Source organism: Aeribacillus sp. FSL K6-1121 (assembly GCF_038003725.1).
Lineage (GTDB): Bacteria > Bacillota > Bacilli > Bacillales > Aeribacillaceae > Aeribacillus > Aeribacillus composti.
This window is the reverse complement of record NZ_JBBOPS010000001.1, coordinates 3,834,385-3,892,055: the sequence shown is the minus strand read 5'-3', so window position 1 is coordinate 3,892,055 and position 57,671 is coordinate 3,834,385. Positions and strand designations below refer to the sequence as shown.

The 57,671-nt window shown below is 38.4% G+C and carries 50 protein-coding genes, 6 pseudogenes and 1 riboswitch (1 of these 57 running past the window's edge); of the genes and pseudogenes, 16 read left to right on the top strand and 40 right to left on the bottom strand.

The annotated features are described in order from the left end of the window. The first annotated feature begins 329 nt into the window (after positions 1-329). The 4 genes from NSQ61_RS18885 to NSQ61_RS18870 all read left to right on the top strand — a co-directional run bounded on the left by NSQ61_RS18885 (position 330) and on the right by NSQ61_RS18870 (position 5,635). Complete coding sequence (locus NSQ61_RS18885) at positions 330-1,946, top strand: alpha-glucoside-specific PTS transporter subunit IIBC (RefSeq protein WP_340807902.1); 1,617 nt, start codon at positions 330-332, stop codon at positions 1,944-1,946. A 188-nt stretch (positions 1,947-2,134) separates the two neighbouring features. Then, a complete protein-coding gene (locus NSQ61_RS18880) occupies positions 2,135-3,493 on the top strand; it encodes a 6-phospho-alpha-glucosidase (RefSeq protein ID WP_340807900.1) in 1,359 nt (452 codons plus the stop codon). 307 nt (positions 3,494-3,800) lie between these two features. Further along, positions 3,801-4,592: a MurR/RpiR family transcriptional regulator gene (locus tag NSQ61_RS18875; protein WP_340807897.1), complete on the top strand. Its 792-nt coding sequence runs from the start codon at positions 3,801-3,803 to the stop codon at positions 4,590-4,592. A gap of 542 nt (positions 4,593-5,134) precedes the next feature. After that, a complete protein-coding gene (locus NSQ61_RS18870; RefSeq protein ID WP_066250760.1) occupies positions 5,135-5,635 on the top strand; it encodes a PTS sugar transporter subunit IIA in 501 nt (166 codons plus the stop codon). 742 nt (positions 5,636-6,377) lie between these two features. Here the strand turns inward: NSQ61_RS18870 and NSQ61_RS18865 are convergent. From NSQ61_RS18865 to NSQ61_RS18775, 19 genes and pseudogenes are all read right to left on the bottom strand, one after another. Then, positions 6,378-6,617, bottom strand: coding sequence for a hypothetical protein (locus tag NSQ61_RS18865; protein WP_130157206.1), 240 nt, complete (start codon positions 6,615-6,617; stop codon positions 6,378-6,380). A gap of 56 nt (positions 6,618-6,673) precedes the next feature. Then, on the bottom strand, positions 6,674-6,994 hold the full coding sequence (locus NSQ61_RS18860; RefSeq protein ID WP_340807895.1) for a hypothetical protein: 321 nt from the start codon (positions 6,992-6,994) through the stop codon (positions 6,674-6,676). After that, positions 6,966-7,724, bottom strand: a complete 759-nt coding sequence (locus tag NSQ61_RS18855; protein ID WP_340807892.1) for a hypothetical protein — start codon at positions 7,722-7,724, stop codon at positions 6,966-6,968. Before NSQ61_RS18855 ends, NSQ61_RS18860 begins: the two co-directional genes overlap by 29 nt. A 54-nt stretch (positions 7,725-7,778) precedes the next feature. Then, positions 7,779-8,183 (bottom strand): hypothetical protein, encoded by a 405-nt coding sequence (locus NSQ61_RS18850; RefSeq protein WP_340807891.1) that lies wholly within the window; start codon positions 8,181-8,183, stop codon positions 7,779-7,781. Between the two features lie 17 nt (positions 8,184-8,200). Continuing rightward, positions 8,201-9,295, bottom strand: coding sequence for a hypothetical protein (locus tag NSQ61_RS18845; RefSeq protein ID WP_340807889.1), 1,095 nt, complete (start codon positions 9,293-9,295; stop codon positions 8,201-8,203). 38 nt (positions 9,296-9,333) lie between these two features. Then, positions 9,334-10,101 carry a hypothetical protein gene (locus NSQ61_RS18840; RefSeq protein ID WP_340807886.1) on the bottom strand — a complete coding sequence of 256 codons (768 nt, stop codon included), beginning with the start codon at positions 10,099-10,101 and terminating at the stop codon, positions 9,334-9,336. Positions 10,102-10,105: 4 nt separating this feature from the next. Beyond that, entirely contained in the window at positions 10,106-10,435 is a 330-nt protein-coding gene (locus NSQ61_RS18835; protein WP_066249523.1) for a hypothetical protein, read from the bottom strand. Beyond that, on the bottom strand, positions 10,428-11,132 hold the full coding sequence (locus tag NSQ61_RS18830) for a DUF5081 family protein (protein ID WP_066249519.1): 705 nt from the start codon (positions 11,130-11,132) through the stop codon (positions 10,428-10,430). The genes NSQ61_RS18835 and NSQ61_RS18830 overlap by 8 nt, the downstream gene beginning before the upstream one ends. Next, entirely contained in the window at positions 11,129-11,428 is a 300-nt protein-coding gene (locus NSQ61_RS18825; protein WP_066249517.1) for a WXG100 family type VII secretion target, read from the bottom strand. The genes NSQ61_RS18830 and NSQ61_RS18825 overlap by 4 nt, the downstream gene beginning before the upstream one ends. After that, the gene (locus tag NSQ61_RS18820; RefSeq protein WP_066249513.1) at positions 11,415-11,807 is read right to left on the bottom strand and encodes a hypothetical protein; all 393 of its coding nucleotides are present in this window, start codon (positions 11,805-11,807) and stop codon (positions 11,415-11,417) included. Before NSQ61_RS18820 ends, NSQ61_RS18825 begins: the two co-directional genes overlap by 14 nt. Next, positions 11,800-16,335, bottom strand: a complete 4,536-nt coding sequence (gene essC, locus NSQ61_RS18815; protein ID WP_340807882.1) for a type VII secretion protein EssC — start codon at positions 16,333-16,335, stop codon at positions 11,800-11,802. The genes NSQ61_RS18820 and essC overlap by 8 nt, the downstream gene beginning before the upstream one ends. A 160-nt stretch (positions 16,336-16,495) precedes the next feature. Beyond that, positions 16,496-17,818: a type VII secretion protein EssB gene (gene essB, locus NSQ61_RS18810; RefSeq protein ID WP_340807880.1), complete on the bottom strand. Its 1,323-nt coding sequence runs from the start codon at positions 17,816-17,818 to the stop codon at positions 16,496-16,498. Positions 17,819-17,875: 57 nt separating this feature from the next. After that, positions 17,876-18,127: an EsaB/YukD family protein gene (locus NSQ61_RS18805; RefSeq protein WP_066249503.1), complete on the bottom strand. Its 252-nt coding sequence runs from the start codon at positions 18,125-18,127 to the stop codon at positions 17,876-17,878. Between the two features lie 14 nt (positions 18,128-18,141). Continuing rightward, positions 18,142-18,654, bottom strand: a complete 513-nt coding sequence (gene essA, locus NSQ61_RS18800) for a type VII secretion protein EssA (RefSeq protein WP_339197413.1) — start codon at positions 18,652-18,654, stop codon at positions 18,142-18,144. Further along, positions 18,632-21,889, bottom strand: a complete 3,258-nt coding sequence (gene esaA / locus NSQ61_RS18795) for a type VII secretion protein EsaA (protein ID WP_340807878.1) — start codon at positions 21,887-21,889, stop codon at positions 18,632-18,634. Before esaA ends, essA begins: the two co-directional genes overlap by 23 nt. Positions 21,890-22,130: 241 nt before the next feature. Further along, positions 22,131-22,427 carry a WXG100 family type VII secretion target gene (locus tag NSQ61_RS18790; protein ID WP_066249497.1) on the bottom strand — a complete coding sequence of 99 codons (297 nt, stop codon included), beginning with the start codon at positions 22,425-22,427 and terminating at the stop codon, positions 22,131-22,133. Positions 22,428-23,061: 634 nt separating this feature from the next. Then, positions 23,062-25,329, bottom strand: coding sequence for an NEAT domain-containing protein (locus NSQ61_RS18785; RefSeq protein WP_340807877.1), 2,268 nt, complete (start codon positions 25,327-25,329; stop codon positions 23,062-23,064). An 82-nt stretch (positions 25,330-25,411) separates the two neighbouring features. Beyond that, the gene (locus tag NSQ61_RS18780) at positions 25,412-25,813 is read right to left on the bottom strand and encodes a hypothetical protein (RefSeq protein ID WP_066247764.1); all 402 of its coding nucleotides are present in this window, start codon (positions 25,811-25,813) and stop codon (positions 25,412-25,414) included. Between the two features lie 345 nt (positions 25,814-26,158). Continuing rightward, a pseudogene (locus NSQ61_RS18775) lies at positions 26,159-26,395 on the bottom strand (IS3 family transposase); the annotation flags it as partial. Between the two features lie 113 nt (positions 26,396-26,508). Here NSQ61_RS18775 and NSQ61_RS18770 point away from each other — a divergent pair. From NSQ61_RS18770 to NSQ61_RS18760, 3 genes are all read left to right on the top strand, one after another. After that, on the top strand, positions 26,509-26,802 hold the full coding sequence (locus NSQ61_RS18770) for a S8 family serine peptidase (protein ID WP_144598496.1): 294 nt from the start codon (positions 26,509-26,511) through the stop codon (positions 26,800-26,802). A 1-nt stretch (position 26,803) separates the two neighbouring features. Then, on the top strand, positions 26,804-27,721 hold the full coding sequence (locus NSQ61_RS18765; RefSeq protein WP_094244484.1) for an SAR2788 family putative toxin: 918 nt from the start codon (positions 26,804-26,806) through the stop codon (positions 27,719-27,721). A 327-nt stretch (positions 27,722-28,048) separates the two neighbouring features. Beyond that, positions 28,049-28,525: a hypothetical protein gene (locus NSQ61_RS18760; protein ID WP_066247761.1), complete on the top strand. Its 477-nt coding sequence runs from the start codon at positions 28,049-28,051 to the stop codon at positions 28,523-28,525. 245 nt (positions 28,526-28,770) lie between these two features. Here NSQ61_RS18760 and NSQ61_RS18755 read toward each other — a convergent pair whose 3' ends face one another. After that, the gene (locus NSQ61_RS18755; RefSeq protein ID WP_144596560.1) at positions 28,771-29,880 is read right to left on the bottom strand and encodes an IS4 family transposase; all 1,110 of its coding nucleotides are present in this window, start codon (positions 29,878-29,880) and stop codon (positions 28,771-28,773) included. A 203-nt stretch (positions 29,881-30,083) separates the two neighbouring features. Between NSQ61_RS18755 and NSQ61_RS18750 the strand changes: the two are divergent. Then, a pseudogene (locus tag NSQ61_RS18750) lies at positions 30,084-30,429 on the top strand (transposase); the annotation flags it as partial. 234 nt (positions 30,430-30,663) lie between these two features. Here the strand turns inward: NSQ61_RS18750 and NSQ61_RS18745 are convergent. From NSQ61_RS18745 to NSQ61_RS18720, 6 genes are all read right to left on the bottom strand, one after another. Further along, positions 30,664-31,248, bottom strand: a complete 585-nt coding sequence (locus NSQ61_RS18745) for a zinc ribbon domain-containing protein (RefSeq protein ID WP_277874814.1) — start codon at positions 31,246-31,248, stop codon at positions 30,664-30,666. A 239-nt stretch (positions 31,249-31,487) separates the two neighbouring features. After that, positions 31,488-32,882, bottom strand: a complete 1,395-nt coding sequence (rlmD, locus tag NSQ61_RS18740; protein ID WP_094244480.1) for a 23S rRNA (uracil(1939)-C(5))-methyltransferase RlmD — start codon at positions 32,880-32,882, stop codon at positions 31,488-31,490. After that, entirely contained in the window at positions 32,879-33,769 is an 891-nt protein-coding gene (locus tag NSQ61_RS18735; RefSeq protein WP_340807876.1) for a DNA-3-methyladenine glycosylase family protein, read from the bottom strand. Before NSQ61_RS18735 ends, rlmD begins: the two co-directional genes overlap by 4 nt. Positions 33,770-33,828: 59 nt before the next feature. After that, the gene (gene pdaA, locus NSQ61_RS18730) at positions 33,829-34,626 is read right to left on the bottom strand and encodes a delta-lactam-biosynthetic de-N-acetylase (RefSeq protein ID WP_340807875.1); all 798 of its coding nucleotides are present in this window, start codon (positions 34,624-34,626) and stop codon (positions 33,829-33,831) included. Between the two features lie 123 nt (positions 34,627-34,749). Then, a complete protein-coding gene (locus NSQ61_RS18725; protein WP_311066501.1) occupies positions 34,750-36,294 on the bottom strand; it encodes a fumarate hydratase in 1,545 nt (514 codons plus the stop codon). Positions 36,295-36,440: 146 nt separating this feature from the next. Then, positions 36,441-37,604 (bottom strand): pyridoxal phosphate-dependent aminotransferase, encoded by a 1,164-nt coding sequence (locus NSQ61_RS18720; protein ID WP_340807874.1) that lies wholly within the window; start codon positions 37,602-37,604, stop codon positions 36,441-36,443. A gap of 87 nt (positions 37,605-37,691) precedes the next feature. Here NSQ61_RS18720 and NSQ61_RS18715 point away from each other — a divergent pair, with 87 nt between their 5' ends. Next, positions 37,692-38,474, top strand: a complete 783-nt coding sequence (locus NSQ61_RS18715) for a carbon-nitrogen family hydrolase (RefSeq protein WP_339212079.1) — start codon at positions 37,692-37,694, stop codon at positions 38,472-38,474. 66 nt (positions 38,475-38,540) lie between these two features. On the opposite strand, the gene mtnA is transcribed toward NSQ61_RS18715, so the two are convergent. The 6 genes from mtnA to NSQ61_RS18685 all read right to left on the bottom strand — a co-directional run bounded on the left by mtnA (position 38,541) and on the right by NSQ61_RS18685 (position 44,617). Continuing rightward, a complete protein-coding gene (gene mtnA / locus NSQ61_RS18710; RefSeq protein ID WP_339212081.1) occupies positions 38,541-39,602 on the bottom strand; it encodes an S-methyl-5-thioribose-1-phosphate isomerase in 1,062 nt (353 codons plus the stop codon). Next, positions 39,562-40,839: an S-methyl-5-thioribose kinase gene (gene mtnK / locus NSQ61_RS18705; RefSeq protein WP_327873274.1), complete on the bottom strand. Its 1,278-nt coding sequence runs from the start codon at positions 40,837-40,839 to the stop codon at positions 39,562-39,564. Before mtnK ends, mtnA begins: the two co-directional genes overlap by 41 nt. A gap of 671 nt (positions 40,840-41,510) precedes the next feature. Continuing rightward, a complete protein-coding gene (locus NSQ61_RS18700; protein WP_340807873.1) occupies positions 41,511-42,041 on the bottom strand; it encodes a 1,2-dihydroxy-3-keto-5-methylthiopentene dioxygenase in 531 nt (176 codons plus the stop codon). A 22-nt stretch (positions 42,042-42,063) separates the two neighbouring features. Then, positions 42,064-42,711 carry a methylthioribulose 1-phosphate dehydratase gene (locus NSQ61_RS18695; RefSeq protein WP_063386760.1) on the bottom strand — a complete coding sequence of 216 codons (648 nt, stop codon included), beginning with the start codon at positions 42,709-42,711 and terminating at the stop codon, positions 42,064-42,066. Continuing rightward, on the bottom strand, positions 42,708-43,397 hold the full coding sequence (locus NSQ61_RS18690) for a 2-hydroxy-3-keto-5-methylthiopentenyl-1-phosphate phosphatase (protein ID WP_375338762.1): 690 nt from the start codon (positions 43,395-43,397) through the stop codon (positions 42,708-42,710). The genes NSQ61_RS18695 and NSQ61_RS18690 overlap by 4 nt, the downstream gene beginning before the upstream one ends. After that, the gene (locus NSQ61_RS18685) at positions 43,394-44,617 is read right to left on the bottom strand and encodes a 2,3-diketo-5-methylthiopentyl-1-phosphate enolase (protein WP_311066507.1); all 1,224 of its coding nucleotides are present in this window, start codon (positions 44,615-44,617) and stop codon (positions 43,394-43,396) included. Before NSQ61_RS18685 ends, NSQ61_RS18690 begins: the two co-directional genes overlap by 4 nt. A gap of 78 nt (positions 44,618-44,695) precedes the next feature. Beyond that, positions 44,696-44,801, bottom strand: a riboswitch (SAM riboswitch). A 364-nt stretch (positions 44,802-45,165) separates the two neighbouring features. On the opposite strand from NSQ61_RS18685, the gene NSQ61_RS18680 reads away from it, so the two are divergent. Both NSQ61_RS18680 and NSQ61_RS18675 read left to right on the top strand, forming a co-directional pair. Further along, positions 45,166-45,375 carry a hypothetical protein gene (locus NSQ61_RS18680; RefSeq protein WP_339212085.1) on the top strand — a complete coding sequence of 70 codons (210 nt, stop codon included), beginning with the start codon at positions 45,166-45,168 and terminating at the stop codon, positions 45,373-45,375. Between the two features lie 77 nt (positions 45,376-45,452). After that, entirely contained in the window at positions 45,453-45,755 is a 303-nt protein-coding gene (locus NSQ61_RS18675; protein WP_339212086.1) for a hypothetical protein, read from the top strand. Positions 45,756-46,077: 322 nt separating this feature from the next. On the opposite strand, the pseudogene NSQ61_RS18670 reads toward NSQ61_RS18675, so the two are convergent. The 5 genes and pseudogenes from NSQ61_RS18670 to NSQ61_RS18650 form a co-directional block, all read right to left on the bottom strand. After that, a pseudogene (locus tag NSQ61_RS18670) lies at positions 46,078-46,311 on the bottom strand (integrase core domain-containing protein); the annotation flags it as partial. A gap of 213 nt (positions 46,312-46,524) precedes the next feature. Then, a pseudogene (locus NSQ61_RS18665) lies at positions 46,525-47,679 on the bottom strand (IS3 family transposase); the annotation flags it as partial. 65 nt (positions 47,680-47,744) lie between these two features. Continuing rightward, the gene (locus NSQ61_RS18660) at positions 47,745-48,167 is read right to left on the bottom strand and encodes a DUF4304 domain-containing protein (RefSeq protein ID WP_340807872.1); all 423 of its coding nucleotides are present in this window, start codon (positions 48,165-48,167) and stop codon (positions 47,745-47,747) included. Positions 48,168-48,820: 653 nt separating this feature from the next. After that, the gene (locus NSQ61_RS18655) at positions 48,821-49,060 is read right to left on the bottom strand and encodes a hypothetical protein (RefSeq protein WP_340807870.1); all 240 of its coding nucleotides are present in this window, start codon (positions 49,058-49,060) and stop codon (positions 48,821-48,823) included. Next, positions 49,035-49,742, bottom strand: a pseudogene (locus NSQ61_RS18650) (UPF0236 family transposase-like protein). Before NSQ61_RS18650 ends, NSQ61_RS18655 begins: the two are co-directional and overlap by 26 nt. Before the next feature lie 812 nt (positions 49,743-50,554). Here NSQ61_RS18650 and yfkAB point away from each other — a divergent pair. Next, positions 50,555-51,676 carry a radical SAM/CxCxxxxC motif protein YfkAB gene (yfkAB, locus tag NSQ61_RS18645; RefSeq protein WP_311067369.1) on the top strand — a complete coding sequence of 374 codons (1,122 nt, stop codon included), beginning with the start codon at positions 50,555-50,557 and terminating at the stop codon, positions 51,674-51,676. 58 nt (positions 51,677-51,734) lie between these two features. Here yfkAB and NSQ61_RS18640 read toward each other — a convergent pair whose 3' ends face one another. Together NSQ61_RS18640 and cax are read right to left on the bottom strand one after the other, a co-directional pair. Beyond that, the gene (locus NSQ61_RS18640; RefSeq protein WP_311066511.1) at positions 51,735-52,517 is read right to left on the bottom strand and encodes a YfkD famly protein; all 783 of its coding nucleotides are present in this window, start codon (positions 52,515-52,517) and stop codon (positions 51,735-51,737) included. Positions 52,518-52,592: 75 nt separating this feature from the next. Next, positions 52,593-53,648, bottom strand: coding sequence for a calcium/proton exchanger (gene cax, locus NSQ61_RS18635; protein WP_130156871.1), 1,056 nt, complete (start codon positions 53,646-53,648; stop codon positions 52,593-52,595). A gap of 397 nt (positions 53,649-54,045) precedes the next feature. Between cax and NSQ61_RS18630 the strand changes: the two genes are divergently transcribed. After that, entirely contained in the window at positions 54,046-54,174 is a 129-nt protein-coding gene (locus NSQ61_RS18630) for a hypothetical protein (protein WP_311066512.1), read from the top strand. A 399-nt stretch (positions 54,175-54,573) separates the two neighbouring features. Beyond that, entirely contained in the window at positions 54,574-55,011 is a 438-nt protein-coding gene (locus tag NSQ61_RS18625) for a hypothetical protein (protein WP_340807867.1), read from the top strand. 302 nt (positions 55,012-55,313) lie between these two features. Here the strand turns inward: NSQ61_RS18625 and NSQ61_RS18620 are convergent. Then, positions 55,314-56,658, bottom strand: a pseudogene (locus tag NSQ61_RS18620) (IS4 family transposase). Between the two features lie 321 nt (positions 56,659-56,979). Between NSQ61_RS18620 and NSQ61_RS18615 the strand changes: the two are divergent. Both NSQ61_RS18615 and NSQ61_RS18610 read left to right on the top strand, forming a co-directional pair. Beyond that, positions 56,980-57,552 carry a TetR/AcrR family transcriptional regulator gene (locus tag NSQ61_RS18615; RefSeq protein WP_066247743.1) on the top strand — a complete coding sequence of 191 codons (573 nt, stop codon included), beginning with the start codon at positions 56,980-56,982 and terminating at the stop codon, positions 57,550-57,552. A 77-nt stretch (positions 57,553-57,629) separates the two neighbouring features. Continuing rightward, positions 57,630-57,671 carry the beginning of a YhgE/Pip domain-containing protein gene (locus NSQ61_RS18610; protein ID WP_340807864.1) on the top strand. It continues 2,334 nt past the right edge of the window, so 42 of the gene's 2,376 nt are visible here — the first part of the coding sequence; the start codon lies at positions 57,630-57,632; the stop codon falls past the right edge of the window.

The following is a 57,671-nucleotide window of genomic DNA, read 5'->3' as shown; positions in this document are numbered from 1 at the left end:
CCTACTCGATGTTTAGGGAAGCTAAAGCTACATAGTGAATAACCGTGAGAAAGAAATTTTATATGTTTTTCCAGTTTGAAAAGTTCGTGAAATTTTTCAAACTGTGGGAAAATGTTCAAATGGAAAGGATAAGTCCCGACATCTTGCCAAGTTATTGTTAAAAATTAGATTTTAATATAACTTAATTGTAAGCGCTGACAATTTATAGTTGCAACTATAAGCACCTTGACATTTTTGCTATGGCAATCATCTTTTGCATGAAATAACAGATCCCACAAATTACTTCTTAAGTATTGTTATTTAATTGCTAGAAAAGGAGTGGATCAAGGATGATGCAAAAATTCCAACGGTTCGGTGGGGCGATGTTTGTGCCAGTATTATTATTCCCATTTGCGGGGATACTTGTAGGTCTCACAATTTTATTTAAAAACGGGGATATTATGGGTTCTTTGGCTGATCCAGATGGAGCATGGTATAAATTCTGGACGGTAATAGAGGAAGGTGGATGGACAGTATTTAATCAAATCCCGTTGCTTTTTGTTGCCGGCATCCCTATTGGGTTAGCGAAAAAAGCACACGCGAGAGCTGTTTTAGCAGCACTCGTAACCTATTTAACTTTCAATTATTTTGTAAACGCTATTTTAACGATTTGGGGGGAAAATTTTGGTGTCGATTTTAGCGAAGAAGTTGGAGGAGTGAGCGGGTTAACGGAAATTGCCGGTATTAAAACTTTAGATACAAATATTATCGGTGCGATTGTTATTTCTTCCATTGTTGTTTTAATCCACAATCATTATTTTGACAAAAAACTACCAGATTTCCTAGGTATCTTCCAAGGAACATCCTTTGTTGTCATTGTTTGTTTTTTTGCTATATTGCCTCTTGCCTTGCTTACCTCGTGGGGATGGCCGATAATTCAGAACGGAATTGCTTCTTTACAAGGGTTTTTGGCTTCCTCTGATGTATTAGGGGTTTGGTTGTATACATTCCTTGAAAGAATCTTAATTCCAACGGGGCTGCACCATTTTATATACGGTCCTTTTATCTACGGCCCGGCAGTTGTTGATGGCGGAATTGCAAAATATTGGATGGAGCATTTATCAGAATATGCAACAAGTGCTCATTCATTAAAAGAAATGTTCCCGGAAGGCGGTTTTGCTTTGCATGGTATGTCCAAAATTTTTGGAATCCCTGGCATTGCATTAGCGATATACGTAACAGCAAAACCTGAGAAAAAGAAAATCGTATCAGGTATGTTGATTGCAGCAACTTTAACATCTGTTGTAGCTGGGATCACAGAACCGATAGAGTTCACATTTTTATTTGTTGCTCCTCTTCTATTTGCTGTACATGCATTTTTAGCAGCTTCTATGGCTGCGGTGATGTATGCGTTTGGTGCAGTTGGTAATATGGGTGGTGGATTGCTAGAAATTGCCAGCTCCAACTGGATTCCGTTATTCAAATACCATACTTCCACTTATATCACTCAGTGGATAATTGGATTGGCATTTACGGTTATCTATTTTTTCACGTTTCGTTATTTAATTGTAAAGCTAAATGTAGCTACCCCAGGTCGTGAAGCAGATGACCAAAAAGAAGTAAAACTGTATACAAAAGCAGACTACAAAGCTAAAAAGCAAGCAGAAAATAAAAATAGTGCAAATAAAGAAAATGCTTATTTTGTTCAAGCTAGTGAATTTTTAGAAGCTCTAGGCGGATCTTCTAATATTGCCGATGTAACAAACTGTGCTACAAGACTCCGCGTAACAGTAGTAGATGAATCAAAAATAGCACCTGATAGCCGATTTAGATCAGCTGGAGCCCACGGAATTGTTAAGAATGGGAAAGCAATTCAAGTGATAGTCGGTTTATCGGTTCCACAAGTAAGGGAACAATTTGAGAATTTATTGAGTGATTCTAGCAAAAAACAATATAAAGAAAACTGAAAGGCTTCACATTTACTTGCAAATTCTAAAATGTTGTTTATTTGACAAGCGGGAAAATTCCCTTCTTGTGGGAAATAGAACTGAACTTGAGATAGCGACCAGAATGGTTAAGGAATATTGTTTTCATACAAATGAATTGTTATAACTTGGATGAAAGAGGATATTGCATTAAAGGAGGAAACCTAAAAATGAAAAAATTCTCGGTATTAATTGCAGGCGGGGGAAGTACTTTTACTCCAGGGATTGTTTTGATGTTATTAGATCATTTAAATAAGTTTCCAATTCGGAAATTAAAACTTTATGATAATGATGAGGAACGTCAAGCAACAATTGCAGGGGCTTGCGAAATAATTCTCAAAGAAAGAGCTCCGGAAATAGAATTTTTGGCAACAACAAATCCTGAAGAAGCCTTTACAGATGTTGATTTTGTCATGGCGCATATTCGTGTAGGAAAATATGCAATGCGTGAATTAGATGAAAAAATACCTTTGAAACATGGTGTAGTTGGTCAAGAAACATGCGGGCCAGGCGGAATTGCATATGGAATGCGTTCTATTGGAGGAGTATTAGAATTAATTGATTATATGGAAAAATACTCTCCAGATGCATGGATGTTAAACTATTCCAATCCAGCAGCTATTGTTGCTGAAGCTACCCGTCGTTTGCGGCCAAATTCCAAAATATTAAACATTTGCGACATGCCTATTGGAATTGAAATGCGCATGGCACAAATTTTAGGTTTAAATGATCGTAAAGAAATGAATGTCCGTTATTTTGGATTAAACCATTTTGGCTGGTGGACAGAAATCCGTGATAAAGATGGAAATGATTTAATGCCAAAACTAAAAGAACATGTAGCTAAGCATGGATATAATGTACCAAATAGCGCAGATAACCAGCATGTAGATCAAAGTTGGAATGAAACATTCTTAAAGGCGCGTGATGTATATGCATTAGATCCAAATACATTGCCGAATACGTATTTGCAATACTACTTCTTCCCAGATTATGTTGTGGAGCATTCTAATCCTGAATATACAAGAGCCAATGAGGTAATGGAAGGCCGTGAAAAATTTGTTTTCGGCGAATGTAGAAAAATAATTGAAAATCAATCGACAGAAGGCAGTAAACTTCATATAGATGAACATGCAGCATATATTGTAGATTTAGCACGTGCCATTGCATATAACACTCATGAAAGAATGTTATTAATTGTCGAAAATAAAGGATCAATTATTAATTTTGATCCAACTGCAATGGTGGAAATTCCTTGTATTGTTGGAAGTAATGGTCCAGAGCCATTATCGATAGGAGAAATTCCACAATTCCAAAAAGGATTAATGGAACAACAAGTATCAGTTGAAAAATTGGTTGTTGAGGCGTGGGTTACCCGTTCTTACCAAAAATTATGGCAAGCAATAACATTATCCAAAACAGTACCAAGTGCAAAAGTTGCTAAAGAAATATTGGATGATTTAATTGAAGCAAATAAAGATTTCTGGCCTGAACTTCATAAAGATGATGTGGTAGTGAGCGAATCTTTTTAAGATGATCGATTTTATCAAATAAAAAGTACAAAAGGGTAACAATCTTTTGTACTTTTTTGTTTCACTCCTCCTTCTGTTAATGAAAAATTATTTTTTGCCAAGCAGCAGACTTACACCTTTTTTTCCTTTAAACTAAGTATTGTAGTGTTCTGGCATTACATTTGGCTGCTTCCGAAGGAATGTAAAGGATAATAATCCAGTACAGTTCCATATAGTTCTGCCAGCGAATTTATTCGCAGTTAACGGCACGGCCATTTGGAGATGACAAGAGCAAACATAAATTATTTATTGAAGGAGGGGATATGGCTTGAGATTAGAAGAACTTATTAATAAACATTATAAAAAATTAAATGAGACAGATTTACACATCTTAAAGTACATTATGAATAATAAAAATACTTGTTATTCGTTAGGGATTAATAATCTAGCTGAAAAATGCAATGTTTCCCGCTCTTCAATATTGCGGTTGGCACAGAAATTGGAATTTAGTGGATATAGTGAATTCCGAGTGTTCTTAAAATGGCAAGGTCGAGAGGATCCGGTAGAAGAAAAAAGCGGTGTAGAAATTTTGCAGGAAGATCTTCATGAAACAATCAAATATATTCAAACCAAAGATTTTTCGGATGTTTGTGAATTGATATATAATGCCAATCAAGTATTTGTTTTTGGGACGGGCACTGCACAATTACATTGTGCATTAGAGTTGCAAAGAATGTTTCTGCCGCTTCAAAAGTATTTGAATGTTATCCACTCCCAATTGGAGTTTGAAATAATTGTAAAGGATTTGCAGAAAAACGATGTTGTGATCATTTTTTCTTTATCAGGGGATACACCAACAATTTTTCCTGCAGTGCAAAATTTAGTTGCCAAAGGAATTCCTTTTATCTCTATAACAAATTTAGTAAATAATCGTTTGGCTAGAATGACTCCGTATAATTTATATGCCAGAAGTTCAAATCTCGCAAGCCATAACGGAACAAAATTGAAAACATTTGCCCCTTTTTTTATTATTGGAGAAGCTATTTTTAGCCATTATGTTGACTACCTGAAAGAGAAAAAAGAAACGATTGACAGGGCGGGAAAAGATGAAGACGCATAATACAACGTGCCAACAAAAACATTCGAATGATTCCCCTTCCATATTACAAAGTTTGCGCATTTTTAAAATATCGGTCATCTTTTTTATACGTCCCATTTCTCTTTCTTAGTTATTTATATATAATGTCACTGCAGGCAAACCAACCTTTTTTTGCTCAAGTAAAAGAGGATCCTTTCATTAAAATTTGTTTGTGTTTGCCATGTTAAATCTTTTTTTGGTGTATTGACAAGAATGGTGTTGTCAAATTTATAAAACGAAAAATTTATTAAACAGATCCAGTTAGAAATAGGAAGGTTGGCGATTTCATTATTGCTGGTTGAAATATATTTGGCAGTATGTTGCTTCTTTTAGCTTTTAGCAAATACCGGAAAGCACATAAAGAATTAATAAAAAATAGTACGTTGAACCGGAAGGAAAAAGGAGCAAATTTAAGATTTGTCGGAAGTACCATTATTGTTGGATTGCTGTCTGTTCTTTGTCTTGTCTTTATTATTAAAATACAATTTTCATAAAATTATTATAGATAGAAAGAAGGAATTAGTATGTTAAAAAAAATATTTGCGAAAAATCCCAAAACTATTATAGAAGAAATTTTTTCACCTATGTATGGCGAAGTAATTTCATTATCAGAAGTACCGGATCCCGTGTTTGCCCAAAAGATGATGGGGGATGGGATAGCGGTTATTCCTAAAGACGGAAAGGTGGTGTCCCCTGTAAAAGGACAAATTATTCAAGTATTTCCTACTAAGCACGCAATAGGTATTCGAACAAAACATGGGTTAGAAGTATTAATTCACGTTGGACTAGATACGGTTGAATTAAATGGTGAAGGTTATGAAGTAACTGTGAGTGAAGGGCAAAAAGTAAAAATTGGAGATCCCATAATGAATGTTGATATAGAATTTATTGAAAAAAATAATAAAGAAATCGTAACGCCAATTATTATTACAAATAGCGCTGAAAAGACTGAGAAAATAGTTGTGCGGGAAGCTGGTGAAATACAAAGGGGAGAGTATATATTGAAATGCTATGTTGTAAATTAGGGCAATTTCATTCTAACATCCGAAATACCGCGAAAAATTTTGCGAATCCCCTAGATGATGCACATTCTTACCAAGCATTTGTGCATTTTCCAAATATATTTCTGTAAAATGATGCAAGGTATTTTCTGCAAGAAGAAAATTCAGAGTGTTGCAGTATATCTTTATCAAAATTTTGTATAAATATACATATATGTGATCTATCCATCAAGGGCTTGACATGGATCCTCTGTAGCCATGATTCTTTAGCCAAACGCCAGCTTCAACAGTTTTGGCAAAACCAAAAAAGGTTATCATGGCTCCTCCTCCATGTAAAGCTCCTTTGCATATCACTGCATAAGGATTTTGCAATTCTCTGCACTTTTATTTTCAAAAAACAAACCTATTGTAATTAAGTTTATTATAATCTCCCTGTTCTCCGTGTCTAATTTTTAGACTAACATCAATTTTATGTTTCTATTACTTAAATACCTTATTGTTCTTAGCTAATCTTAAAATAACAGCTTTTCTGTTCTAAGCCTTTTTATAAAGTTATCAAGGGCATCACTTTCATTACTTCCGAACCTGTTACAATATTGGATCTTTATTATCATGGATAACATAAAAAGGATTCAAAAGCCCCTCTTCTCTGAACCATTTATTACGGTCAAATTTAATTTCCATTAACTATTAATTTTATTTCATCGACATGGAATAGCTTAGAAGCTTTGGATAAGTAGTGCGGTCAAATTAAAATGTTTATTTTCTATCTACCTATTTTTCCCATCGTTATCATATATAAAAATTTGAAAATTTGATTCTCATTTCCCCTCTCGATAATTGAAAAATTTTGTCTTTCATCCACATTATATAAGATCCAATTATCACCTTCAAAGTAGCAACCTGTTGAAAATGGTACATTGGTTTTTCTACCAATAACAATATTCAATTCTTCCAAATCTATGCCTAACTCTTTTATTTTATTTTCATATTCAGTTCGTGTCATTTTTTACCAACCTCCTTTATTTTGTAATATACCGATATCCTCTAAAGCTTTCACATTTATTGGAGTGTTAATTTTGTTTCGCACCACCCGTAGTTATTTTCCCATGGAGCTGCTTCCCCCATAACACCATATATTGAGTCTATTTCTTTTTCTTTACACAAAGCTACCAATTCAGGATTTGATTGAAAAGCTTTATATTGAGAATACCAATTGGCAATAACATTTTCAGTAATATGAGGATTATTTGTTCCAATCTTTATATTTAAATTATCAATAATAGAATTGATTTTGTTAACAGAATATTCTGGATGGTCAATACTAAAATTTTTAATAGCATCTATTGCATCTTTATAGTACGTAATAGGTGTTCCTCGCATACTCATTTTCAATATAACAAATAGAACGTTCACTTTGTGTACTATGATAACCATTTTCTACCACACCTAAATTGTTGCCAAAAGGACTTCCAATTCTATCTAATTCACTTGGAATTAATATTTCTCCAGTTTCTTTATTAAATACACCAATTGCAGTATCTTTATTCAAACCTGGAAAACTTGGCCAGTCAATATCTGGCCATTCTCTCCAATTAGAATAATCAGCATTTTTTATCACTCTAACATCATTTAAAACATTAAAATTTATTTTTTGTTCCGGTGTTAACTTATTAAAGTTAGCTTTCATAATTTCAATCTTTTCAGCATTAGATAACGTTTCATCACACCAAACATTATCTCTGAGATATTTATTGAAATTATTTTGTGCCTTTTTCCCTATACCTTCAAATGATTCACAAACATATTTTTCTAATTTAGGATCTATAGTACTTTCGCCTGTTCCCGTATCCTTAATGTTATATTCGAAGCCATCGTTGTTAACTTTATTCCCCCCAACATTCACCCCATCGACCTTGCTCAAGTATGCCCGGATTTTATTCTCCACCGCATGCGTATTTTCCGCCGGAACCTTAACATCCCCAACCCCTTCCATGGCGAATCCCATTTGCCGGTCAGGGATCGCATTTTTCAGATTTGTTATGGCGTTGTCTACGAATCGGCCGACTTGCAACGCACCGTTTGCTGCGCCGATTTTCAAATGCTGCGGCACTTCTAATTCATTAGCCTCCTACTCGATGTTTAGTAAATTCCCACCTTGTGAAAATCAGAGTATGACTGATTTCTTATGTGTTATAGTTTTAACTCTACTTTTTGGCACCCAATCCATAAATGTATCTCGATCTTTTCTGTCTAGATCTAACTCAACTCCTATTGTAACATCAGATGTAGCAACAAGATATTCATTAACATTTTCATTTAATATTTGCACCTCTAGTCCATCAATCACTCCAATAAGTTCTATTTCATAAATATCTTCTATCTCATTCTGTTCAACTTCATTAATATACACTCTAGGGAGATTACTAATGTCATAATTATCTGGATATTTTTTTTCTTTAAACCCCTTATCTAAATCTGTTGCATTATAGCTAATTAACCTAACTTTATTCTCTATTAATCTAGCCTTATAGTCCTCACCTTTATATTTGGCATATAATCCTTTTTTCAAAATAATCCCTCCAGTAATTATTTTATCGGAACAAATCTACCAACGTCTTCGTCATATATAGCGCGTAAAAATTCTTCTCCATTGATTACTTCATACAATTCAGCCCCATCTTTTGGAGCAAAGTAACCTTTAAATTTCCATTCAGGAACTATTTCTCCGTTTCTTGAAGCTGTAAATCCATTCTGTGTACATGGTGGTTCGTCGAAGACTGTACCTCCCATTCTTTTTCCATAAGGAATTTCAATACTCCCTATGTGTTCAGTCTTAAATAAGATTTTTCCATAGGAATTTCTGTTTTCTGGAAAAGGTCGTACTACCCTATCATCATTAACATAACTATAATCTAGTCTTAAGGACTCGACAACATGTGCGTAATCTTTTATATGACTTACATCTTCTGCTTTTGCAAAATAACCACCAATTTCTTTATATTCTCCATTGAGGTATTTTTCGATATCACTAGCTGGAAACGTTTTTTGTAAAAGAGTATCTTGATTAACTTTCGGCACAGAATCCCTAATATTCTTCATAAATATTAATTCTTTCTCATCCATCTCATATATTGGTTTTACTTTCATTTTATTAAACTGTTCAATTGTTATATTAAATTTTTTTAGTTGTTTAATTATTTGCTTTGCAAATCCATTACTACAACTTAAAATAACTCTGTTATTAACATCAATACCAGCATTTACATTATCCCAAAATTGTTGATATCTTTTTGCATCTTCTTCATTCATTAATTTTGCAAAAGAATCCGGAATGTTTACCTTGTCTTCCTCTTCGCCCGGCAGCCCCATCTTCCGGTCCGATATGATGTCGCGCTCATTTTTCACGGCATTTTCTTCTGCCCTGCTTGCTTTTACGGCACTGTCGTCCGCACGGTTCTTAAGCCGAGCCGTGATTTCCTTCGCCCATGCTTTCGCATTTCGAATGCGGGCAACGATGTCTTTTTCAGCATGGACAACTATGTCGCAGGCACGTAGTGATTTTTGCTGGAAGCCCATTTTTAACCCCGTTAATAATTGAAGATCACTTGCTTCTCTTAGAGGTGAAAAGCGGGCGGCGCTGCTGAATCTAGAAAGCGCGCTAACGCCAGGGACGATATCCAATGGAGCGAGGACACCACGGAATACTCTTTCGCCTGTTTCTAGTTCCTCCCTGAAATCCAGTCTTTTCCGGAAACGGCCGAGCTTAATTCCAGTGTACCATAGGCCATGCCCAATGCCATCCCTGCTGGCGGACAAATAAATGAGACGCCGACAATCACGACGAGCGCCGCTATTTGCCCCCAGAATTCTTTGTTCATTTGCCCGTCTTTGATCGATTCATACTGAAAAGCCCGGGAATTCAAAGCTGCCTGTATATATTCCTGTTCCGAAAAATCTTGCTGGGGATTCAGTTCTTTCCATGAGGCGTATTCCCGTTCCATCAGCCTGGCATAGTAGTTGCTGCCGCTGAACAGATCTTCCAGTCCGACCTCGGCTTTTGGCACTTCGATCGTCTCTTGTGTGCCATAAGTTCCTGGAACGACGATTATTTCTTTAACACCGATGCGGTTTTTCGTCTTGATCTCTGATATCGATAAGTTGCGCATCGCTTCGACAAAAGCATCGATATCTTGATAAAACGGCTCATCGATCGTACGGTCGACAATATCTCCGACACGGCCGCTAAAGCGGTGCAGGACGAGATAATCTTCATATAATTGTTGATATTGGCTTTTGCGGTCCGTGTGGGTGAAAGAGATGACACCGTCGCTATCATATTTGGCGATGTCTGATTGGGCGTCTTCCAAAAGATCACTGATATCTTTTAAGTTGTCGATCATGCCTTTTCCCCATGCACCGAGGCCGATCAGATCGCCAATGCCTTTCTTGGTCCTTTCCCATTCGGAAGGTATATATTTGACATCCATCCGATTATACCTCCAATTTTGCTATAATCTGTTCCGCAATTTGTTGGTCCACTTCCATCATGGTTAATAAAATGTCCATTACTAACGTTGCTGCACGACTGTAATGATCGTACAAATCCATGATCTTTTCATTCGCTTCATCGTATACAGCCATCGCTTTCATCGCTTTGCCCGCCGTATAGTAATCAAGGCTGCTTAGTTTTTTTATATTGGGAATTGCCGTTTCCTCTAATTCCGAAAGAATTCTGTTCAAATAATTAAAAACAGTCGTGATTTCATCCGGATTGACATCAATGGTGCCGGATCCTCCTCCGCCCATATTCGCGTTAGCCATGCGCTTTTGCCTCCTTATAAGGAAATTCCAATTCGTCAAAGAGCAGTTTCAGAAACCAATATTGGCTTGCATGGTAGTATTTCTTTTGTGGGATATCCACCATAATCAGATTTTGATCTTTCGTAAAAATCATCCACTGCTGATAGAATTTCGGATTGTCAGGCTCCATCGGCCGTTCAGTCATATGAAAGAATTCAAGATTCATAAACATTTTTTCCGGTTCAAAACTTTCTACTTCTCGCCTTTCTTCATGGGTTAGTTCACGCTTTAAAAAAGTTTTTTCAAGCGGCGCCGGTTCTCTTGACATTAACGGAAACTGTTCGCTTAGCAATTTGAGAACAAAAGCTTTGGCCATGATCCTTAATTGGTATAAGTTATTTTCTAGTTCCACCAAAACGATCAGCTTGTCATTTGTTTTCTCGAAGAAAGCAAACATTAAATTATTAATTCGCACATATTTTTCACTTTGAGCATAATGTTCCAGTGCTTGAATGACCAAGGCCCCCGCCTCTGTGATTTTGCCGGCAGAATCTAATATTTGTTTTTCTTTTAAGCGTTCGTGAGCTTCTTTAAAAACTTCTTCTCCCTTTAATTGGTAAATTTGTTTATCCGGGAGGCCGAATATCGTATTGCATCCAAAAGCCGCAGCCAACAAATATAATTCCGGTACGTTAAAAGCATCGCGAGCAACGTTCATAAGTTTCTCACTTCTTTAACTGATGGATCGTTCAAAAAGTCATGGAAATAACTTTCCAAATTATTCAGGGCTTTTGTCTGTTTCGCTGCAGCCTTTTCCATCTCTTGATGATATTTGTGTATAATCTCGAGATAGGTAAGAAATGCGTCTCGTGATTTTCCACTCCACCCCGCCGAGTGAATATAGGAAATTAATTGGCTGCATGTGTTCTTCGTGTTTCTAATCGACTCTTCAAGCGCTTTTGCCGTTTCTTTCGCTTCATTTACTTTGGCACCGTTGATTTTAACGCTTCCCATATAACCGCTCCATCCTTTCTTTCCGTTCTCTTTCCTCTCTTTCCGCTCTCTCCCTCGCTTCTTTAATGGCTAAGTTTTTATAGTAAATGTATCTTTCGTATGCCTTATTTTTGGCGGACACAAGAGAGCTTCTTTTCTGCTTTTCCAGTTGGAAATATTTATTCAGCTTCTGATTGAGTTCTTGCCGCTTAGGTTCAAAGTCGTTTGATGGAATGTCTGAGCTGGATAAATGAGCTGCTGTTCCTACATAGCTTTCGTAGATTCCTTCTGCTTCCGAAACATTTTGATCATAATCCGAAAGTGCATCATGAAGTTTTTCGTAAAGCTTATGGTAATCATCTCTTTTTTTCTCCGTCGCCGTTTTGAACCAATCAAACATGTTCGCTCACTTCCTCCTTTGTACGATATGGCGCGGCGATTTTAATTTTTACCGCTTTTCCATATCGGATATAATAAGCTTCGTAAGGCGGCAGGTTCTTTTCCTTATACGGCCGATTCATCACTTCCAAAATATTTTGGTCGGCAACCCTGCCAATCAACACACCCGTTTTTTGTTTTTTGATCATAGTGGAAATGTCATCATACATTCTTTCAATTCTTCCCGGGATTCCGCCAATAATGAAATAGATTCCAAGCCTTGCTCCCGTTTCCATCAGCTTTGCAAGCGTTGACTGCGACAGCGCCGACATCGTTTCAACGACAAAGGAGGCATCGGTGATTAAAACAACGAGCGGACGGATTTGGTTCTTAAAATCGCGTATGGTCGCTCGCCCGTTTGTTTCCAACTGGATTTGGCGAAATGCGTCTTCCCTTGCCTCGTATAGTTCTTGAATTTTGGCTACAAACAAATCCATCGAAGCTCCATTATCCGCATACAAATTGACATGGTTTTGATACAATTGGAATGCTGCTGCAGCATTATCCAACAAACCGACATCAATATGCTCATTAAGCGAAATGCTGGATAGAAGAGTTAAATACGTTTGTTCCACTGCATCAGCCATTTCTCCTAAAATTAATGTATTTTGGTCTTCAACAACCTGTAGTGCTACAGGCTCTACTTCTTCAAAATCCACCGCAAATGGAATGCCTCCTGACGCCAACATATCTTTTGCCTTCGGATGTTTAATGAATACAGAAAATTCAACCACTTCTGGAACCATTGGAATTGGAGCCGGCGTTTTGCCTTTCCACGCTTCACGCATACCTTTGCTCTCCGTTTGGATTCCCTCAATGATTTGCAGCGTATCTTCGCCTTTTACAGGCAAAGCTGTTTGAAAAGCAGTTGGCTGATCCAATTTGATTAGGCCGCGGCCTGGTATTTCCTCAATCGATAAATCCGTTCTCCCTACAATATTGCGAACTTCTGTAGCATCTATCATAAACAAGGCAATCTGATGTTTAATATTGGCGAGGAGAGGCGCTCTTAACGCGCTTTGCCTTCCTGCGCTGATGGCAAGATGTATACCGACGCTGACGCCTTCCCTTGCAACTTGCGCGACCATATTCTCAAAATCATCCTTATAAGAAGAGTCTAAAACGGAATCATACGTATCGATTATGAGTAGAATCGCCGGAACGTTTTCGCCGATTGCCTTTTCGTACATGCGAATGTTGGCAACTCCGTATTTACTTAATTTCTGCTTGCGCTCCTTCATCTCATTTCGTAAGCGGCGAATAAGCTTAGCCATTTTCACTTCGTCATCTGCCATAATGGTGTCGGCGACATGGGGCAAATCTTTCAATGGCAACAAACCGTTAGTTCCTAAATCGATTAAATACATATGAACTCTTTCGGGGTTATACTGTCTGGCAATATCCACTGCCAAAGTCTGCAAAAAGGTTGATTTCCCATAGCCTGGGCTGGAATAAACAGCTAAATGTCCATCCTTCTCCAAATTCAAGGTTAATGGCTTTTGCTCTTGCATTTCCGGCAAATCTAAAAAGCCGATGGTCGCTTCAAGCCCTTGCTTCTCTTGATACCAAGCTTCTGTATATTCTACTTGATGCAGCTCCGTTAAATAGATCTTCTCTTCTAACGGCGGCAGCCACGGTCTTGGCAATTCTTCCACACCGATTTTTTCAGCGTAGGCGTTGATCCAGTCGACGACAGCTTCGAGTTCAGTCGGGACTTTTACTATTTCTTTGCGGTTGGAAAGGCCGCTTAAATCCTGAGAAATCGGCTCATATTGGCCAAGCTCGTTTATCGCGTAAATCGTCGTGTCCAAAAGGTCTTGGTCCTCCTGATCCGGAACATAATTTGCGCCGCTCCATGCGCTTTGAAATAGTTCGTAAATTTCATTGTTGCCGACTTGCAGGTAGGCGCGTCCCGGCAAGGTGATTTCAGCGGCGTCCGGTGTTTTTAAAATTTCCATCGAGTCGCTTGTGTTTTGGACTTTGAGTGCCAGTTTAAATTTCGAGTTGGACCAAATTTGATCGTCGACAACCCCGCTCGGTTTTTGCGTTGCCAATATCAGATGGATGCCGAGCGAACGACCGATGCGGGCGGTCGAGACAAGTTCTTTCATGAAATCCGGCTGCTCCGCTTTCAGTTCGGCAAATTCGTCTGAGATCAGGAATAAATGCGGCATCGGCTCTTTCGCTTCGCCCGTTTTATATAACTTCTGGTATTGGTTGATATGGTTGACGTTATGCTCTCCAAACAAGCGCTGGCGCTTCTTTAGTTCGGCTTTGATCGAGGCAAGCGCGCGCATCGACTGGACACCGTCAAGGTTTGTGATGGTGCCGAGCAGGTGCGGCAGCTTCCGGAACAGATTCGCCATCCCGCCGCCTTTATAGTCGATCAGCAAAAATGCAACTTCATGCGGATGGAAATTAACGGCAAGCGAGAGAATATAAGATTGAATGATTTCAGATTTCCCCGAACCCGTCGTCCCGGCGATCAGCCCGTGCGGTCCGTGCGCTTTTTCATGGAGGTTCAACTGGACAATATCCTCTTTTCCCCGCAGTCCGATCGGTACTGCCAGGCTTTTATATGCTTCGTTTCGTGCCCAGCGTTCTTCAATCCCGAGCTCCTCAACCTTTTCCACGCCGTACATTTCAAGGAAAGTCACGCTTTCCGGAATGGAATTTTTCAAGTTTTGCAGGTGGTTTAAAGGAGCCAAAGCACGGGAAATGTCTTCTTTGTTAAAACCGTCCGGGAAGTGATCTGGAACAAACCGTTTGTTTACCAATTCGCCGTTTTCGATAATGATGTTGCCATAGTGGGCATCGCGTATATCAATCACCGTTTTTACATGCTCAGGCAATGACTGCATGACATCTTCCACAAACACGAGCGAAACACCAAGTTCGATTGGATCTTCATTAAAAAACTCCATGATCGTATGGTCTAAAATCAGCTTTTCATCTGTAATAAAAATGACAAAATGCGGTGAAAAATAGATATTCTCATTTTTGTTCGCTTTCTCATCAATTGTTAATTTTCTTTCTTTTAAAATTTGATAGAGCGAATTGAGAACCTGGTCGCGAGATCGCTCGTGGTATATAAAACCTCTAATATTTAAATCACGCAAACTGGCATGCGGCAGCCAGCGCATCCAAGCCCATTGTTGCTTTTCTTCCTCCGGGAATATCGTCACAAATTGAACATCGTGATAACTGTGAAATAAGGCTGTTTGCATGACGAGCATTTGCAGCTGTTCCAACACAAGACGGCGCTGACCAATATATCCCACTGGCCCATTTAACAAGGACGTTACAATCGGAACATCATGCAATTTTAAAAATTGTGATCGAAGGCTGCGCGCCTCCTCGACCAGTTCATCTTTATCCTGTGTAAATTCTTCCATGCTGAATTCGATGTCAAAGCTGGCATCCACTGTCCCTGTTCCAACGCGATACATTAAAAAGTCATGGTGAAACCTCGTCTTTTCGTAAATCCGCGAGTCCACCCTTAAGGCCATATCACGGATTTGCTCCACACTTGGGTAGTGATAGTTTGAGGCATGGCGCTGTTCTTCACTTGCTTGATACAATTCATGTGTTTTTTGCTTCAAATAATCCCGGTAGCTCTCCTCCCGTTCTTTCATATCCAATCGATATTGCCGCAAGCTTTTCACATAAGAGGTGATGGAAAAAATAACTGTGACAATCGTCATAGACAGCATCACAATTAAATAAATGCCGCTTCGCTGAAAAAAGGAAACGAGTACGAAGGCTGCAATCATGACTAGCGGCGGAACAATGACACGGGCAAGTTGTTCACTCGGTTTGCTTGGCTTGCTGGATGGTTTAGCAATTTTCCGTTTATCTTCCGGAACACGGTAAATAATGCGCGGTGAACGGTGATAATCAGGATAATCCGCGTTATACTTGCTTTGTGCGCTATATAATGGCACCAATTTAGATATATAGGGTTCGGAGGCCAATATCTCCAAACGATCTCTGGTCACTCTGACCATTACACCGGCAAAAAAAAGCTCATCCCCCGCTTCAATCTTCACTTCTTCTCCATCCACAAATGTATAGTTATGATAGACAGTGCCCTGATAGACAGCCATTTGAAAAGAGTCTCCCAATTGATCACGGAACAATACGAAATCAATAGCAGTATTGGGAATCTGCACATCATCATACGTATTTTTGCCAAAGGTAATGTTCAATTTATTGGAAATATCATAGTAGTGCCAATCATTATGCTCCGTAAGGTATATTTCCAGCGGAATATTGTTTATCTGTAATGAAATGGCACCATTTATCAATGATTTATTTTCAACCTTGCATGTTTCACCATCCCAATCCACCCAAATGGTGTCGGATAAACCGCGAAAGGTAATAGTGTCAGACCATTGGCCGCCGATTGATACTCTTTTCGGTTCATGGTCATGTAAATGGCATTTATGCAATTGTTTATCATAACTCACCAGTAATAATCGTTGTGCCATCTCTTTCTCCCTCTCTACATGCAATTAAGAAAGACGCATGCCTTTTTTTCCAGTAAGCGAAATGATTGGGGTACATGAAGCGTAACGTTTAATTCTTTAAAACTAAAAATCAGCTGAACTATTAAAATGATAGCCGCTCATAAATGCAGGCAAGATCCCCTCATTTCGTTTCTTCTGTTTGGTTTTGATCAGGAACCTTTTTCTCCGTTCGATCTGTCTGTGTCCCCTTTGCTTGATCGGTTACTTGTTGTTCTGCAGCTGCCGGCGCAGATCCACCCGTTTCTTCAGTTGGATTGGCTTTCTCCGGATCCGTCACAAACAAAGATTCCAGACCATATTTTTCTCCATACGATTTTAACTTCTCTTCATATTGCTGCACCTGGTTTTGCCGTTCGGTTCCACTTAAGTTTGGATCATTTTTTGCCTTCTCAATTTTTTTAATATAGCTGTACATGATTAACACCGGATCATCGAGATACATCGCTAAATCAAGTGATTTATCCAAATCTCCGCGGCCATTGTAAATCCAATACAATAAGTAGTTAGGATCGCTTTTTAAGCTAATATTATTCATAATGGTGTCTTTTTCTTCATCGCCCAGATTTTCGGATTTAACATATGAATAGGCCAATATATATTTTCCCGAATCTGGCAATTTTTCAGGATTGACACTTTCGAGATCTGAAATGACTTCTGAATAATCCTTGGATAAAAAAGCCCTATGCGCTTCCAAAAGGTGCTGCTGAAACGGCAGCTTAAAAAAGCCGAAGTATACAACAGGAACAGCCAAAATGACTGCAGCTGCGATCATGGCAATGGATAAACGTTTAAATAGCTGAAATCTTTTTTTTGGAACGATTTGCATATTTTTCTCTGTTTCGCGCTTTTCCTTGCGATACTGATTGTGTAAAAATTCAACAAAGTCATCAAAATGATCAATTTCACTGATTTGACGTTCAAACTCGGTATCTTTTGCATTTTTCCATGAACCTGCATATAGTTCATCGAAATTATATTTTTTTGAAAATAGGGCGATACTCAAGCATTTATATTGCAGCAGGAAGGTTTCGTCGTTGATCTCATAGGGGGGTAGCACCTGTCGAATGCCTCTGTAAACCAAAAAAGGTATAAGATTATCGTCAAATATGAGATTATGTGGATGCAGGAAGAACGTAATTCGCGTATCTAAAATTTTTCTGAAACGGGCCAGATTGCACAGCAATCGCAACTTGTCACTTCGCCCCAAGCTTTGAATGGTTTCCCAATGGTTCATATTGGAATCAACTAGAAATTGGAAAGTGAGAACCTCTTCCCCGTCCTCCACTTCTACCGGAACAAACTGGTCTGTATTCTCCTTCATCAGAGCCAATTCACGAATATCTTTCACGCGGGTCTGCGATTTTGCCAGTTCTAATTTCCATTGATTGTTTTCAATAAAAAAATGATAAGACACGGAATCCATTTTAATTGTTTTTTCCTTCATGATTTCTGACTCCTTTTCAACGTTACACAGGCTATGATAAAAAGCATGGTTCTTGTTCTATAAAACAAGTAAAATATCTCCATTCGCCACTGGGAACTCGCTAATCTGGTCGTCATCCGCCAGTAAAAGTTCTTTAGTCGGGATTTTTACCGCAAAAAGGGAATAATTAGGGAGTTCGAGCCTTAAAGATTCATTCAAGTTCGACAGCAGCTGTTTTATCGGCTGATGTGCCGGTATCCTCACATCATATCGACCTTTCCCCCATTTACTAAAATCAACGGTCACATTGATATGCGTTTCAACGGGCATTCCTGATCTCCCCTTTACTCCATTATTTTTCTTATAAGAGCCAAAATTCCGCCGACCAACATAACAGCAAATCCGCTCAGAAATCCAATGGCTATCTGATTTACCCTTTCCTTCTTCTCTGCATGATCCGCAGTGCTTTGGCTAGCGGGAGAAGAATGCTGCGTAAAAAAATGTTGTGAAAATAATGTCTTTTTCGCATCGTAAAAGCTTGTTTTTGCATCGCTCGCCACCGAATCGGCAAAAATTTCTTCTTTTAGATGATTCACTGCATGATCCAGCTCTTTTTGCTTTTTCTGGACCGCAGCCCGAGTTTGTTTTTTAAACAAACCGGGCGCGATTTTTTCCAGTTCAGTTTCACTCTCACTTTGGGATTCTTGTGTTTTTATGTCATCGCTGATACGGTCTACTTGTAAATCAAGCTTCCCACTGTGATCCAAATGTTCATCTGCCAACGAATGTGCAGAAAGCAAAGGCTGGACGCCTATAGCTGCAGCAACTAAAATACTAATTCGGATTAGCTGCTTCATCCCTTGCCTCCTTATTTTGTGTAAACCCATTTATCACAAATAAATGTCCGACAAGACTTAAAAATGCTGTTCCCACTAATATGGTGATGATCAATGGATCGTACTTTGTATCGTCAACAAAACCTAATAGCAGCTTCTCAATATATTGCAGTGGCGACAATTCTTGCAATGTAGATGCTAAAGACTGTTTGTCGAAATTCAGCCCAAGAGTTTCTGTCAACAATACATAAAGGCTTAACATGCCAAGAAGTAAAAACATCCCGATCATTTTAAGCTGTCTTAGCAAATAAGCTCCTGCCAGCACCATGGTGAACATAATCAGGGAGATCAGGCCAATCCATTGAAAATATTTTTCTTGTGGAATATCGATAAAAGAACCTGACAGCAAACCGATGATGATTCCTTCGATAACGCCAATTCCTGCTGTCGCCCATGTGATCGGAGTATTTTTCCAAACCAATGTTCTGTTTTCTGTGAAATCATCCTTTATCAATCTTTTTCTTTCAGACGTTGCAATGACGTATGCAGAAAATAAAGCCAAAATAAAACAGATTAACACCAAATAATAAGGGATAAAAGTATCTTTAACTACTTTCACTTCGCTGTTTTTTGTCTGCACCGGATTTGATAGAAAATTCAACAAGTTTTCATTTGGACGGTCGCCTATACGGCTGTTGGCTAACACTTGTCCAAAGTTATCAGCAAACTCTTGATCCTTCAGCAGCTTATTAGTCAAATCATTTGAAAGCTTTTGAGCCTTTTTCACTAATGTGTCGCCGCTGTTTACAATATTGTCAGCCTGTTTATCAATCGCATCAAAAGTTTTATAGACGCTGTCTGTTGAAATCAATACATTTTCAGATTGATCTGCCAAGGATTGGCTTGTAGCCAGCAATGTTTGAAGTTGATCGTCTAAGGACAGAACAGCGCTTTGTTCTTTATTTTGACCGGCTTGTATCTCACTATTTGCGTTTTGCAGCTTCAAACTGGCTTCCCGCCATGCTTCCAACCGCTGTAATGTATTGGTAATGCGATGATTCAATTCTTCTGCTTGTATCGTCGCTTGTTGGACTAATAAAGCCATTTCGTCAGAATGATTTTGAGTTTTCTGAACTAGCTGCTTATAACCTGCTATCTTATTTTTAAGGTCTTCCGTTTCAGCTCTGACATCCTCAGTTATTTTCCCGGCCATATAGTCGGATATGGCTTCTACAATATCTTGTTTATGGAACAGGTAATAAAGAGAATCCTCTGCAGCCATATCCCCCAAGCTACGTTGTTCCAATCCATTGGCTAAATCGGAAATACTTTTCCCAAAATATAATTCATATAACATCGCTGTTTTTTGATAATCTCTGATACTTTCATTAAGGCTTTTCATGAAAGTATTAGCCGGATCACTTATCAGCTGAGACATTACTTTATGATAGATAACATTGTTAATATCTTCTCTTTCAACAGGAGGTTCATTTGTATTCTCATCATTTGAATCGTCCTGTGTCGATTCGGAATTACTGTTTTCATTCATATTTAGAGCTTCAGGATCAGGCTGTTGCTCTTCTGGCGGCAATGGATCAGATGGATCAGGCGGCTCTGGCGCCTCTGTATTTTTATGCTTTTGAATAATCTTCCATTCCCATGCAACAGGCTGAAATAAATCAATTTTCGCATTTTCGTCCTTCAAGCTTATTTTTATGTTGACTGTAATATTTCCTTTTTCAGTGACAGGAAGATCAAATGTAACGTTGTTCTGATCTCCATCCACTTTAAAAACATTTGTTTGCCCATTAGGAAGAGTCAATGTCACTTCATGAATACGAAAAAGTTCAGGAACTGCCGCATTTATATTTTGACTCTCAATATTTCCGCCTAGAATAGCTGCATTGTCCGACAAAATGATGCCTGATTCCGTTAAATCCTTTTTCACTTTGTTTATTAAATTTGCTAAAGGAAGCCCCGTACCGTTGGATGGTTGTGGCTGATATTGAAATTCCCGATTAAATTGGTTTGTCACCTTGATAACCATTTTGATATCGCTCTTCACCGACTCATCGATGTTTAAATCATCAATTTCTTCCCGTTTTAACGTTTGAAGTTTATCAATTTGGCTTTTAATCGTTTTTTGGACAATTTTATCGGGAGTATCAAATATTTGATTTAACGAAACGTAACTGTTTCCGACACCATCTTTCATTTGTTTTGCCAGTTTTTTCGCAATATTTTCCTCTGTTTCATTTTCTAGCTTTTTCGTTAATTCTTGCTCATAGCTGTCTATTGTTTCCAATGTTGATTTTAACGACATCTTCAGCGCTTCAGACTTCAAGAAAATATTTTGGTCCTCCATGGAATTGAAATGGAACTGATTATAAATTGCTTGATTGGTTTCAACCAGTCGGTTAATATTTTGCTGAACGTCTGCAGCGTTTAGACTGCTGTCGAATGCTGTTAGCTGATCTGCAAAACCTTTTGCCAAAGTTTCATGAGCATTCTTCATTTGTTGGAAATCTAAAAAATTTGTTTGATAAGCATTTGTTGCTTTTGCCCCTTCAACAAAGGAGCTCTGGTAATTTTGCAAGATATCCTCCAGACCTTTGAAAGCATCGGTTGATACCTTTGTTTGATCCTTTACTGTCGCAAACTGATTAGTGAAACCAGATAATGGTTGATGAATATCATGATTATATATATTGGTATGATTCCGTTCCTTCCTGACAAGTTCAGCAACATTGTCTTGGGCCTTTTGTAAGTTTCCTATTACACTAGCGAAGTAAACATCAATAATTCGACGATTAAAATCCTCTAAAATTGAACTAGCCGTTTTTTCCGCCCGGGCTTTCATGCTGCTGTTGCCCGATGCATTAATCTTATAGTTTAAAGTGATTTTCTCCGGATTTTTATCATTCATTGATAGTGCTTTTTCTGTAAAATCATTTGGAATGATAATAATCATGTTGTACAAATTGTTTTTAAAGCCGCTTTCAGCAACACCACGGCTGACAATATACCAATCATGTTCATTATCTTTTTCAATACTTTTCACAAATTCATTGCCAAATGCGTATTTTTTGCCATTAAAGGTGCCGCCTTGATCTTCATTTACTAAAGCAACAGTCATTTTTTGCTCATCATCATTTGTACTTTTCGATACTTGGTTTAATGCTAAGTAGGAACTTCCTGAGGAAAGCATGAGCACCAGTCCAAGAAACAAGAAAGAATTGAGCACAAATTTCTTCATTCCATTCACCCCCTTTTATGTGAATGACATACAGATATGTTGGGATGAAAACCAAACATGACAAACATCCTCAAAGGCACTGCCTTCTTGCCAACGCCTCATTTTTCCTTGCACATCCATTCCGAAAATATTTATGTATTAAGAAAAAAGCCACACAACATCGTCGCGTGGCTTTTTTGACAACACGGAAGTCGTCCAACCATCTAAGCCTGGTATTAGACATGAAGTCAACGCGGATTGATTATTGAAGCCCAAAATTGCGTGATAGCTGCTCATCATGTTGAGCTACTGCTTCCGCTGTTCTATTCAATTGCGTATTAATATCATGCATAAGCTGGGCAAAGTTTTGCACCTTCGGTTTTAGTTGATTAAATTGATCATCAAATCCTTGGAAAGCACGGCCTTCCCACTCAGCACGAAGTTCATTTTGTAAATTTGTTAAATCTCTTAAAATTTGCTCAATTTGCAAACCAGCTTGCCCATAACGCTGAGCCTTCGCTTTTAGCTCCTCTGGGGTCATTCGAATTTGTCCTGCCAAAATATCCATCTCCTTCAAAATAGTTTTGTGGCATTCGTTTCTTTAAATAATATCGAATGCTTAATAAATATTTTCCTATAAATGTATTTATCAATAGTTGGAAAAACAGTCAAACGCCCGATGAAAGATGTCAAATTTCACACAGTACTTTTTGCCCAAAATTATCTCGAACCTATGATTTTTTCTAAAAACAATTGATGGCATACAATTCCATTTAACCAGTAATTCGGAATTCTAAAATTGGTTATTTGTGGTTTTTATGTTACATTTTATGGTGCATATAACTTATTTTTTGTAAAAAAATCTAGGTAATGGAAATTGTTTATATTGCGCTTTCATAATTGAGGATTTTTTGTTAGGAGGATGCCGATTGTAGTTAAAAATGCTGTCTTTTTTTGAAATTTTGATAACCCTAAGGACCTGTTCTTTGATGCAAACGCGGAAAAGTATGCTTACAACAGTTAATCCCGTATAACATCTAATACCCTTGCCTATATTGGCAAGAAAAAAGGAAGCAATTACCTCTAAATAAGACAATTACTTCCGGGATTTTTCTTCATTTCTACTTTTTTTGGACTAGACCATTGCAAGGCAAGGCTATCAATTTTTTGGATCTTCACTTGGCATTCTCTTTTTAGTTATATTTTTTTCTTACAACAGCAAAACATATACTCCCCATTCCAAGTAAAATAATGCCAATCAGTAGGAAATTAAATTGATTGGTAGCTGTATTTGGCAATTTTTTACCTTCTAGTTCCTTCTTTTCTTCTGCTAACTGTTCAGATTTTGTTGGTTGTCCGATTTTTTCTTCCGGCTGTTCAGGTTCTGCTGGTTGCTCAGGATCTTCTCCCGGCTGTTCAGGCTCTGCTGGTTGTTCAGGATTTTCTCCCGGCTGTTCAGGTTCTGCTGGTTGCTCAGGATTTTCTCCCGGCTGTTCAGGCTCTGCTGGTTGTTCAGGATTTTCTCCCGGCTGTTCAGGTTCTGCTGGTTGTTCAGGATTTTCTCCCGGCTGTTCAGGTTCTGCTGGTTGCTCAGGATCTTCTCCCGGCTGTTCAGGTTCTGCTGGTTGCTCAGGATCTTCTCCCGGCTGTTCAGGTTCTGCTGGTTGCTCAGGATCTTCTCCCGGCTGTTCAGGTTCTGCTGGTTGCTCAGGATTTTCTCCCGGCTGTTCAGGCTCTGCTGGTTGCTCAGGATTTCCTCCCGGCTGTTCAGGCTCTGCTAACAATTCGGCTGTGATAAGCGCAAAATATACAGAGTAAGCAGCAGTTTCCCCATTATTTGAAATCTCTATAGTATACGGTATGGATGGATCAATATCTTTAAAAATATGTGAAGAATCAGCTGCTATTTCCTCACCCGTTTCTTGATTTTGTAAGCTAACTTCGACATTAGCTTTCGGAATGATTTGTAAGCTTAATTGACCATTTTCATCAACAATTAAATGGCTTTTTTCAACAAAATTCGCAAAATCCGCTCCAAAATCTGCTAAACTGAGAACATATGTGCCTGCATCATAGTGTTTCGTTTTTAGAATATTTGTTACTGCTTCTTTCAATGCTTGCGTAGCAGATAAAATTTCCACTCTTGTTGCGGCTAATTTGTTACTAACCTTCTCAGCTTCATTAAGTGACGTTTGAAAAGTATTCACATGCTCCCCATCAGCTTCCAATTTACTTGGATCGATTTTCTTTGCAAGTTCAACGAAATCTTTTAAGTCTTCTTGGATATTGACATTAAAGTTTAAATATACTTCTTTTTCCACACCATCCGTATTATATTTCACATAAGAAATGCCTTTCCAAACATCGTCTCCAGCATCCTTGTGCCTAATGTTTATTTGATAAATATTAGTATCATTTTTCGCTTCTACAAAATACACTTTAGACATAGCACTTGAAAAACCGCCATTTGCAGTATCTGCGGCTTTATAAATTTGTAAAGTTTCTTTTGGTAAATGAACAGGAATATTAGCAACAGTTTGATATGTTCCAAATTGCTTTAATACTGCTGTTGTTTCTTCGCCGAAATCACCTGCATGCTCGGACAGTTCTGCATCATCACCAATAGAGTTTAAAACTCTAAATCTTAAAGGCTCTATCTTAAAGAATTGATCCCTCTTTACAGAATCCATTGCAAATTTTAGACTTTCTATTGCTGCATCAACCTCTGTTTGTGTAGCATTTGGATTATTATAAACGTTTTCAGCGTTGGCAAGCCTTCTTTGAATTTCGGGGACAGCATAGCCATGTTCTCCTTCAGAATAAACATATGGAATCAAAGTCCCTCTAGGATGCACTGTATTAAAGAGGTGTCTTGCCTCCTCAAGCACTTTTTCCAATTCAGATTTATCCGTTTCAACATCAATCGGTAGAGTACTTGTATCTAATTGTAATTGAACATTGTACCAATTATCATATATGCCACCAGGCATACCAGGGACATTTTCCATATGCACATGCATTAAAATATCTAAAGCTTTTGTTACATCCTCCATTTTATAACGAATCACATAATTCCCATTATCTTTTCGTTCTGGCTGAACTTGCTGATACCCATCCATACCAGATATGTTATCACCTGAAATAACAGCCTTTGGCTTACCTGGCAGTCGATAACCAATATAAGGTAAATAATCTTTGTTTACTGCTGTAATTTCATGCTCAAATATTATCGTATCATCTTCTATAATCAATCTTCCTGAATTAGCAACATACAAATAACCATGAGCTGCTGATGTTTCCGCAGTTCCATCTTTTAAATAACGATAATCAACTCCTTCATATGTTCCATTTACTAATCCTGCCCCTTCCGCATGAACATTATGAAATATTGGAAGGATAGGTGATAAAGTCAACAGGAATATTGCAATACCTATCCATAATAACCTACTTTTCCTCTTCAAGCTGATCTCTCCCTAATCACAAAATTTTTCCAATGGAGAGTGAATGGAAAAACCCCGCCACTCTCCAAATATTCTGAAAATATCAAAGCCATTGAATAAATAGAGGAATATATCCACTATGCGGACCAGCGTTTACATATAATTGAACAGCTAAATTTACATCGAAATCATAGACGTCAAAAGTAAATTGAACATTTCCATCCGCATCAACTGTCCGATTGGCGGAAACATAATCACTGCCATCCCATACTAATAAATCACCAATATAACTAGCATCCTTCAATGTAATAGTTGCAGAATTACCATCGATAACGGCATCACCAACAATAAACGAACTCGCGTGACTAGAATAATTCCCATTAGAATCTAAAAACTGATAATTTAATGTTGCGGCAGATACAGATACAGCAATCGCTATGGATAGCAATAATACACTTATGAACATCGCAACAGTTCTTTTATAGCTTAGATTAGTTTGAATCATTCTCTACCATTCTCCTTCATTTCTTGGTATTACATCCATTCTCATAAACCCTGCCATTACTTATTAAATCAATTGCGTTTACTTACTCCTCCCTCCTTTATGTTTTTATATGCCAGGGCATTTAATGGTAACGATAATCATTCTCAATATATGACGTAAAAAAACACCATTGATTATGATTGTGTTTCAATAATGATAATCATTATCAATGGTGCGCGAAAAAAAATGCCCTGCTTAATGAGCGGCATCTTGATGTAGTAAATAAAATGTTTGCCTATCAAGTATAGTTTTACCATTTACATGTATAATTGTCAACTTTTTTTGTATTGGTATGTCAACACTAAACTAGACAATTTTTTTGAGGTGTTTCTCTTTGTACTCCACCGGGCTTAAATACCCAAGTGTTCCATGTATTCTAACATGATGAAACCAATGAACATAATCATCTAATTCCAGTTTTAATCGGTCTAAATTTTCAAAATATTTACCTTTAACAAATTCTGTTTTGATAATTTTAAAGGTTGCTTCAGCTACTGCGTTGTCATAGGGACAACCCTTCATGCTTAACGACCGATTGATATTAGGTCAATAAAGTAGACACAAAAATTTATAAATTTTTTTCGCAGCTACCGCGCTATCGCTTGGTGGCCTTTTAAAAATAATTACGACGTTGTCCTAATTATTTTTAAAGGTAAATTTTCGGGATTGACAAAAACTTAAAACGAGATCCAACGGCTGCAAAAAATAAAGTTGACTATGTTACTCCTGGTATAAACGTACAAGCTGTAAAAATTAATAAAATGAGAGATAAAAGTCTTGATGGAACATCATATGCAACAGCTTATGCAACGGGAATTATTGCACAACTCTTAAGCGAGCAAAAAATAGATCGAACTTCTTATTTCAAGCATTTAAAAGACTACGCAAAACCTTTGGGCAAACAATCAGAATACGGAAATGGATTATTAACATTAAAAAAAGGGGATTAGAATGAAAAAACTATTGATTATCTCATTATGTTTTACTTTAAGTTTTTTAAGTATTGGACCAACTGCAAGTAATGTATATGCTGCTACCTCTGAAAATGAAGTTCCTGTATCTGTAGAAAGTAACATTCAAGAAGTTTTTAACTATGCAGCAGACGAAACAGAAGAAATTGTCCAAGAACTTGAAGAAGAGTTTAATACTGCTGAGGATACTGAACTAGAAGTTTCTAACTTAAATGTTCAGAATGATAGGATTATTATAGAAAGTAAAGTTTCAACATATAACTATGATGTGGATACTACTTTAGAAATACAACCTGAAGAGAATACTGCCCAGTATAACATTACATATGAAGAAAATGGGGATTTAATTGAAAAAGAGTATGATTTAAATATTAATGTTATAGATGATGAAAATTTTATTATAGAGTTTATTGATAAAGAAACTGGTGAAATCACAATTTATGATTCTTCAGTTGTATCTGCCTCAGCGGTTCCTTATGTTGCATATATTATAGGTTCTCAAGTTGTTCGTTTAGCAATTAAAGGTCTTGCGAAAAAATCTATTAAAGTTGCCAGTAACATGGGAAAAATTCTAAAGCACAATAGTCGAGGCGTTCTATTTGAAGGTAATGCTAGCAAAGGATGGAAACATATAAAGAATGGACATATTTTGGGCAAAGGTGCTAAAAAGGGCGATACATTATTCCCCAAAAACTTATCTGAATCTCAAATTAAAAATATTATTATGGAATCTTTACAAAAAGGTACTTATAAAGGTCAAGCAGCTAATGGTTATAAATCTTATGAATATAACCTAAATAAGTATGGTATAAATAAAATGAAAGTCATTGTTGATAAAGATGGTATGATTGTCACTGCGTACCCGTTGTCCGGAAAAAGTGTGATAAAAGTTAAATAATAAGGAGCAATCCTGTTAGAAGGATTTTCGGGGTCTTGAAAAAATAAAAGCCCTCTAGTATGATGCATGAGTGTCAACGCTCATTGACCCATCATCATACAGAGGACTCTATCATATGAATTTTAGTACAAACCATAAAATTAATCAAGTTCTTGAAAACACGTTAGTAATTGGCAGCGATATTGCCAAGCAGAAGCGTATCCTCAAACTGTAAATCAATAAAGTAATGTAAAATACTAAAATATATATCAGTAAAAATATTTTTTTAATAAGGTATAAACGGGTTAAACCGTTGATATCTCAACATTTAAAGAGGGAGTTATTATAATGAAAATATCTTTTTTTGTTGAATTATATGATGAAATGATTGGACAACCTTTTAATATAGATGACTATTTAGCCTGTCGTTTATCTATTTTTGTGCAGCAAAATGGGGAAAAAAAAGAACTTTGTAATTCCACTTTCCATGACGCCTTGCTTTTAGGTATGGGGAAAATTCTTTTGGAATTAAAAGAAAACCATACATCTTTTTCTAATGGATTTGAAACCTATGAAAATGCAATGGAATATACTTTAAACAAAACTGGTAAATTGCTTATTATTAAAGCCTACAGTGAATACGACAATACAACAGAAATCGCCTTTCAAGGTGAGTTTGAAGATTTTCTTACAGCTTTCTTTAAAGAATATGAACGCTACTTTAAAGGACTTCTTCAGAAGGATCCAAATGCCATTCAACACGATTCTGTTGAAATGATGGAGCAACAATTAAAAGCCTATAAAGAACTAAAAAACAAATATTAACTTACAATATTTAAAGGGAGTATGATTTAAAAAAGTTTTTGGGAGTATGAAATATTTTGTGTAAATGAATACAGTAGCGTTGCATAAAAAATAAAAACATTTTATGCAGAATTTTCTGAATAAAATATTTTATAATAAACGAAAAACAAGGCAGTAACCAACTAAAGGTGATCACTATCCATTTGGTAATAAATGTATCTGTTTTATTGTTACATGGCTACTGCGCTTCGCCGACTTTTTTCAACTCATTCCCGTTGAATTCGTTCCACCCACACGGTACTTGGTTTCCAAAGAAAAACGCGAAGCCAACGATAAATCTGGGTGAGAGAATGTTTCGATTTCATTTCAAGTTGAATAAGAATGAGTAAACAGTAAGAAATCAGAGCTAAGTAAACCTGATTTTCTACAGCTTCTGGACTCGTTCCATAAAGATGTTTGAGTGTTAAACGTTGCTTAATCCACTTAAAAAATAGTTCAATGGCCCATCGAGAACGATAGATATCACCAAGTTCTTCTGGATCTAGGTCGAATCGGTTCGTAATGATTCGAATTCGATTCCCGTCCGAATCGAATGTTTCGATTAATCGAAAGACATTTTCCGTTCGTTTTTGTGGTGTCCCAATGACCACCATCGAATCAGATAAAATAGAGGAATTGGATGGGACAGAGAACGATTCAAGAAATCGAACATAGGCATTCTTTTTCAGACGGGAGGCGAAAAAGAGGCCTTTATCACAGTAATAATCGAACTTTTCGTAGTCTACATAACCACGATCAAACACGTACATGGCATCTGTTTCGTCGATCAGTTGTTCCATTTGTGTTCGATCATTGTTCCCTGCTGGGGTCATGACCATTTTTTCCGGATAAACCGTATCTTCATTGACAAACACCAGTCGTAAATGAACCTTAATTCCCGACTTCGTTTTGCGAAACGTAGCCCATTGATATTTTTTCAGATTCAGTGAAATGGTCGTAGAATCCACGATTTTTAAGCCACTCACCTGACTGGAGGAATTCGTGGACATCTGGCGGATTTGATTCACTAAATCCAGAAAGATTTCTGCGAGCAATTCGGGTTTTACTTGGCGATGTTTTCGAGAAAGTTGTGAAGCACTAATAGATGTCAATCCTAATTCTCGCTGAAAATCATCCAGTAACGCATCATCGGCGATGGCGCGCAGTCCTTCTCGTTGTTGAAGTTGAGCATGCAAAAACAAAAGTAAATACGCTTTTGTGGTTAATTTTTTCGTATATTTATCTTGTTTCATCTCTTCAATTCTTTGTGTAAATTTAACAGAATTGAGAGGAGTGACCCATTTACCAAATGAAGAAAATAGTGTATCCTTGTCCATAGGCTTCATCCTTTATATTGGATTTGGACAGGGACCACCTGTACCATCCATTATAAAGGATTTTTTTATGGACTTTTTTCAATTCGGAATTTTCGAATTAAATTAATGCAACGCTAGTGAAATGAATAGAATGATAAAAAAGGAAGACCTTTTCTTGATAGAATTGGGTTATCGCAAAAAATTCACAGAAAAGAGATCTCCCTATGAATCAGTTTACAACAGAGCTTGTCGATGCACTAGTCAAAAAAACAAGATATCACCGAGGTTTTCCGTACGCATTTAGAAACGGCAGTGAATACGTTACTTGCGACAGAACTAACATTCTTTTTAGACTTCGAAAAGTACGATCGTATCGGCTTTAACTCAGGTAATTCGCGCAATGGTTCTTATTCTCGTAAGTTACACACCGATTTTGGTGACCTAAATATCCGACACGTGATCTAATGGCGAGTTTAAACAACAACCGTGGCTCCATATAAGTGCTCAAACGATACGCTTGGAGCAACCGTCATTCTTTTGTTTCAAAAAGACATCACAATGACTGAAATTTTATATTTGCCTCATTTTGGGAAATCCTTAATAACACCATTTTTTAATCGAATAAATAATAATTTTGTTTATCTTGCTCATGATGATGGTTGGTTTTGTAAATTATATTGTAATGACATTCTATAGTAATAAAAGGTCCATGGACATGTTTCCCAAACAGGCAAATTAGGCAGACATCAATTCTATCAACTCGAGCCATGTTGAATGTGTGTCGCAGATAGTTTTGAGGAAAAATTAAGCAGAAAGAGCCGAAAATCTGTAAAAGATTTTCGGTGTTCCATCTGCTTTTATTTCAATTCTTCTAACAAATCGGTGTAGCATTTCCTCTGTTAAATCATTGAACAAAAGGTATTTGTCTAACTCGGCTTTTAGCTTAGCAATTTCCTCATGGATATTTTTACTTTCCAATGAGTGTTGTAATTCAGTCTTTTGAGCAGACAGTCTTTTCAATTCTCTATTGATTTCTTCAATAGCCCGTTGATAATCAGCTTTAGTAATGATTTCATTTGCTAACAGGTTGAGAAATTTACTTTTTCTTTCAACTAGCCGTTTCATTTCCCTTTCAATGCTAGCTAGCTTTTTGTTCGTCGTTTTCTCGGCTCTCACCGTTTGTTGTTCTAGTTTCTTTATTAAACCTTCTTTACTGATTTCCCTTGCGTATTTTTTTAGATCAGAAAGGATAATTGATTTAAGGCCACTTTCTTTAATAGCATGGTGACTACATTTTTTGCTTCCATGCCTACCGTATCCCCCACATATATATCCCTTTCGATTTTGTCTGTACCACATGCCTGTTCCACAGTCTGCACAAAAAGCAATATTAGTAAATAAATGCTTTTTAGGAGCAGTTATGTCCTCTTTCTAATTTTCATTTGTGCTTGTACAGCTTCAAAATCTTCTCTAAGATAATGGCAGGGTGGGAGTTTGATACAATTACTTGATTTTCAGCAGACACTTTCTTTCTCCCTTTTATTGAACGGATAGAAGTAGATAACAACCAAAATGTTAAAATTTACCACAAGCTTACGCCGATTTAGTGTGTAAAAGTTTAAACACGCTCAATCATTTTTTAACACTAGCCGTGAAACACACTCCACATGCGCCGTGTGCGGGAACATGTCGACGGGCTGGATGTATTCGACTTTGTACAAGCTGGAAAGAAATTGAATGTCTTTTGCCAGGGTGGACGGATTGCATGAGACGTAAACGAATCGTTTTGGCTTCACTTTTTTGATTGTTTTGAGAAACGCTCGGTCGCAGCCGGTGCGGGGAGGGTCGACGACGACAACATCTGGGCGCCAGCCTTCTTTTGCCCATTTTGGCATCCATGTTTCTGCTTTGCCTGTGACATATGTTGCATTTTTGATCCCGTGTTTTTCGGCGTTTTTTTTCGCGTCACGGATGGATTCTTCAATGACATCCATTCCTCTGATTTCTGCTGCATCCTTTGCCAGCCACAAGCCGATCGTGCCGACGCCGCAATAGGCATCTACGATTTTTTCGCTTCCTGTTAAACCTGCTGCTTTTTTGACTTCGTCATAAAGTTTGACCGTTTGCACCGGGTTAAGCTGGAAAAAAGCGCGGGCGGATAGTTCAAAGGAAAGGTCGCCCAATGTTTCTTGGATGACTTCTTCACCTTTTAACAAAACCGTTTTGTCGCCGAAAATCAGCGATGTTTTGCTTCCATTTATATTTTGCATGACTGATTTTACTTCCGGCGCGCGCTTCATGATCTCCGCTGCAATCAGTTCTTTTCGCGGCAATTCTTCCGCTTTTGTAATGAGGACGACTTGCACATGGTTCGTCTGAACGCCGGCGCGTACAACGATTGTGCGAACGATGCCCGTCCGTTTTCGCTCATGGTAAATCGGAATGTGAAAATCCTCCAGTACTTGTTTTACCGTTTGGGTAATTTTATCTGTCAGCGGGTGCTGGACCATGCAAGAGTGAATTGGAACAAGCTTGTGTGAATTCGCACCATACAGGCCTGCTATCACTTGCTGTTTTTCATTTCCGAGCTGAAATTGACTTTTATTGCGGTAATGCCAAGGGTCGTCCATACCGATTGTCGGACGGATGTCGAGGGTGTCAACCTCTAGGTTCGTATGCCGCTCAAGCGCTTGAATGACAATGTCCCGTTTGGCAGCAAGCTGCTGTTCATATTGCAAATGCTGCAATTGGCAGCCTCCGCATCGGTCATAATAGATGCAGGGCGGTTTCACACGATGAGGGGATTTTTTCCGTATTTTTTTAATAACGGCTTCTGCATAATTTGGTTGAATATTCTCTGCTTGAACGACCACTTCTTCCCCGGGCAAAGCTCCCGGGACAAAGACGACTTGTTTCTTAAAATACCCGACACCTTCTCCGTTAATGCCAAGCCGCTTAATTGTCAGCGGAAATTGCTGTCCCTTTTGAATCGTCACAGATGTCGGTCTATTTTTTATCTTCATTTCGCTTCTCCCCGTCTCTTTTCGATGCTTCGCCATAAATAAAAAGCTGCATAGCTTAAATAAGGAGCCCACTCGCGGCTGTAGTTTTCCATTTCTTCTTTTGTCGGTTTCTTTTCCAGTTGAAAATAATGCTTGATCGCATTTTGCAAGCCGATATCAGCAGCAGGAAACAGATTCGGCCTGCCCAGCCCAAATAAAAGAAAATTTTGCACCGTCCACGGGCCGATGCCGCGCACTTGAACCAATTTTTTCATAATATCATCATCGCTCCATTCATGGAAGGCCTGAATCGGCAGTGCTCCTTCTGCAATCAGTCTGGAGGTATCAATAACATATTCCGCTTTTCTCATGCTGAATTTCAGCGCCCGCAAATCTTCATAGTTCAATTTGGATACTGTTTCCGGTTTGGGATAAAACCATACATTATCTACTTTAAACCCAAAAGTTTGCACAAAAGCGGTCGTCAACTGATAGGCAAATGATAAATTTAATTGCTGATGAATAATGCATTTCATTAAACAAGCATACGGATGAAAATCTAACACGAGCGGCGTCCCTTCATGCTCTTGAAAAAGCGGAGCAAGGTTGGTTTGCAGGAAATGATCTTGAATGGTTTTAAGCGAATTCTTCCATTGAAATATGCGTGTCAGCTCATGGATGGCTCGTTCTTTTTGTTCATCCTGTTCCCCTGATATTTCAAATATTGGGTTTTCCTTCGATCCGATTGCTTTTACAACGGCAACAAAAGGTTCTTCTTTTTCACTATAAAGAGGAACAAGGACGGTTCGCTTGTGCACGTCCACCTTGTTCAACGGATCAAGTGAAAGGCGCTCTAACACGCGGTCGAAGTCATACGGCGGCGCCGCTTTTATCGTCACATTCCACATGTTTTTACCGACCTTTATCGTATTTTTTCGGAGCTATTATATCACATAATCCGCTTCTATTAATAAAGAAATGGACTTTCAAACATTTTCTCCATCACTAGATCGTCTAAGCTTTTAAAAGTATAGCCTTGCTGTTTTAAAGTTTTAATCGCTTCATCAAGCGCATCAGCGTTGTCTTTTGATACGGTGTGCAGCAAAATGATCGCGCCCGGATGAATTTGATTGATAATGTTGTCGTATGCATATCGCCAGCCTTTTTGTTCATTCACCTTCCAGTCGACAAATGCAAGCGACCAAAAAATATTGCGATAACCGTATTTTTCGGACAATGCAAGTGTGCGTTCGCTAAAAATGCCCCTTGGCGGTCTCACATATACTGTTCCATCTTGGCCTGTAAGCTCCTTTACTTTGTCGCTGACGGCATCAAGCTCCTTCTTTATTTTATCAGCACTGATTGTCGTCATATCTGGGTGACTCCATGAATGATTGCCGACAATATGCCCTTCCTTCACCATTCTCTTTACAAGATCAGGGGCTGTTTTTAAATAATGGCCTGTTACAAAAAACGTCGCATGTACATCGTGCTTTTTCAGTACGTCCAAAATTTTCGATGTATAGCCGTTTTCATAGCCATTATCAAACGTTAAATAAATCTCTTTTTTGCTGGGATCTCCTAAATAAAACGCTCCATATTTATTTAAAAGTTCACTCCATTCTTTCCCGGCATCAGGAGGCTGATGATTGTTGTTTTTTTGAAAACCCCAATGAATCGGGTGATTGCTGACAGCAGCAGAGGCGCAGCTAAAAAAAGAAAAAAATAACAAGACAGAGCAATATAAAATCCGGAAATAATTCAAGCTGTGAATCTCCTTTCCATTATTTTTACTATTAGTCTTTATCCGTTTTTAGGAATTATGCTCCATCTTGATTTCAAAAAAATACCATAGCCAATCATCTGGCTATGGCATTGAGTTTAATATTTAGCTAAATACCGGCTCTTTAAATTGAGAAAGCTTTTCTAATGACGATTTTTCAATGTCTTCATGCAGGCTGTTGCCGTGTGAATCCATTGTGACAACGGCCGTGAAGTCTTTTACGCGCAAATGCCACATAGCTTCTGGAATTCCAAACTCCAGCAAGTCAACACCTTCAACCGCTTCGATGCAATCCGCATAATATTGAGCAGCACCGCCAATCGCATTCAAGTATACTCCGCCATGCTCTTTTAAAGCTTGCAGCGTTTTTTGCCCCATGCCGCCTTTGCCCATTACCGCACGGATGCCAAATTTTTTCATAATATCCCCTTGATAAGGCTCTTCGCGAATGGAAGTGGTCGGCCCAGCCGCTTTCACTTCCCAATTGCCGTTTTCATCTTTTAACATGACAGGTCCGCAGTGGTAAATAATTTGACCGTTTAAATCAACCGGCGCATCATGATCCATTAAATATTTATGGATGGCATCCCTTCCTGTGTAAATGATTCCGTTGATGCGAACAACGTCGCCGACTTTCAGCTCGCGGATTTGTTCTTCTGTAATTGGCGCTTGCAGCGTGATGACACGTCTTTCAGAGTCCGTTGATGCTAAATGTTCTTCTTGTGCAGCATTTTCTTGAAAATCAACATCTTCTCCATCTTGATAAAGCCATTTTATGATTTCACCCGTATTTGGATCGATATGCACACCTAAACGGCGGAATGCCCAGCAGTTGTATGCGACAGAAACAAAAAAGCTTGCAGGGATTCTGTGCATTGCGCCGACTTTGCAGCCTAATAAAGTGGTTTCCCCGCCAAATCCCATCGTTCCGATGCCAAGCTTGTTCGCATTTTCCATAATATATTCTTCCAATTGCCGCAATTCTTCGTTCGGATTTACGTCATCGACTTCGCGGAATAATTGTTCTTTCGCTAAATCGTACCCCGATGAACGGTCTCCACCGATTCCAACTCCAATGAATCCTGCGCTGCATCCTTGGCCTTGTGCTTGATATACCGCATGCAAAATACATTTGCGGATTCCATCCAAATCTCTCCCGGCTCTTCCCAATCCTTCTAGTTCGCACGGCAGGCTGTATTGAATATTTTTGTTTTCGCAGCCGCCGCCTTTTAATATTAAGCGAACATCGATATAATCTTTTTCCCATTGTTCAAATTTTACGACTGGAAGCCCTTCGCCCAAGTTATCGCCGGAATTTTCTCCAGTGAGCGAATCGACCGAGTTCGGGCGAAGCTTCCCGTCCTTCGTCGCTTGAGCGATCGCTTTTTTTATTGTTTCCTTTATTTGAATTTGATTGATACCGACTGGCACTTTAATTTTAAATGTCGGCAATCCGGTATCTTGGCAGATCGGCGATACATTTTCATCTGCCATTTTAATATTTTCGGTTATCGTGGCAAGCGACATCGCAGCTCTTGTACCAGCATTTTCACGCTGCTTCGCCTTCAAAATAGCGCGGCGGACATCCTTCGGCAATTTTGTAGACGTTTCCACAATTAATTGATACATACTCTCATATAATTTTTCCATCCCGCTTATCCCCCTTACATTCAGTCAAAAAACTCCCACTTAACACAATTTTTATTATACTTCTTTTAATTTTGATTGGAAAGGCATTCACGTGCTGATCATTTTTTAGGGGGATAAGGAGAGTGTTTCAACATTCATTGCAGCAGTTAAAAAAGGTTCAGCTTGCGAATTCTATCAACCGCTTCTAAAAGCCTGCTCTCATCAACTAATAAACCAACGCGTATGTATCCTTCTCCATATTGCCCGAAGCCGTTTCCTGGCGCAACGGCGACATCTGCTTTTTCAAGCAAATAATCGGCAAACTCTTCGCTAGTAAAACCTTTCGGAACAGGGAGCCAGGCAAAAAATGACCCTTTCGGAGCTTGAGCGTTCCAGCCAATTTGCTGAATAGCATTGATAAACGTATTTCGGCGGTTTTCATAAAGGGAGACAAGCTCCTCTACACACGACTGATCGCCTGTTAATGCGGCAACTGCTGCTAATTGTATTGCTGGAAAAAGGCTGCAATATAAGTGATCTTGAATAAGATTAATACTTTCAATGATATTCTGGTTCCCTACAGCAAATCCAACGCGCCAGCCGGCCATATTGTAGGTTTTCGACAATGTGTACATTTCAATGCCGATGTCCTTGGCTCCTTCCGCTTCAAGAAGGCTGGTCGGTTTTTTGCCGTCAAAGCCGATCGCACCGTACGCAAAATCATGGACAACGGAAATTCGATGCTTCTTTGCAAACGTAACCGTTTCCTCAAAAAACTTAAGATCGGCCGTTGCTCCTGTCGGATTGTTCGGGTAGTTTAAATACATCAATTTTGCCGCTTCTTTATCCTCCAACGGAATGGCGTTGTAATCAGGTAAAAACCGATTTTCTGCCAACAGCGGGAACGTTTTAAATTGAGCCCCGGCTAAAACAACGCCTGATAAATAGTCTGGATAACCCGGGTCGGGCAATAGCATTAGATCTCCTTCATTTAATAGGCACATCGGCAATTCAACAAGTCCAGTTTTCGTACCGAATAAAATCGCCACTTCTTTTTCTGGATCTATATCGACTCCGTATTGTTTCTTATAATATTCACTAGCCGCATGTTTTAACTCGATCAGACCTGAAAATGGTGAATATTTATGTGTTTTCGGGTCTTCTGCTGCGGTTTGCAGCGCTTTGACGATATGCGGGGGAGTCGGCTGGTCAGGATTTCCTTGTCCTAAATTAATAATATCTCTTCCTTCGGCTACAGCGTTATTCACTTTTTTCACAAGGGCAGAGAAAAATTGTGTTGGAAGCTTTTTTAAACGTTCTGAAATCTCCACTCTAATCCACCTTTTTTTATAAAAATAGTTGAAATTATCATAAAAATTCTATAGTCTTTATATAAAAATGTCTAGGGGCTGAAAATCATGAAAGTTGCTTGTATACAAATGAATATCATTTTAGGCGAACCGGACCAAAACTATGAAATCGCTCAAAAAAATATAATAGAAGCAGCAAGCCATCAAGCGGATACAATTGTTTTGCCTGAAATGTGGAATACAGGATACGCCCTTGATCAGCTTGATGAGCTTGCAGACAAAAATGGAGAAAAAACAATTGAGCTGCTGACATCCCTTGCTAAAACATATCATGTCAATATTGTCGGCGGTTCAGTTGCAACGGAAAAAAACGGACAATTTTTTAATACCATGTACGTTGTCAACCGATTCGGAAATATCACCGCTGAATACGACAAAGCTCATCTGTTTAAATTGATGGATGAGCATAAATTTATGAGTGCCGGCCAAAAAGTAAATATATTTGAGCTGGACGGCATCACTTGCGGTGGTGTTATTTGTTATGATTTGCGTTTTCCGGAATGGATTCGCACCCATGCATTAAAAGGTGCAAACATTATGTTCATTCCTGCCGAATGGCCGAAAAAGCGAATTGACCATTGGCAATTGCTTCTCCAAGCACGGGCAGTTGAAAATCAAATGTTTGTTGTAGCAGTAAACCGGGTCGGAGCGGATCAAAATAATGAATTTAATGGACACTCAATGGTCATTGCCCCTTGGGGCGAGCTTCTTGTTCATGATCAAACAGATGAAGGAATTTTTTACGCCCAACTGGATCTTCAAGAAATTGACCGTGTAAGAAAAACCATTCCTATTTTTCAAGACAGACGTCCGGAATTATATTTCGAATAAAATTTTACACCCCTTAAAAGAATGTGAAAGCATTCCCTTTTAAGGGGTTTTTGTATGAAAAGGCAATTAAACGCTTTTCATGTGTTTTAAACTTTTGGTAAAGGGTGGATAGGCAATCCCTTTTTCTGTAATAATTGCCGTAATGAGTTCATGATCGGTCACGTCGAATGCCGGATTATATGTTTGCACATTTTCCGGCGCCATCGGTTTTTCATACCATTTTGTCGTGATCTCCTCTGCTTTTCTCACTTCGATCGGTATATGTTCCCCTGTCGGACAATCTAAATCGATTGTTGAAAGCGGAGCACAAACATAAAACGGGATTCCATAATATTTTGCTAAGATTGCCACTCCGGAAGTTCCAATTTTATTGGCAGCATCTCCGTTTGCGGCAACTCGATCACACCCGACTAAAACCGCTTGTACTTTTCCCTCCTTCATCACAATGGATGCCATGTTGTCACAAATTAACGTTACATCCACACCAGCTTCCTGCAATTCCCATGCAGTTAGACGTGCACCTTGAAGAAGCGGTCTTGTTTCATCTGCAAAAACTTTGAAATGGTAGCCTCTTTCTTGGCCTAAGTAGATGGGAGCTAACGCAGTCCCATACCTCGCCGTCGCAATTGTTCCTGCATTGCAATGGGTCAGAAGACCCCAGCCGGGTTTTAATAATGACAGGGCATACTCCCCGATCGAATAACAGACTTGCTCATCCTCATTACGGATATGCTCTGCCTCTTCCTTCAGTGCGTTTTTAATTTCCTCGATGCTTTTGTCTTTTTCTACTTTCAGTCTATCCTCCATGCGATCTAAAGCCCAAAATAAATTCACTGCAGTCGGCCGCGATGAAGCCAAATACTGTTTGATTTTTTGAAAATCATCCAAAAGCTGTTCATAAGTCGACGCTTTTGATTGCTTCGTGCCTAAATAAACACCGAATGCAGCAGCAATTCCGATCGCAGGCGCTCCTCTAACCTTCAGATGGTAAATAGCCTCCCATATTTCTTCTGGAGTAGAAAGATGCAGAAATACTTTCTCATTCGGCAATAGCGTTTGGTCGAGTATGATCACCGTATTGTTTTCATCATCCAGTTGTACGGATTGAATGGCTTTTACTGCTGTCATAAAACTTTTCTCCTTCAATAAATTTGCGGACACTTTGTAATAAAACATTCATAAAGTCGTCGCCTGTACGAATGTTTGCCCGTTCAAGAATAAAGGTTTTACCAGCTGTTAAACAAATTTTTTCAGCCAAAGTTCGGGATTCTTTATTTTCAATTGACGTGATGTCTTTTACATGGGCGATCCCAATAATTCTTCTGCATAATTCAAGTCCGGCAGCGGCTGAGGCATCCTCAAGGATGGAATTTAAATACCATTCTTTAAAACTAGGTGCACTTGCAGTTCTTTCTTTTATATTCTCATCCCAAGCATGTAAAAATTTTTTTGTAAACAGCTCTATTACGTCTGAGATTGTTTGTTTAATATATTGCAAGTAGTCTTCCTTTGTTTCTTGATCTTCAATTGTAAAGCTTGCATTTACATAGGCGAAAATAAGGTTTGCAATCACATTCCCAATATCGAACCCAGCAGGTCCATAAAAAGCAAACTCAGGATCGATTATTTTTGTTGAATCTTCCTTTATAAAAATGGAACCGGTATGAAGGTCGCCGTGGAGGAGGGACTGTGCTTTTGTCATAAAATCAAACTTCAGTTTAGCTGTTTCCAATGCAAGCTTTGAATCATTCCAAATTTCTTCACGGATGAATTCTCTCGTTTCTGGAAATACATCATTTTGCTCACAATCGTAAAAAGGTTCTGTATAAACGAGATCTTCTGTTATTTCACATAATTCTGGGTTTGTAAATTTTTGCACCAATGCTTTCTTCTCTTTATGATCGATAACGGCATCTGAAGTAAGCAATAAGGTGTTGACAAGAAACGTTGTAATATGGTCGGCAAACAAAGGAAATTTTTTATGTTTTAAAAGAGCTGTCCTCATAATTTCATGGTCAGATAGATCATCCATCACACAACAATTCATAATCGGATCATACGAATAAACCTTAGGTACAAATCCAGGCGCTAATTCCCCTTGCAGCTTCAATGCTTCGCTTTCAATCCGATTGCGATCTGGTGAAACTTTAAAGGCGTCTGAAATACGCGCAACCGGACCAGCTTGTTTAATAATGACAGACTGGCCGCTATTTTGATCAACGACACGAAATACATAATTTAAGTTGCCATCGCCAATCTCTCGACATTCCAATTCTGCGTTTTGTTCAAAAATATCGAGTTTTTTCTGTACATATTCGATGACATCTTGCTCAGTCATCGTAAAATATGTTGTAAAATCCTTCAAAAAAATTCCCTCCTCTATCTTTGTTTGTCATAAAGCGAAAAAAGAGTCTTTCATAATATCCATTCACAATATGGGGACGACATTATTACAAGACCACTTCGTCACCTGCTTGTAAAAGCCGATTTCGGCAAATGCTCCAAATGGATTCGGATTTCTAGATCCAAAGCAGCCGCCGCATCCATTAAATAGAGGGGGCTGTCTAATAAGTCGATTTTCCGGCTTATAGACGCCCCTTTAATGTTTTAGAAACGTTGATATATCAATGCTTATGATGTTTCGTTTTCAGTGGATTTTGTCTTTCTAAGACAGCCCCTTCCTAAAAATATAAATCTGCATCATTTATTCTTGATTTTCCCCATCCCGCCATAATACTTGATAAATTATCTGTGTTTACTTGGTTTTCAAGTGAAACTATATCCTCTTGTAATATAAGACAAGCCTATTTTTGTGGTGCTCTTTTAGCTGCAAGCTTCTTCGCAAAAATGTGTAAACCTATTAAAACCGGGCCAGCAGCCGCTGTGGTATTTTCATAGTTTCTTTGCATTCAGGAACATTGTTCACTGAGCTGGATGAATTGTGTATCCGAAGAGCAGCCAGTTATATGAAAAAGATGATGTTAAGCTTGCAGCTGTGAATGTTTAAAGCCGCTTTTTCATAAATTTTTTGTAAACTTAATTTACTTCTTCTTTTTCGTAAAATGGCACCCAGCCTTCTTCTGACACAAAGATGCGGATCGCAACAACTTTTCGGTCATCAGCTAATGTGAAATAGTGGCGTCTGCCCTCTGGAACAGAAATAAGGTCTCCCGGATTAAGATGCACTTCAAAAAATTTTCCGTCCTGTCCTTGAATAACAAAAATTCCATGGCCGCTTACAATAAAGCGCACTTCATCATCTGTATGATGATGTTCACGCTGAAAATTTTTCAGCAGCTCTTCAAGGTTTGGCGTATGATCTGCTAAAGAAATGACATCCCAAGCTTTGTAGCCGCGTCTTGCTGAAATATCTTTAATTTCATTTTCAAAAGATTGTAAAATCGTTTGTTTTTCCTCATCATTTAAAAGATATTTCTCTTTTAAATGCTCTGGTAATTTGGCAATATCCCATTGCTCGTAAATAACACCTTGTTGATTTAAAAATGAAATCACTTCCTCTTGATTGCTGATAACTTCGTTTGTTCCTTGAATTTTAATCGTTGTCATGTAAAATACCTCCTTAAAATGTTTAATTATTTAAAGCTCCTGTACTCGCAAGGAGACCGGCTTTTGCTTGAATAAGAGCAAGCTGATACTGAAATAAAAATTCACAAGCTTCTAAAATTTTCTTCGCTTCAAAGCCATCTTTTCCCCATACAGTAATTCCGTGGTTGCGAATAAGAACTGCCCCTTTATCCTCCTTCACGAAATCGCCCAAAGTGCTTGCTAATGTAGGAATATGGGCATAATTATAAATAATCGGAATCTGTAATTCTGCATCTTCCTCCCAGCGGTCAAACGCTTTTATCAGTTCTTGTCCTTGAAATACAATTTTCCCAGCGTCACCATAAAGTTCAGAGATGACATTATTTGCAACCGTATGTACATGTAGGCTGCAGCCGGCTTTGCTTCTTTTATATATTTCGCAATGCAATAGCGTTTCTGCCGAAGGCTTCAGCTGTGTTGCGCCTACAGGATTTCCTTCTCCATCTACAAGCAAAAAATCTTCCTTCGTTTTTTTTCGTTTATCTTTGCCGCTTGCGGTCACAAGAAACTGAAGCGGGGAATCTTGAACTTTTATGGCTAAATTGCCGCTTGTCCCCATAAACCAATCCCTCGCAGCAAGCTCCTCTTTAATCTCCGCAAGCTCATGAACACGAGTTAAAACGACACTCATTTTGCGCCACCTTTTTCTTCTATGAAATTTGTTTTGTTTATTGTCTTCTCTAAAATGTCAATACAGTCGTAAAATGTTTCGAAAGATTGATAAGGAATAGAAAATTCTTGACATTTTTTTGATAAATAATCACGTGCAATAACTGTATCTGCAATCTTCGCGGCTTCTAAATCTGTGACGGAATCCCCGATGATGATGGAATGAGTGTCAGCATTTGCAATTTGCCGAATAATTGTCGGTTTGCAGCACCCACAATTTTGGTTGGGACATTTTTCATCACACGTATAAGGCCAATGAATGGTGATCGTTTCTCCGCTAAAATCCGCTTTATTGCAAAACAGTGCGGTAATAGAATCAAAAGGGCGCAGCAGCGGTTTAATAAAAAAATCGATTCCGCCGCTGACAATGTATAAAGGAATGTTCATGTTTTTCGCATAATGAACAAAGTCGCGAAATCCTTCCCTTATTTCTGCAGTTTCTAAAATATAGTGAATGATGTCACCCTTTAAAGAAGATGGAAGAAGTGCAAACATCTTGCCGACTCCTTCCTGAATACTAATCGACTGGGAAAGGACGCCATCCTTCAATTGCTCCCACTCTTTTGGAGCGAAACGCTTCATAATGCTAACGATGTTATCTTTTTTTGTCACCGTTCCATCAAAATCACAAAATATTACTGGCTTCAATTGGACGGTGCCTCCTTCCATCCCCAGAGCCGAATTGCTTCTTGTAATTCTATGTCTTCAGCTGCTTCATTAAGGGAAACACCCCGGGAAACAGCGTCAACTGCCTGACGGAAAGCTTTTCCTCCGCCCTGAGCACCTTGCGGGTGACCGTGAACACCGCCTCCTGCATTAATGACACAATCTTTTCCAAAATCATGAATTAAAATGGGAACAAGACCCGGGTGAATGCCAGCAGATGGAACAGGAAAAACTGGTTTTAAAACTGATTCCTTCACCAATTCTTCTTTCACTTTTAAAACTTTGTCACGCTCCAATGCAACGCTGCCATATGGTGAAGGGAACAACGAAAAATCTGCTCCAGCAATTCTTATCAATTTTCCAAGCAATAAGGAATGAGAGAGCCCATATTTTTCGGATGAAGTAAACGATCCGCTAAACGCCGGATGAGCCATAATTGGGAGGACGATTTCATCATCTTCCCTTAATGCTTGCAGCACATCGAGGCCATATGTAAAAACATTAAATAGCAAAATATCGGCACCTAATTCTTTTGCTTTTCTTGCCTTATCTTTCAATTCAAATGTTTTTCCCGTCAAATTGACCGCATACAAAGTTCGGTGTCCCTTTTCTTGATACACGTTATCAAGAACTTTTTTGCCTTCCTTTATTCTTGTTTCAAATGATGTGAGCGAATTTTCAAAAAGTATTTCATCATCCTTTACTAAGTCGACGCCCCCGAGAGCCTGCTCCCGCAATTGGGCAAGAAGGTAATCCATATCACGTCCAATTACACCTTTAAAGATGCTCATCACTAACGGTCTGTCGTAAACGCCAAGTTTTTCTCGTAACCCCTGAATTCCAAATCGAGGACCTGGAAAATACCGAAAGATCTCATCGTCAAACTGCAAATCTAGTAATTTTATTTCTCCATCTAGTGATAATTTTCCAAAAGTTGTCGTTAAGATGGCAGGAATGTCTTTAGAAAAGTTTTCTCCCGGAAAGCGAATGTGAAGCTGTGCAATCGTTTTGCCGGAGGATGGATCCTCACCTGTTTCTTTTATTTCAACCACTTGTCCTTTATGCTTTTTTAACTGCTCTTGCACTAAAAGAGGAAGGTCAGTCCACGAACCTACCGTTAATCCAAGAGCAATGCCTTCTGCTTTTTTTTCTAAATCTTCTCGTTTCGCAATGATTTGGTATACTGCTGTTACGTGACCCATTTTTTCAATCCTCTTCATTCAGATTTTTTTATATAAATAAAACCTCTTCAATAAGAAGAGGTTTTTTGTCAAAACAACTTCTTATCTTTCAACATCTCTGTTGGGAGAATTAGCACCGTGCTCATCATATGAGTCGGTTGCCGGGCTTCATTGGGCTCATCCCTCCACCTGCTCTTGATAAGAGTTTTATTATTAACTTTATAATTCTTATTCGGTTACTTGGATTATGCCACTATCCTTCCCCTCTGTCAACACTTTTTTACATCATATTCGATTCAAATTCGCTTACATTTTTCTGATGGCATGCTACAATTATTTAATGGTGCAGTTTACAATTTGAGGTATTTACCGGAACTTGAGGTTGAGCCAAAACAGGAAAGCCTAAAAAAAGAGGACGAAAAAAGAAGGTACAACATCTTATTAACGTCTTCCGATCGCATCATGCTAGATTACTAGACTTAGAAAAACTGGTTGAATTACGCAATTATAACGTTACTGGTTATCGTGAGACAATTTGTTTCTTGTACCGTTATTGGTTATGTTGCTTTTTGAATGATCCAGAAGAAGCCTTAAAACAAACGCTAACGTTTAATTTACAGTTTAATGAGCCTTTAAGAAGATCCACCAGAAGCGCTGAAAAGGCCTATTATGCACGGAATAACGAAGAAGCAAACCGAATAGCTAGAGAAAAAGGGTATCCTGGCGCTGGATATAATATCAGCAATAAAAAATTAATTGAATGGTTAGATAAGATATAACAGAGGACGAACAACGCCATTTAAGCACGATTATAGATGCGAATGAAAAGCGGAGAAGGAAACAAAAACGCCGGGAAATGGGCGTAAAAAGCCGTGAGGAGTATTTAAAAGAACAGCGCAATAAAACGGATAAGAACTTAGAAAAACTTAGACAAGCAATTGAGTTGAATCCTGATTTCTCGAATTACAAATTAGCTAAATTGCTAGGAATAAGTGAATCGTATGTAAGGAAAGGATGTTATATGTTATTTACTGGAACGGATGATTTAATTAAAAACGAGGATCGATCAATTAAAGAACATGATGTTTTATATTCTAGAATTAAACCTTTATCTTCACAAAAAATGGAAGGGTTAGTGGTGTACTTTCAACCCCATTGATGAAATTAAACCGTTTCTCAACTGAACAATTAATAGAAGTTTCATATAAAGTTAGGGAAATCCACGGTATGGTACACAAATGGATACCAGAGACAGTTATTGATGTGGATTTAAGTCAATATTTTGGACACCAATAAGTGAAATTTAATTTTGATCTCATGCCATATTTTTCATGACATCGCTGGTCGCTTGACATGGAGCCTCTGCGGGCGTGGTGTTATGCGAAGGGCGAAAGGGGCAATGATTTCTTTCGCATGGCAAACAAGCCTACCACGCCCCGCCACTCCATGTAAAGCGGATGCTTGTAAAATTGTGAAGAGCACTACGCTGCCCCTTTGATACTGTCTTCTGTTTCTTGTGGCGTCATATAGCCCAGGCAGCTATGAATCCGTTTCCGATTGTACCAGCCTTCTATAAATTCGAATAAGGCTCTTCTGGCAGCTTGAAAGTTCAAATAGTTGACTCTGTAGATCTCTTCCTTTTTCAGAATTGCATGGAAAGACTCAATGCAGGCGTTATCGTATGGGCAACCTTTTTTACTGAAGGTGGATTTAAGTCAGTATTTTGGACACCAATAAGTGAAATTTAATTTTGATCTCATTGACATCGCTTGTCGCTTGACATGGAGCCTCTGCGGGCGTGGTGTTATGCGAAGGGTGAAAGGGGCAATGAATTCTTTCGCATGGCAAATAAGCCTACCACACCCGCCACTCCATGTAAAGCGGATGCTTGTAAAATTGTGAAGAGCACTACGCTGCCCTTTGATACTGTCTACTGTTTCTTGTGGCGTCATATAGCCCAGGCAGCTATGAATCCGTTTCCGATTGTACCAGCCTTCTAAAAATTCGAATAAGGCTCTTCTGGCAGCTTGAAAGTTCAAATAGTTGATTCTATAGATCTCTTCCTTTTTCAGAATTGCATGGAAAGACTCAATGCAGGCGTTATCGTATGGGCAACCTTTTTTTACTGAAGGAGTGTTTGAACTGCTTCTTTTCCATGTATTCTACAAATTTCTCGCTTGTATACTGGGATCCCAAATCAGAATGCAAGATCAATCCCGGACCTGGACGTTGTGCCTGATAAGCGTTTTCTACTGCCTTTAAAGCCAGTTCAGTCGTCATGTGACGGTCAAAAGCGTAACCAACAATCTTTCTGGAATGTAAATCCATTACGGAAGCCAAGTAGCACCAACCGTCTCTCAAAGTATGAATGTACGTAATATCCGTAACCCATTTCTCGTTGATGGTTGTCGTTGAGAAGTCCTGGTTCAGCAGGTTATCGTGTTCTTCCATCTTGCCCTTATTGGAATGGGGGCGATACTTTTTTCTGATAATGGAATAAATGCCTGCAGCCTTCATCAAATGCTGAACCCGTTTCAGGCTGACTTTGAGCCATTCTTTTTCAAGCATATGGTGGATCTTCGGTTCTCCGTATCTCTGCTTGCTTTCCGTATGGATTTTTCGTATTCTGTCTGTCAGCTCCCGGTTTTCCGTTTTGTTTTTGATTCTGTTTTTTGTTTGGATTGATAGTAGGTACTTCTCGGCACGCCAAGGACCGTACACATGGTTTTAAGGTCATAATGGTGTCTGGCTCTTATCTCGTCAATCATGGATATAACAGTGGTTTGAATCTACTTCTTTGCGAATATGACCATAGCTTTTTTAAAGATTTCATTTTCCTCTTTCAGCCGATGCAATTCTTTTTGCAGGTTCAGAAATTCTTTCGGGGTAAAAGAGCCCCCGTCATCCACCTTAACCGGTTTTTGTTTTCTGATCCATTTGTAGAATGTCGTTTCAGACAGGTCATATTCGCTCAAGATCTGTTTTACTGGTGTTCCAGTTTGATAAAGCTCAACCACCATTTCCTTAAATTCAGCATGATAACGTTTACGTTTTTCGCTTGTGTTACCTATATCAGGACACATCCCTTCGTTAATATTATATTTCACTAAAGGGTGTCCATGAAACTATACTAGCATCAGTAGTTATATTATTTAAAAAGATTCTTAATCCAATTTCTGTCTGACACATGTAATAAACTCAACACTCTTGATGCGACTAAGTCAAAATCTTCTTCATTCTTTGCATCCTCATAGTTAAACCAAGTTTCATTGGATTCTTTTATATTTTCTGTGAGTCTATATCGGTAATCTATACCTACATCGTGTGCAGTCACTTTACTTGGCGGAATTTCTTCTACCCAACTCGTTGTTACTCCTTCAATTGGGCAAATTGCTAAAACTACAACAAAAGATCCACCATAACGATTAAACTGAAAAGTTATTAAGTCAATATTATCTTCATTTTTCCTTCTAAAATGTGGAAATGATCCTTTAAAACCATGTTCTCTTAAATAAGGAACAACAATCTTTTTTAATGCATTAGTCATATTTAGACGGTCATTGGAAGCCATATTTAGTATTCCTCCAAAAATTCATTTTGTCTTTTATATCTTAATTATATATTATTATTAAAAGAAAGGGGTTCCCATGTGATTCAAAACGAACTAGTACACTTAAAATTCACAATTCTAATATTAGTGACCTCTAGTCTAAATATTATTTATAAATTTTATAAGGTATTCCTTTAGATTTCAAATAGTTTAGTACAGGTTTACTTGCCCCTACTTTTCCTGTAGTATCACTTCTAAAGAAATGCCATTTAGCACCTTTTAGTTCCTTCTTTTTGATTAATAAGGCGTCTTTTATCAATCTGTTTTCTTATAGTTGAAGTTAACGAAACATAACCAACTTTAGATTCATGTCCAATTCCAGAAGTATCGAGCACGTCTATATATCTACCACCTAAAGGAGTTCTAAAATATTCTTGTTTACTTCTTACTTTTACTAATGTTTCTAAATACTTCTCTCCAGCTCTTCCACTACTAAAAGATAATTTAGCTTTTTTTGCAGCTGATTTTGTAACTTGTTTACCTGATTGTTTGGAAACATACTTAATTGCTCCGCCAATTATACGTACAACAACACTTATTATAGATGCTTTAGCTTCATTTTCAGAGATGGTTATTTGTTCACCAGTATTTTTTTCTATTAAAATAGCTTTAAATTATTCTTCAGTATTCTCAATTATTTTTACATCATATACTGTTTTTTCAATCTTATCCCCAACATCTAATACGGAACTAACTGTTATATCATTACCTTTTAGATTTGAATCTATAATTAAATCCGTAGCATATTCATCTGTATCAATATCTAATTGAAGTTTGATTCCATTGCTGTCTAGGTTTTGAATAGTAGGTTTAATTTTTTCTGCATTATTAATCCCGATACGGATCATAGGCATATTCGTTCATCAAAAATTCCTCGAAGCCTTCCCACACCTCCCTCTTGCCCTCATGGACGTAATGGCGCTGATTCACGAATTCGATCCGTGAGCCGTTGCGCTTCCACCCTTCGTGAACGATCAGGATTTGTCTTCCTTAGCCCGTTTTCTCTTCCCTTGGCGAGAGACAAACAGTCCATCGGCCTCCCACAAACAGCATCCGTCCATATTGCTGGTCAACCGGGCAGTGCAGCGGAGCTTCGGCTTCGAGCACCAACTGGCGGATCGCCTCATGGCTTATCACCGGATACCCGACCATCTGGGCAAGCGTACAAGCCGCTTTGCGATAAGAAGAGCACTCCACAACCAATCCCACCGACGTTTCTTCTAGACAAGGACTGATTGACTGCGATCCATCAAACACTAGAAGGGAGTCAAGCAAAAACGTGTAACGGTTTTGTTCTCGGTCTAAATAGTAGTTTCGCTCAAAGGTGACTTCGCCAAACAGGGTTTGAATCGTGGTGCGTCGTTTGTCTTTCAAGTGGTACCGGCGCTTGTCCCGGGTTTCCGCCAATTGTCGGTCGATGTCCTCCAACAAAGCCGTAAACAGTTCGGCGAAGGCGTTTTGCAGGGCTCGAAACAAATCAAGTTCGATCTCTTTCCATGTCAACGAATTTGTGGTAAGATGTTGTTGAATATTCATGGGACTCTCTCCTCCTGTTTGATAGTGTGGTCAATAATCATCTTATCAGGGAGAGAGTCCTTTTTTCATGTTCCTGCTTGGGATCCTACCGCGCTTTCGCTTGGTGACCCCGATGAGGGGATTGCGAACCTACGTTCCCATCCCCCCTCATCGGGAATTCTAAGAATTTCTCCCACAAACATTTTACGCACACCAGAAAATATTTATGGAAAATGCAAAAAGGCTAGATAACGCTAGATACCATGCATGGTTTCATCATCATAACTCTGATTGATGGATTACTGTTGCAAAGAAAAAAGAAGGTAAATTCATCCAATATCATTACAAACCACAGGAATTGGCTGAAAAACTAACAGAATGGCTCGAAGAGGATGTTTATTTTAGCTAGAATACAATTTTATAAGCCTAGCCGACAAATTACGAATATAAGGCAATTAAAGTCGTTATATGTTGATTTAGATTTTTATTTGTTTAATTATAATTCGAACTGGATCATCGGCAAATTAGAATAAGATTATTTTGGCCAATCGATTCCAGAGCCGAATATAATCATTTTTAGCGGTCAAGGAATGGTTTTAATTTGGCTTAAAGAGCCTGTTCCTTACAAAGCTTCACCGTTATGGCAAGCGGTACAAAATCACTTCTTAGAACAATTAAAAGAGCTAGGGGGCGACTCTAGGGCGGTTGATGCTTCAAGGGTATTCCGCATTGCTGGAAGCATTAATTCAAAAAACGGTGTAGAGGTAACAGGGCAATATCGTCATAAGGAACGTTATGTCTTGAGAACGTTAATTAAAGGAGAAATGATTTTTATGGAAACTTATACAACCCTCAAAAAGATTACTCCTTCCTATGACCCTTGGGAAGCTTATTTAGATATGAAGGAATACGGTGAATTAACATTATCAAATATAGAATTTACCACCACCACAATCTGCAATATGCGATGTGAGCATTGCGCTGTAGGATACACTTTATCTCCGAAAGATCCGGAAGGGCTGCCGCTCGATTTACTTTTAAAAAGGCTAGACGAAGTGCCGACATTGCGATCCCTTTCGATTACCGGCGGGGAGCCGATGCTTTCGATAAAATCTGTGGAAAATTATGTCGTTCCCATTTTAAAATACGCACATGAACGCGGGATACGAACCCAAATCAATTCCAATTTAACATTGGACTTGAAACGCTATGAAAAAATTATCCCGTATTTAGATGTTTTGCATATTTCCCATAACTGGGGAACGGTCGATGATTTTGTTGAAGCCGGATTTGCAATGATGAAAAAGAAGCCTCCATATAAAGAACGTGCAAAATATTTTGAACGAATCATTGAAAACTCTAGAGCTCTGGCTGAAGCGGGAGTAATTGTTTCAGCGGAGACGATGCTGAATAAACGGACGGTTCCTCATCTTGAAAAAATCCATAGACAAATTGTAGACGAAATGAAATGTCAACGCCATGAGGTGCATCCAATGTATCCAAGTGATTTCGCTAGCAATCTTGAAACGCTCAGCTTGGATGAGATACGCGAAGCAATTCATACGCTTTTGGATATCCGCGACGAATCAGTGTGGATGCTGTTTGGAACACTCCCGTTTTACGCTTGCAGCGACAATGAGGAAGATTTAGCATTGCTGAAGCGATTGAGAGAAAGCAAAAACGTGACAGTTCGAAATGACCCTGACGGCAGATCCCGTCTCAATGTCAATATTTTTACAGGGGACATTATTGTGACAGATTTCGGCGATGTACCGCCGCTTGGAAACATCAAAAAAGATACTCTTTTATCAGCCTATGAAAAATGGATGCAATCCCCGATTGCCCAACAGCTGAATTGCCATTGTCCAAACGTAGCGTGTCTTGGACCGAATCTTTTAGTGAAAAATAGTTATTACCGAGACTTAGATTTTACAAAAAGAAAAGCGCGCATATAAAATAAAAGGGCTTGGGCTTCTTTCGGCAATATATTTGCCTTTCGCCCGCCCTTTTCTATTATCTAGGCTGATTGGTAATAAGAAAGTGGAAAGATGCCCGATCATGCACAGGAATCCATGCTCCAATGCCTTGCTGCGTAACATTTTTGACAACAATTTGCTTCTTGCTTCCCTTTAACATTAAATACACTTCTCCGTAAGTGACTTTTCCTTTTTCGTTGACAGCGGGAACGTATGCGTATAAATACCCCATTTTTTTCGGCGGGATATTATATACTTGATTTTTTTTCGTCCCGAAGCCGACAATTGTTTCAAATGCTAGCGGCATTTTCGATTTCTTTGCCGCCTTCATCAGCATCATTTTTTTGACATCTTTATGATCAGAAATTCTAGCGGTTAATCCTCCTTTTACCCGTTTTTGCGCCTCCTGTTTATAGCTAATTTGAACGGGCGACTTACCGCCTCGATTGTCAAAAAAGTTTGTATTGATTTTTTGATACTCCCAATTGACTGTTGTTTCCTCAGATTCATAATTCAATGCCCACCGTCCCAAGTAAATGGCGGCTCTATATCCTATGGCGGTTGGAGAAGGTGTAATGGAAGACTCATTTAACATTTTAATTAAAACAGGATTTTCAATCGGGACGTTGGATGTTTTGATTAACTCTTTTGTTAATTCACTTGGCTGTAAATAAGGAAGATTTTGACTCGGATTTGGATACGTATTTTCTTTTGAAATATCCATCACCGATTTGGGGATAGTTGGTGCTTCAGCGAAGCTTAAGCTTGAAAAAACCGATGCAAGCATGACTGAAATAAATAACGTCATTAGCTGTTTCATGTGGTTATCTCCTTTCAAGTAGCCTTTGCTTGTAGTTTTTTCAAGCTATTTGTATTTTATCCGCAAAATATCTTCCTATAATAGATAGAAGCCTATCCCCATGATGACATAAGCAGCAAGCAAAGTAGCCCCTTCAAACCAGTTCGTATCGCCGTCATTGGAAATTACAATCATGAGCAGTACTCCTGTCGCCATGGCAATCAACTCAGGAAGTGTAAAGACGAGCGGCATTTTTTCTGAAAACAGAAGCGAAATTAATACAAGCAAAGGCGCAACAAACATGGCAATCTGCAAGGTTGATCCGATGGCGATTTCAACCGCTACATCCATTTTATTTTTGTAAGCCATAATAATCGCAGACGCATGCTCCGCTGCATTTCCAACAATGGCAACGACAATTACCCCAATAAATAATTCACTCCAGCCAAGTTCATGTGCGACCGTTTCAAACGTATGTACAAGATTTTCCGAAACATATGCAACCGCAATTGTTGCCAAAAACAAAATGATGGTTGCGATCTTGCCAGACCATTCCGGGCTTTCGTGTTCTTCGATCTGCTCCTCTTTTTTCTGATAAACTCCCCGATGGGTTACCAATTTAAAAAACAACGCGGCTAAATAGAGCCCGATCATAATGATGGAAATGCCAATGCTTAACGTCAATGTGTCCGTATCATTCATTGTTTGTGCAAACACTTCTGGAATGACAAAGGCAACAATGACCGCAAACATTAACAATCCAGAATTATGTCTTGCGTCGTATTCATTAAACTTCTGCCGCTTGTACTTTAATCCACCAACAAAAAACGATAAACCTGCAACAAGCAGCAAGTTGCCGATTACAGAACCTGTGAGAGATGCTAAAACAACTGAAATTAAACCTGCTTTTAACGCAAAGATTGAAATAATGAGCTCAACAGCGTTCCCAAAAGTCGCATTCAACAGTCCGCCAATTCGTGGACCTGCCACAATCGCCAAGCTTTCTGTCGCTCTTCCCATAAAACTGGCAAGTCCGATAATCGTTAAACAATAAATTGCAAATAGAAGCAGTGCATTCCAATGCATCAAACTGCCAATAACGGACAACGGCAATCCAACAACAACCAAGATCGATAATATACGATTGAACATAAAGCTCACCACCCATATTTAGCAATAATTTTCCCGAAAACTTTGCTTACTTATTTTAACAAAAGTTGTTTAAAATAAACATTTCCTTCTAAAAAAAGGCCGTTTACAATTATGGAAAAAATTTGTCCGTAAAAATTATTTTTATTCTGACATAAGCACTATATTTTGATAAATCGAGCATTTTGCAAAGAGTCAGTCAAGACTTTGTGGGAACTTTTTTGATTCGCTGAAAACAGATGTAAGTCATAGGTTAGGGAACCATTTTTTGAATTTCATCTGTAAGCGCTTTTGGACTCTCATCCCTTGCCATGACAGACCGATATGTATACCTTTTTTTACCATCCCTTGAATTCAGACAGGGCATGATAGATCGGTGTCCCGGACGATTGCTGTAAATATGGAAAAATTAGAAAAGGCCATTCAAAAGATTAAAAATGAGATGAGACGTTGCAAAGAAGCGGGTTTTGTAGACGGTATTCCATTTTGGGAACAAGCGTTAAGTAAGCTACTGAAAGAGAAAAAATAAAGGTCACTTATCCATTAAGGCATTGTAATTAGTTTCATTCTTTTAAGGATTTTCGAGTTTGTTGGTATTTAGTCTACCAGTAATAAAGTTCTAGAATACTTTATTTAATGGTATTTTTATGTCAAAAATGAAATATATGGAACTATATTAATAAAATTAACGTCTATAAGGTGTGATAGAAATTAATATACTAAGGAGGTAATTTAATATGCGTAAAAAAATTTTACTAGGGGCTTTAAGTTTATCTTTGTTAGGAAGTACATTACCATCATACTCAGCGTTTGCGGCAGAAAAACAAGAACATTAAACGTCTATTCTCAAGGATATAATGTATCGTTATCAGAAAATCTAATTCAAACAGCTGATCAATATGTTGTTGTCGAAGAAAATAAATTTGTATTGAAAGATGAGAAAAAGTTAAAGGAGATTCTTTCTGAAAGAGATTTTGAGATTGTTAACAATTTAGTATCTCAAGCTAATAATAATTTAGAGACCATCAGTGGAGCTAATACAGCGGTAGTAGGAAATAGTGTTGTTGTAATGCCTAAAGACGTTTCAGCTAAAACTATTAGTTACGCTAAAGCTTCTGAAGGAAAAAGAGCAATTAAATTTCATTGGTGGGGAATCGAACTGTGGTTGACTAAGACTGATGTTCGAGCCATAGTAAAAGGTGGAATTTCTGGTGGTGCAGCATATCTAGGTAGTATATTTGGAATAGCTGGCGCAGTTGCAGGAGCTGTTGTAGGAGCCATAATATCTGAGTATATAACAGGTGTCCCGATTTATGTTAAATATACTTATGGTAATAAATATCCTCCTATTGTCTTACCTCAATAAAAAGGGTTGAAAATTATGAAAAAAGCTATTATATCTGCAATTTTTGCAGGATTAGTCGTTTTAATAGGTGAGTATATATTCACAAATAGCTTAATTAAGTTATCGGTTCAAATACCCGTGTTATTAATTGGTATTGTGCTGATATATAGGCTACTGGGAAAATAGATTGATACACATTTTCGCTGTATAAAATCTTTACAACATTCCCCTGTACTGTTTTAAGTGCAGGGGAATGAAGATAATTGCTAGTAATAGTCATATCCATTTTCTCCTTTATTTTTGATTTTATTTTAATTACTAACTCAACTTTCGCAGATAGAAATTGGCAAATAAGCCTTGATATAACTAGGAAGGCCTGCAATCCATTGCTGTAGTTGACTTTCAATGATTTTTTTGTCATTTTATTTATCTTTTTTAGGGTATCTTGAAGAAGCTCGATCAACTGCTGTAAAGCTACAGCCCAATCCAGTTCATTGATTTCATCGCATAGTTCATAAAAGAGACCGCCAATGGTCCGATCATCCGTGTTACATTGATTTTGCCACGAGAGAACGATGTAACGAGTAAACACAATGTTGGTATGGCTGATAAGCAAGTCGAAAGAACGGCCTTGGAATTCTTCCTGAAGGCGCAACAGTGACTTAGTCGTCTTGAAAAATACTTCGATGTCCCAGCGTATTCCATAGATGCGCACGATTTCTTGTTCTGTCAGGGTACAATCGGTGCTAAGAATGGCCACCCATTCGTTTTTCTTGTTTCGGTTTTGAATGAAGACCACTTTAACTGGTATTCCATTTGCCATCACCGTGTGAATGGAACGAAGGATTCCTTTCTTTCCTTGAACCGGATTAGACAATCGATAGAGTTCTTTTAAAGAGACGGCTCAGTCCCCTACGAGATAGTGTTGATTGGTCGCTTTCACCATGCCGATCACATCAAGTCCCTGTTCCACGATTGCTTGAATGAGAGGTTGTTGAGTAAACCATGTATCCATCAAGACGTAACGGGCTCCAACCCTGCGGTCAAGGCACGCTCAAGCATAGCAGGGATTTGTTCTGGTGCTGTCTGTAATGCCTCAACACAGCATTTATCCCCTGATGTACGCTTATCTATTTTTTCTGAAATCCCATTGATTTGAGCCTTTTTGGAGCCCAATAAAGAAAAGTCAATCGGCATAAAGGAGTAGCCGTCAGACCAGCCTAAAGTAAGCATACGAAAGCCTTTATAGAATCGCTTCCGGAGCGACAAGTGATCCATACAACATGCAAGCAGTTCCACTTTCTTACTGCGATTCCGTTCAAACATCGAATCATCAATAATGAATACTTTTACCCGGTATTTATCTGTTAGGCTACTAACCTTGGCAATGACCGAGGAACTAAAGGAAAGTAGAACGGCGCCATGGTTGAGGAAACGGTAGACCGCATCCTTGACTGGCAGCTGATCCGCTTTTTTAGAGTCCAAAAGCCGGAACCAGTTCTTCTGTTGGAAAATGAGGCAAAACACCAGTTGAAACAAATAAGAACAGGTGAATCAGAGATTTTTTTGGATGTTTGCCTTTCGAAGATGTTTCAAGATTTCTAATTCGTTGAAAACGGATTTTAGTTTATTTGGTAATTGATTATTTTGTTCCTTCTGCTCTATCATTTAGAGGACACCATGTGCAAAATACTCAAATCTAAAAAATACAACAACAAGAAAAAAATTCTCGTTCCCATCTTATGTATGAAGTAGAAACCTTTCATCAAGTACAGCTTCGGATGATTGACGGTATACTATAACGTGGTGGTTTTCACAACGTTACCGTGCTTGGACCTTCTTCCCTTTTTAAAAATGAGGACAGCCGCATGTGTAAAGCCTGTCGATCATTTTGTAAAAAAACCCCTTTATTTTAATCAGGCAATATAGTATGATAATTTTAACGAAATGACCAAAATGTCCATTTAGTCAATCAAGAGGATGAGGAGCATGGCTATCGATCGAAAACAAAATATTATTGATGCGGCGACAAAATCTTTTTCCTTATTCGGGTATAAGGCAACGACGATAGAACAAGTGGCGAAACTCGCGAATGTAGGCAAAGGAACAATTTATACGTTTTTTAAAAGTAAAGAGGATTTGTTAGACGAAATTATTTCCTCAGTTATTGTAGAAATAAAAGAAACGGCAGAGCATGCAATGGACCCCGATCGTCCATTTCTTGAAAACGCCCATCGCGCTTTATATCGCATTGCAGAGTTTCGAAAGCAACATCCATTAACAATTAAGCTTCTCCAAGAAATTCGGGATATCGGGACTCCGGCCGTTCAAGAAGTGATGAAAAGATTGGATCGGGCGATTATCGCCTTTATCCGCGAAAAAATTGACAACGCCATAAAAAAAGGAGAAATTCGCAACTGTGATTCCGAAATCACCGCCTTTTTAATGTTAAAAATGTATATCGCCCTAAACTTTGATTGGGAAAAGGAACATGAGCCGCTGCCAAAGGAGAAAATCGCTGAATTATTTGAGCTGTATTTTTTAAAAGGATTGTCGAAATAGATAGTCCTTCTTCTTTTATCATAAAATGACTAAATGAGCAAAATAGTCAAAAGTACGAAAAAGGAAGGAGATAACCGTTGCGTGGAATCTCATTATTTTTACATGAGCTAAAAATGATT

Bases quoted from the DNA above. Each gene is read 5' to 3' on its own strand.
- NSQ61_RS18700 (WP_340807873.1), bottom strand. From the start codon at position 42,041: ATGACAACGATTAAAATTCAAGGAACAAACGAAGTTATCAGCAATCAA.
- NSQ61_RS18755 (WP_144596560.1), bottom strand. From the start codon at position 29,880: ATGGACAAGGATACACTATTTTCTTCATTTGGTAAATGGGTCACTCCT.
- NSQ61_RS18835 (WP_066249523.1), bottom strand. From the start codon at position 10,435: ATGGCTAACGCGAATATGGGCGGAGGAGGATCCGGCACCATTGATGTC.
- NSQ61_RS18615 (WP_066247743.1), top strand. From the start codon at position 56,980: ATGGCTATCGATCGAAAACAAAATATTATTGATGCGGCGACAAAATCT.
- essC (WP_340807882.1), bottom strand. From the start codon at position 16,335: ATGGCACAACGATTATTACTGGTGAGTTATGATAAACAATTGCATAAA.
- NSQ61_RS18780 (WP_066247764.1), bottom strand. From the start codon at position 25,813: ATGATTCAAACTAATCTAAGCTATAAAAGAACTGTTGCGATGTTCATA.
- NSQ61_RS18865 (WP_130157206.1), bottom strand. From the start codon at position 6,617: ATGACACGAACTGAATATGAAAATAAAATAAAAGAGTTAGGCATAGAT.
- essB (WP_340807880.1), bottom strand. From the start codon at position 17,818: ATGAAGGAAAAAACAATTAAAATGGATTCCGTGTCTTATCATTTTTTT.
- NSQ61_RS18825 (WP_066249517.1), bottom strand. From the start codon at position 11,428: ATGGGAAGCGTTAAAATCAACGGTGCCAAAGTAAATGAAGCGAAAGAA.
- yfkAB (WP_311067369.1), top strand. From the start codon at position 50,555: ATGGAAACTTATACAACCCTCAAAAAGATTACTCCTTCCTATGACCCT.
- NSQ61_RS18805 (WP_066249503.1), bottom strand. From the start codon at position 18,127: ATGCCCGTTGAAACGCATATCAATGTGACCGTTGATTTTAGTAAATGG.
- esaA (WP_340807878.1), bottom strand. From the start codon at position 21,889: ATGAAGAAATTTGTGCTCAATTCTTTCTTGTTTCTTGGACTGGTGCTC.
- NSQ61_RS18630 (WP_311066512.1), top strand. From the start codon at position 54,046: ATGGAAAAATTAGAAAAGGCCATTCAAAAGATTAAAAATGAGATGAGA.
- NSQ61_RS18820 (WP_066249513.1), bottom strand. From the start codon at position 11,807: ATGTTTGATTGGTTCAAAACGGCGACGGAGAAAAAAAGAGATGATTAC.
- rlmD (WP_094244480.1), bottom strand. From the start codon at position 32,882: ATGAAGATAAAAAATAGACCGACATCTGTGACGATTCAAAAGGGACAG.
- mtnA (WP_339212081.1), bottom strand. From the start codon at position 39,602: ATGACAGCAGTAAAAGCCATTCAATCCGTACAACTGGATGATGAAAAC.
- NSQ61_RS18870 (WP_066250760.1), top strand. From the start codon at position 5,135: ATGTTAAAAAAAATATTTGCGAAAAATCCCAAAACTATTATAGAAGAA.
- NSQ61_RS18760 (WP_066247761.1), top strand. From the start codon at position 28,049: ATGAAAATATCTTTTTTTGTTGAATTATATGATGAAATGATTGGACAA.
- NSQ61_RS18655 (WP_340807870.1), bottom strand. From the start codon at position 49,060: ATGCCTATGATCCGTATCGGGATTAATAATGCAGAAAAAATTAAACCT.
- NSQ61_RS18765 (WP_094244484.1), top strand. From the start codon at position 26,804: ATGAAAAAACTATTGATTATCTCATTATGTTTTACTTTAAGTTTTTTA.
- NSQ61_RS18640 (WP_311066511.1), bottom strand. From the start codon at position 52,517: ATGAAACAGCTAATGACGTTATTTATTTCAGTCATGCTTGCATCGGTT.
- NSQ61_RS18675 (WP_339212086.1), top strand. From the start codon at position 45,453: ATGGGCGTAAAAAGCCGTGAGGAGTATTTAAAAGAACAGCGCAATAAA.
- NSQ61_RS18830 (WP_066249519.1), bottom strand. From the start codon at position 11,132: ATGAACGTTGCTCGCGATGCTTTTAACGTACCGGAATTATATTTGTTG.
- cax (WP_130156871.1), bottom strand. From the start codon at position 53,648: ATGTTCAATCGTATATTATCGATCTTGGTTGTTGTTGGATTGCCGTTG.
- NSQ61_RS18685 (WP_311066507.1), bottom strand. From the start codon at position 44,617: ATGGGTCACGTAACAGCAGTATACCAAATCATTGCGAAACGAGAAGAT.
- NSQ61_RS18715 (WP_339212079.1), top strand. From the start codon at position 37,692: ATGAAAGTTGCTTGTATACAAATGAATATCATTTTAGGCGAACCGGAC.
- essA (WP_339197413.1), bottom strand. From the start codon at position 18,654: ATGAAGCAGCTAATCCGAATTAGTATTTTAGTTGCTGCAGCTATAGGC.
- NSQ61_RS18695 (WP_063386760.1), bottom strand. From the start codon at position 42,711: ATGAGTGTCGTTTTAACTCGTGTTCATGAGCTTGCGGAGATTAAAGAG.
- NSQ61_RS18735 (WP_340807876.1), bottom strand. From the start codon at position 33,769: ATGTGGAATGTGACGATAAAAGCGGCGCCGCCGTATGACTTCGACCGC.
- NSQ61_RS18725 (WP_311066501.1), bottom strand. From the start codon at position 36,294: ATGGAAAAATTATATGAGAGTATGTATCAATTAATTGTGGAAACGTCT.
- NSQ61_RS18880 (WP_340807900.1), top strand. From the start codon at position 2,135: ATGAAAAAATTCTCGGTATTAATTGCAGGCGGGGGAAGTACTTTTACT.
- NSQ61_RS18660 (WP_340807872.1), bottom strand. From the start codon at position 48,167: ATGGCTTCCAATGACCGTCTAAATATGACTAATGCATTAAAAAAGATT.
- NSQ61_RS18860 (WP_340807895.1), bottom strand. From the start codon at position 6,994: ATGCGAGGAACACCTATTACGTACTATAAAGATGCAATAGATGCTATT.
- NSQ61_RS18840 (WP_340807886.1), bottom strand. From the start codon at position 10,101: ATGGATGTCAAATATATACCTTCCGAATGGGAAAGGACCAAGAAAGGC.
- NSQ61_RS18885 (WP_340807902.1), top strand. From the start codon at position 330: ATGATGCAAAAATTCCAACGGTTCGGTGGGGCGATGTTTGTGCCAGTA.